General features: G+C 55.7%; 50 protein-coding genes, 1 tRNA gene and 3 pseudogenes (2 of these 54 only partly in view). 22 read left to right on the top strand and 32 right to left on the bottom strand.

From position 1 onward, the window contains the following. Both KOE80_RS12815 and KOE80_RS12810 read left to right on the top strand, forming a co-directional pair. A protein-coding gene (locus tag KOE80_RS12815) for a CaiB/BaiF CoA transferase family protein (protein WP_035268810.1) crosses the window boundary here: on the top strand, positions 1–824 show its 3' portion. It extends 388 nt beyond the left edge of the window; 824 of the gene's 1,212 nt are visible here — the last part of the coding sequence; its start codon lies beyond the left edge, outside the window; its stop codon occupies positions 822–824. Positions 825–947: 123 nt separating this feature from the next. Beyond that, positions 948–1,032 (top strand) — tRNA-Leu (locus tag KOE80_RS12810). A 530-nt stretch (positions 1,033–1,562) separates the two neighbouring features. Here the strand turns inward: KOE80_RS12810 and KOE80_RS20355 are convergent. Further along, entirely contained in the window at positions 1,563–1,691 is a 129-nt protein-coding gene (locus KOE80_RS20355) for a hypothetical protein (protein WP_264180252.1), read from the bottom strand. An 810-nt stretch (positions 1,692–2,501) separates the two neighbouring features. Further along, entirely contained in the window at positions 2,502–3,935 is a 1,434-nt protein-coding gene (locus KOE80_RS12805) for an MFS transporter (RefSeq protein ID WP_226349279.1), read from the bottom strand. Between the two features lie 113 nt (positions 3,936–4,048). On the opposite strand from KOE80_RS12805, the gene soxR reads away from it, so the two are divergent. Further along, positions 4,049–4,537: a redox-sensitive transcriptional activator SoxR gene (soxR, locus tag KOE80_RS12800; RefSeq protein WP_035268132.1), complete on the top strand. Its 489-nt coding sequence runs from the start codon at positions 4,049–4,051 to the stop codon at positions 4,535–4,537. Positions 4,538–4,686: 149 nt separating this feature from the next. On the opposite strand, the gene KOE80_RS12795 is transcribed toward soxR, so the two are convergent. The 3 genes from KOE80_RS12795 to KOE80_RS12785 form a co-directional block, all read right to left on the bottom strand. After that, complete coding sequence (locus KOE80_RS12795) at positions 4,687–5,223, bottom strand: AmiS/UreI family transporter (protein WP_226349278.1); 537 nt, start codon at positions 5,221–5,223, stop codon at positions 4,687–4,689. Between the two features lie 379 nt (positions 5,224–5,602). Continuing rightward, on the bottom strand, positions 5,603–6,511 hold the full coding sequence (locus KOE80_RS12790; RefSeq protein WP_413228937.1) for an arsenic resistance protein: 909 nt from the start codon (positions 6,509–6,511) through the stop codon (positions 5,603–5,605). 104 nt (positions 6,512–6,615) lie between these two features. Next, complete coding sequence (locus tag KOE80_RS12785) at positions 6,616–6,858, bottom strand: hypothetical protein (protein WP_009455761.1); 243 nt, start codon at positions 6,856–6,858, stop codon at positions 6,616–6,618. Between the two features lie 131 nt (positions 6,859–6,989). On the opposite strand from KOE80_RS12785, the gene KOE80_RS12780 reads away from it, so the two are divergent. Further along, positions 6,990–7,415: a hypothetical protein gene (locus KOE80_RS12780; RefSeq protein WP_226349277.1), complete on the top strand. Its 426-nt coding sequence runs from the start codon at positions 6,990–6,992 to the stop codon at positions 7,413–7,415. Between the two features lie 34 nt (positions 7,416–7,449). On the opposite strand, the gene KOE80_RS12775 is transcribed toward KOE80_RS12780, so the two are convergent. Continuing rightward, on the bottom strand, positions 7,450–8,373 hold the full coding sequence (locus KOE80_RS12775) for a DNA/RNA non-specific endonuclease (protein WP_081055387.1): 924 nt from the start codon (positions 8,371–8,373) through the stop codon (positions 7,450–7,452). Positions 8,374–8,560: 187 nt separating this feature from the next. Further along, complete coding sequence (locus KOE80_RS12770) at positions 8,561–8,959, bottom strand: DUF1090 domain-containing protein (RefSeq protein ID WP_083053741.1); 399 nt, start codon at positions 8,957–8,959, stop codon at positions 8,561–8,563. 257 nt (positions 8,960–9,216) lie between these two features. Here KOE80_RS12770 and KOE80_RS12765 point away from each other — a divergent pair, with 257 nt between their 5' ends. Beyond that, the gene (locus KOE80_RS12765; RefSeq protein WP_009455757.1) at positions 9,217–9,648 is read left to right on the top strand and encodes a hypothetical protein; all 432 of its coding nucleotides are present in this window, start codon (positions 9,217–9,219) and stop codon (positions 9,646–9,648) included. Positions 9,649–9,744: 96 nt separating this feature from the next. On the opposite strand, the gene KOE80_RS20560 is transcribed toward KOE80_RS12765, so the two are convergent. The 3 genes and pseudogenes from KOE80_RS20560 to KOE80_RS12755 all read right to left on the bottom strand — a co-directional run bounded on the left by KOE80_RS20560 (position 9,745) and on the right by KOE80_RS12755 (position 12,493). Continuing rightward, the gene (locus KOE80_RS20560) at positions 9,745–10,587 is read right to left on the bottom strand and encodes an SLC13 family permease (protein ID WP_338001556.1); all 843 of its coding nucleotides are present in this window, start codon (positions 10,585–10,587) and stop codon (positions 9,745–9,747) included. A gap of 90 nt (positions 10,588–10,677) precedes the next feature. Further along, positions 10,678–11,532, bottom strand: a pseudogene (locus tag KOE80_RS20555) (SLC13 family permease); the annotation flags it as partial. Positions 11,533–11,686: 154 nt separating this feature from the next. Continuing rightward, positions 11,687–12,493: a sulfite exporter TauE/SafE family protein gene (locus tag KOE80_RS12755; RefSeq protein WP_226349276.1), complete on the bottom strand. Its 807-nt coding sequence runs from the start codon at positions 12,491–12,493 to the stop codon at positions 11,687–11,689. A gap of 106 nt (positions 12,494–12,599) precedes the next feature. Between KOE80_RS12755 and KOE80_RS12750 the strand changes: the two genes are divergently transcribed. Then, positions 12,600–13,367 (top strand): AraC family transcriptional regulator, encoded by a 768-nt coding sequence (locus tag KOE80_RS12750; RefSeq protein WP_226349275.1) that lies wholly within the window; start codon positions 12,600–12,602, stop codon positions 13,365–13,367. Between the two features lie 120 nt (positions 13,368–13,487). On the opposite strand, the gene KOE80_RS12745 is transcribed toward KOE80_RS12750, so the two are convergent. After that, the gene (locus KOE80_RS12745) at positions 13,488–14,393 is read right to left on the bottom strand and encodes a hypothetical protein (RefSeq protein ID WP_226349274.1); all 906 of its coding nucleotides are present in this window, start codon (positions 14,391–14,393) and stop codon (positions 13,488–13,490) included. An 883-nt stretch (positions 14,394–15,276) separates the two neighbouring features. On the opposite strand from KOE80_RS12745, the gene dapD reads away from it, so the two are divergent. The 5 genes and pseudogenes from dapD to KOE80_RS20550 form a co-directional block, all read left to right on the top strand. Further along, positions 15,277–16,095: a 2,3,4,5-tetrahydropyridine-2,6-dicarboxylate N-succinyltransferase gene (gene dapD, locus KOE80_RS12740; protein WP_026482863.1), complete on the top strand. Its 819-nt coding sequence runs from the start codon at positions 15,277–15,279 to the stop codon at positions 16,093–16,095. Positions 16,096–16,097: 2 nt separating this feature from the next. Beyond that, positions 16,098–17,234, top strand: coding sequence for a succinyl-diaminopimelate desuccinylase (gene dapE / locus KOE80_RS12735; protein WP_226349273.1), 1,137 nt, complete (start codon positions 16,098–16,100; stop codon positions 17,232–17,234). Next, positions 17,228–18,151, top strand: coding sequence for a 50S ribosomal protein L3 N(5)-glutamine methyltransferase (gene prmB, locus KOE80_RS12730; protein ID WP_226349272.1), 924 nt, complete (start codon positions 17,228–17,230; stop codon positions 18,149–18,151). Before dapE ends, prmB begins: the two co-directional genes overlap by 7 nt. After that, the gene (locus KOE80_RS12725; RefSeq protein WP_226349271.1) at positions 18,148–20,073 is read left to right on the top strand and encodes an ABC-F family ATP-binding cassette domain-containing protein; all 1,926 of its coding nucleotides are present in this window, start codon (positions 18,148–18,150) and stop codon (positions 20,071–20,073) included. Before prmB ends, KOE80_RS12725 begins: the two co-directional genes overlap by 4 nt. Positions 20,074–20,325: 252 nt before the next feature. Next, positions 20,326–20,415 (top strand): annotated as a pseudogene (locus tag KOE80_RS20550) (hypothetical protein); the annotation flags it as partial. 69 nt (positions 20,416–20,484) lie between these two features. Here the strand turns inward: KOE80_RS20550 and KOE80_RS12715 are convergent. Beyond that, positions 20,485–21,120 carry a TetR/AcrR family transcriptional regulator gene (locus KOE80_RS12715; protein ID WP_226349269.1) on the bottom strand — a complete coding sequence of 212 codons (636 nt, stop codon included), beginning with the start codon at positions 21,118–21,120 and terminating at the stop codon, positions 20,485–20,487. An 85-nt stretch (positions 21,121–21,205) separates the two neighbouring features. Here KOE80_RS12715 and KOE80_RS12710 point away from each other — a divergent pair, with 85 nt between their 5' ends. Then, positions 21,206–22,420 carry an arabinose transporter gene (locus KOE80_RS12710; protein ID WP_226349268.1) on the top strand — a complete coding sequence of 405 codons (1,215 nt, stop codon included), beginning with the start codon at positions 21,206–21,208 and terminating at the stop codon, positions 22,418–22,420. A 117-nt stretch (positions 22,421–22,537) separates the two neighbouring features. On the opposite strand, the gene KOE80_RS12705 is transcribed toward KOE80_RS12710, so the two are convergent. From KOE80_RS12705 to KOE80_RS12695, 3 genes are read right to left on the bottom strand one after another with little or no spacing between them, the layout of a single operon-like run. Then, complete coding sequence (locus KOE80_RS12705) at positions 22,538–22,921, bottom strand: DUF4148 domain-containing protein (protein ID WP_226349267.1); 384 nt, start codon at positions 22,919–22,921, stop codon at positions 22,538–22,540. 42 nt (positions 22,922–22,963) lie between these two features. Further along, positions 22,964–24,490: an MFS transporter gene (locus tag KOE80_RS12700; protein ID WP_226349266.1), complete on the bottom strand. Its 1,527-nt coding sequence runs from the start codon at positions 24,488–24,490 to the stop codon at positions 22,964–22,966. Between the two features lie 2 nt (positions 24,491–24,492). Beyond that, the gene (locus KOE80_RS12695) at positions 24,493–25,635 is read right to left on the bottom strand and encodes an HlyD family secretion protein (protein ID WP_115635123.1); all 1,143 of its coding nucleotides are present in this window, start codon (positions 25,633–25,635) and stop codon (positions 24,493–24,495) included. Between the two features lie 98 nt (positions 25,636–25,733). Between KOE80_RS12695 and KOE80_RS12690 the strand changes: the two genes are divergently transcribed. The 3 genes from KOE80_RS12690 to KOE80_RS12680 all read left to right on the top strand — a co-directional run bounded on the left by KOE80_RS12690 (position 25,734) and on the right by KOE80_RS12680 (position 28,798). Continuing rightward, a complete protein-coding gene (locus KOE80_RS12690) occupies positions 25,734–26,381 on the top strand; it encodes a TetR/AcrR family transcriptional regulator C-terminal domain-containing protein (protein WP_009455727.1) in 648 nt (215 codons plus the stop codon). Positions 26,382–26,404: 23 nt separating this feature from the next. Further along, positions 26,405–26,782, top strand: coding sequence for a hypothetical protein (locus tag KOE80_RS12685; RefSeq protein WP_083053752.1), 378 nt, complete (start codon positions 26,405–26,407; stop codon positions 26,780–26,782). A 123-nt stretch (positions 26,783–26,905) separates the two neighbouring features. Next, on the top strand, positions 26,906–28,798 hold the full coding sequence (locus KOE80_RS12680) for an alkaline phosphatase D family protein (RefSeq protein WP_226349265.1): 1,893 nt from the start codon (positions 26,906–26,908) through the stop codon (positions 28,796–28,798). 32 nt (positions 28,799–28,830) lie between these two features. Here KOE80_RS12680 and KOE80_RS12675 read toward each other — a convergent pair whose 3' ends face one another. The 6 genes from KOE80_RS12675 to purN form a co-directional block, all read right to left on the bottom strand. After that, entirely contained in the window at positions 28,831–29,139 is a 309-nt protein-coding gene (locus KOE80_RS12675; RefSeq protein WP_052159170.1) for a c-type cytochrome, read from the bottom strand. A 53-nt stretch (positions 29,140–29,192) separates the two neighbouring features. After that, positions 29,193–30,413: a sulfite oxidase gene (locus tag KOE80_RS12670; RefSeq protein ID WP_170978564.1), complete on the bottom strand. Its 1,221-nt coding sequence runs from the start codon at positions 30,411–30,413 to the stop codon at positions 29,193–29,195. Positions 30,414–30,804: 391 nt separating this feature from the next. Then, the gene (locus KOE80_RS12665) at positions 30,805–33,099 is read right to left on the bottom strand and encodes a UvrD-helicase domain-containing protein (RefSeq protein WP_226349264.1); all 2,295 of its coding nucleotides are present in this window, start codon (positions 33,097–33,099) and stop codon (positions 30,805–30,807) included. Further along, positions 33,096–34,322 carry a fatty acid desaturase gene (locus tag KOE80_RS12660; RefSeq protein ID WP_026482877.1) on the bottom strand — a complete coding sequence of 409 codons (1,227 nt, stop codon included), beginning with the start codon at positions 34,320–34,322 and terminating at the stop codon, positions 33,096–33,098. Before KOE80_RS12660 ends, KOE80_RS12665 begins: the two co-directional genes overlap by 4 nt. Before the next feature lie 101 nt (positions 34,323–34,423). Next, a complete protein-coding gene (locus KOE80_RS12655) occupies positions 34,424–35,689 on the bottom strand; it encodes an RsmB/NOP family class I SAM-dependent RNA methyltransferase (protein ID WP_226349288.1) in 1,266 nt (421 codons plus the stop codon). Between the two features lie 173 nt (positions 35,690–35,862). Continuing rightward, positions 35,863–36,519, bottom strand: coding sequence for a phosphoribosylglycinamide formyltransferase (gene purN, locus KOE80_RS12650; RefSeq protein WP_226349263.1), 657 nt, complete (start codon positions 36,517–36,519; stop codon positions 35,863–35,865). 49 nt (positions 36,520–36,568) lie between these two features. Between purN and KOE80_RS12645 the strand changes: the two genes are divergently transcribed. From KOE80_RS12645 to rlmF, 6 genes are all read left to right on the top strand, one after another. Next, on the top strand, positions 36,569–37,534 hold the full coding sequence (locus KOE80_RS12645) for a bifunctional riboflavin kinase/FAD synthetase (protein ID WP_009455719.1): 966 nt from the start codon (positions 36,569–36,571) through the stop codon (positions 37,532–37,534). Next, positions 37,524–40,364, top strand: a complete 2,841-nt coding sequence (ileS, locus tag KOE80_RS12640) for an isoleucine--tRNA ligase (RefSeq protein WP_226349262.1) — start codon at positions 37,524–37,526, stop codon at positions 40,362–40,364. The genes KOE80_RS12645 and ileS overlap by 11 nt, the downstream gene beginning before the upstream one ends. Next, the gene (lspA, locus tag KOE80_RS12635; RefSeq protein WP_413228935.1) at positions 40,357–40,890 is read left to right on the top strand and encodes a signal peptidase II; all 534 of its coding nucleotides are present in this window, start codon (positions 40,357–40,359) and stop codon (positions 40,888–40,890) included. Before ileS ends, lspA begins: the two co-directional genes overlap by 8 nt. A 20-nt stretch (positions 40,891–40,910) precedes the next feature. After that, positions 40,911–42,095, top strand: a complete 1,185-nt coding sequence (gene coaBC / locus KOE80_RS12630) for a bifunctional phosphopantothenoylcysteine decarboxylase/phosphopantothenate--cysteine ligase CoaBC (RefSeq protein ID WP_226349261.1) — start codon at positions 40,911–40,913, stop codon at positions 42,093–42,095. 73 nt (positions 42,096–42,168) lie between these two features. Then, entirely contained in the window at positions 42,169–42,630 is a 462-nt protein-coding gene (dut, locus tag KOE80_RS12625; RefSeq protein ID WP_042487854.1) for a dUTP diphosphatase, read from the top strand. 136 nt (positions 42,631–42,766) lie between these two features. Beyond that, on the top strand, positions 42,767–43,762 hold the full coding sequence (gene rlmF, locus KOE80_RS12620; RefSeq protein WP_226349260.1) for a 23S rRNA (adenine(1618)-N(6))-methyltransferase RlmF: 996 nt from the start codon (positions 42,767–42,769) through the stop codon (positions 43,760–43,762). A 118-nt stretch (positions 43,763–43,880) separates the two neighbouring features. Here rlmF and KOE80_RS12615 read toward each other — a convergent pair whose 3' ends face one another. From KOE80_RS12615 to KOE80_RS12605, 4 genes are all read right to left on the bottom strand, one after another. Continuing rightward, positions 43,881–44,525, bottom strand: a complete 645-nt coding sequence (locus KOE80_RS12615) for a DJ-1/PfpI family protein (RefSeq protein WP_226349259.1) — start codon at positions 44,523–44,525, stop codon at positions 43,881–43,883. A gap of 116 nt (positions 44,526–44,641) precedes the next feature. Next, positions 44,642–44,830 (bottom strand): hypothetical protein, encoded by a 189-nt coding sequence (locus tag KOE80_RS20340; RefSeq protein ID WP_264180251.1) that lies wholly within the window; start codon positions 44,828–44,830, stop codon positions 44,642–44,644. Between the two features lie 19 nt (positions 44,831–44,849). Then, positions 44,850–45,158 (bottom strand): SDR family NAD(P)-dependent oxidoreductase, encoded by a 309-nt coding sequence (locus KOE80_RS20335; RefSeq protein ID WP_264180250.1) that lies wholly within the window; start codon positions 45,156–45,158, stop codon positions 44,850–44,852. A gap of 876 nt (positions 45,159–46,034) precedes the next feature. Continuing rightward, positions 46,035–46,913: a hypothetical protein gene (locus KOE80_RS12605; protein ID WP_226349258.1), complete on the bottom strand. Its 879-nt coding sequence runs from the start codon at positions 46,911–46,913 to the stop codon at positions 46,035–46,037. 272 nt (positions 46,914–47,185) lie between these two features. Between KOE80_RS12605 and KOE80_RS12600 the strand changes: the two are divergent. After that, positions 47,186–48,025: pseudogene (locus KOE80_RS12600) on the top strand (DDE-type integrase/transposase/recombinase). Between the two features lie 206 nt (positions 48,026–48,231). On the opposite strand, the gene KOE80_RS12595 reads toward KOE80_RS12600, so the two are convergent. From KOE80_RS12595 to KOE80_RS12565, 7 genes are all read right to left on the bottom strand, one after another. Next, positions 48,232–48,969, bottom strand: a complete 738-nt coding sequence (locus tag KOE80_RS12595) for an ABC transporter ATP-binding protein (RefSeq protein WP_021446747.1) — start codon at positions 48,967–48,969, stop codon at positions 48,232–48,234. Beyond that, positions 48,966–49,802, bottom strand: a complete 837-nt coding sequence (locus KOE80_RS12590; protein ID WP_009455710.1) for an ABC transporter ATP-binding protein — start codon at positions 49,800–49,802, stop codon at positions 48,966–48,968. Before KOE80_RS12590 ends, KOE80_RS12595 begins: the two co-directional genes overlap by 4 nt. Beyond that, complete coding sequence (locus KOE80_RS12585; RefSeq protein WP_413228934.1) at positions 49,799–50,905, bottom strand: ABC transporter permease subunit; 1,107 nt, start codon at positions 50,903–50,905, stop codon at positions 49,799–49,801. The genes KOE80_RS12590 and KOE80_RS12585 overlap by 4 nt, the downstream gene beginning before the upstream one ends. Beyond that, positions 50,902–51,834 carry a branched-chain amino acid ABC transporter permease gene (locus tag KOE80_RS12580; protein ID WP_021446749.1) on the bottom strand — a complete coding sequence of 311 codons (933 nt, stop codon included), beginning with the start codon at positions 51,832–51,834 and terminating at the stop codon, positions 50,902–50,904. The genes KOE80_RS12585 and KOE80_RS12580 overlap by 4 nt, the downstream gene beginning before the upstream one ends. 128 nt (positions 51,835–51,962) lie before the next feature. Then, entirely contained in the window at positions 51,963–53,120 is a 1,158-nt protein-coding gene (locus KOE80_RS12575; RefSeq protein ID WP_063693130.1) for a branched-chain amino acid ABC transporter substrate-binding protein, read from the bottom strand. Between the two features lie 129 nt (positions 53,121–53,249). Beyond that, on the bottom strand, positions 53,250–57,023 hold the full coding sequence (putA, locus tag KOE80_RS12570) for a trifunctional transcriptional regulator/proline dehydrogenase/L-glutamate gamma-semialdehyde dehydrogenase (protein ID WP_226349257.1): 3,774 nt from the start codon (positions 57,021–57,023) through the stop codon (positions 53,250–53,252). A gap of 111 nt (positions 57,024–57,134) precedes the next feature. Then, a protein-coding gene (locus KOE80_RS12565) for a membrane integrity-associated transporter subunit PqiC (protein ID WP_226349256.1) crosses the window boundary here: on the bottom strand, positions 57,135–57,671 show its 3' portion. Its footprint extends 78 nt past the window's final position; the window shows 537 of its 615 coding nt (coding positions 79–615); its start codon lies beyond the right edge, outside the window; the stop codon is at positions 57,135–57,137.

The raw sequence follows: 57,671 nt of genomic DNA, 5'->3' as shown, positions 1-57,671 counted from the left end.
GCCCTTACAAGGACAAGCCCGGTTTCGGCGTGATTGGCGAGGCCATGGGCGGCTTACGCCACCTTAGCGGTGAGGCCGGACGGCCACCGGTACGGGTTGGCGTGTCCATTGGAGACTCTCTGGCAGCCTTGCATGGTGTCATCGGCATCATGATGGCCCTGCGCCAGCGTGAACAGAACAAGGGCGAAGGTCAATATATTGACGTGGCCCTGTATGAATCCGTGTTCAACATGATGGAAAGTCTGCTGCCCGAATACTCCGCCTTCGGCGCCATTCGGGAGCCTGCCGGCAGCAGCCTGCCCGGCATTACGCCCAGCAATGCCTACGTCTGCAAGGATGGCAAGTACGCCTTGATCGCCGGCAATGGCGACAGCATTTTCAAGCGCTTGATGAACGCCATTGGGCGCGCTGATATGGCTGACAATCCCGACTACGCGCACAATGATGGCCGTGCCCGAAATGCAGGCGTGATCGATGCCGCCATTGGCCACTGGGCCAGCGCTCTGGAACTGGACAAGGTACTGGAAATTCTGGACCAGGCTGGCGTTCCCGCAGGGCGGGTTTATGACATTGCCGATATCGCGGCGGATCCCCACTATCAGGCCCGTGACATGCTGCTGGACAGCAGTCTTCCAGACGGCACACCGCTTAAAGTACCCGGCATCGTTCCCAAGCTGAGCCACACCCCTGGCGCCATCTACCGCCCTGCTCCGCACCTGGGCCAGGACACCCAGGAAATCCTGGATAACCTGGGGATCAGCGCCGAACAACAAGCCGACTGGCAAGCACGCGGCCTGATCGCCAAGAACCCAAAACGCAAGTAAAACAAAGCAGTACAAAAGCACCTGGGGGCCAGTACAAGATGGCCCCTAATCTATTTGTTTTTCATACGGAGCAAGCACTTGCCGAGGATGAAAATCCAAGCTAGAATCTACTTCTTTCGTGCTGCGAACGTGGCGGAATTGGTAGACGCACCAGATTTAGGTTCTGGCGCCGAGAGGTGTGAGAGTTCGAGTCTCTCCGTTCGCACCAGAGCATGAAAACCGTTGATTCAGAAAAATCAATTTTAAGCAAAATCAACGGCTTAACTTTCATACCCTAACAGCTTTTAATAGCCTGTTTTCAAGTATTCAACATCGTAGGCCCCATAAAGGCCCCACGAATTCCTCAAAAAAACAAAAATAGCCACATCGCCTAGGTATTGAGTCCAGTTCAATGCTGTGAGCGATGCACATGACTGCGAGTGCGTCTATTGATTTGGTTCCCTTGTAATTGTTTGGCCGCTAATAATTGCCACTCAATCAACTCGCTGCACGTCTTGTATTGTTGCGTACGAAAGCTAGCCCATTCTCACAATCATTAGTTAAAGCTTGTCCGCGCTAACAAAGTTATTTTCAGGTAACAGCCCACCAAAGCTGCGCTATATAGATCTGATAAATCCAACGGTATTTACTGAAATCGACCTCGAGACAGCTGAGAAAAAGCACGTGCCGGGGGGGGGGCAGAATCGCAAGACCCCCGCTGGGCACTGTGCTTTTCTCCTGAACACCTCTACTTAAACATCAGTTGTAGCGATCGTGCTTTCCAGGAAAGTCACTGGGCCAGCGCATGGGTTGCGGCTCGGGCTTGGGAGCCGGATCAGGACTTGGGCTGGGAGCCGGATTTGGGCTTGGCTTTGGAGTGCGATTCATCCCCATCTTTCCTTTATAAAAAATCAATAATGACAATCATTCGCAAGTAATCATATTACCTAGTCACATTTGACAATAAATAACATTTATTCCTGTTTTTTACTCGATAACTACATTTTTCATGCATAAAGAGGTCATAAATTTGCCTGAAAGACCAATAAACCGAAGAATATTTGTTACTTTATACTACATTGATGAGCTGAAAGGGAGTATGGACATCGTTCTATAGACGTAGGTCAAAGCCGGTTTGAAACCGGCCCAAGAGGAAGGGATTTTGTCGTCAGGGAGTCTCAGGGGAGGACTTCAACACGGCCAGACAGTCAAGACGAAAACCATGCCCCGCATAAAGAGAAAGTCGGCACAGAGATGGCTGGGCCACAACAAACAGCTTAGTGAAGCAGCAAGAGCAACGGGCACGTCACCTGATATCCCTACTATCAAGCCCGAAAGATTCCCCCCACCCCCCTCATTTCCGAGCCCCACAAAAGAAAGCCTTGAAGCGCAGACACAAAAAAGCCGCCCTTGAAGGCGGCTTCCCGATTAAATCCGGAGCTTATTCCTGCCGATCGTGTTTACCCGGAAAATCGCTAGGCCAGCGCATGGGCTTAGGCTGCGGATCGGGTTTGGATACCTGATTAGTAAAGGGGGCACTATTCACAAGGCAACCTCCTTCATGAAAATTAAAAATATAGAACCAGGCTTCAATTGCACTAAATCTTATATCAATAAGAGCTAATTAATGGACGCTCTAGTATTAACCCTAGCAGAATGCTGAACAAATTAGCTGGCTCATAATTAATCAGACAGCATTCACGCCCGACAGTTCCTTGCCACTCCTATCCCTAACAGCGGTGCCACAGCAAAAATTCCAAATAAATAATAAGCCGCTTGACGCGTTCCCTCCACGCCACCGGGATCAATGAGTCCACCCGCATTGGCAATCATTCCAGCCAAGGCTGCTCCGCTTGCCGTTGCAAAGAGCTGAATGGTTGTAATCGATGCCCCCGCCAGTTCCTGCTCTTGGGCTGGCACTGCCTTGAAAACCCGCACCAGCAAATGGGGCCAAGCTACCCCTACTCCCACGCCTATCAAGGCCAGAGCCAGACAAATCGGTGCCAGAGCCAGGACGGAACCCGTACTGGTATCTGGCAGTAAAACAACAAGCCCCACCATACCCAGCAGTCCCAGGATAGGCCCAGCCATGATCGCCCGCGCAATGGCTTTTTCCCCCAGGCCCGAGCTGATAATTGCCCCTACCGTCCAGCCCGCCCCCATCAGCGCCGTCAAGTACCCCGCTACTAACGGGGACTGTTGATGCAAGACTTGCAGAAAAAGCGGTGCAAAAACTTCACCACTGGTCACCGTCAGCACTAACAAGGACATCAAGGCATAGAGTTTGGCAATAGCAGATCTGAACTGAAACGCCCCCGATGGCAGCAACTTGGTAGACGAACGTTTTTCCACTACCAGCAAAGCGACAGCCAACACCCCCGCCAAGCCCAGGCCAAGCGCATTTTGCAGTACATCTGCCGAGGTACTACCGGCAGAGATCGCCAACACCGCCAGCGTCAACAACAGCAGTTGAACCACAGGAATAGCCACCTTGCTCACCGCCGCGGCATGTTGCTCGCGTTTGGGGAGGACTACTAATGCCAAAGCGGCAAAAAGCACGGCAATCAAGGCGACCGATCCAAAAGCCGCACGCCACATTCCCCACTGCGCAAACACGCCACCGACTGCCGGCCCAGCCAACGTTGCCACGCCCCACATGGCTGATACCAACGCCATGGCTCGAGGCCACAAGGGCTCTGCAAAAACCAGACGAATCATGGCATACGCCAGAGCAAAGAGAAAACCACCGCCAATCCCCTGGACGAAGCGCCCGAACAGCAAAAGGGACATATTCGGCGCCAGCGCGCAAACAAGCGCCCCCACAGCAAAGATCAAGGCCGCGACGGCATAGCTGCTTTTAGGGCCCGTCAAGGCCAGCAACTTGGGTGACAGAGCCGAACCCAGAATAGACGCCACGACAAACAGGGTCGTATTCCAGGCATATAAATCCAGCCCACCAATATCCTGCACAACCGTGGGCAAAATGGTGGTCACAATGTAGACATTGACGGCATGCAATACCACTCCACCGGCCAGGACGAGGGCACGCATAGCATTGGCCCCCGACAACAAAGCGCCCCACCCGGTCTGTACCCCTTGCCCGCTACTCGCGCAAGCTTGCTGATTCTTCATAAGATCTCGACTCATTCTTTTAAAAGTAGCCCTGCCGCTTGAAAAGCTTGCATAGGCAAGAGTGGTCTTTTATAAAACCTCATGTATAGATGAGGTCAAGAGATCCAAACACCATGAGAATCGATACCAGCATCCCTCTGTCCGTGGGTGAAGTCGCCCGCCGCAGCGGGGTCACCATTGCAACCGTGCATCACTATGAAACCAAAGGTCTCATTCATGGCTGGCGTAGCGATGGTAACCAGCGCCGCTATCACCGGGATGTTCTACGGAAAATTGCGGTCATCAAAATTGCGCAGCGCGCCGGCATTCCACTGGCTACCATCAAAACAGCCTTGGATGAATTACCTACTGGCCGGCCACTGAACGCCAAGGACTGGGCGACCTTGTCCACGAGCTGGCGGGATATGTTGAATGAGCGGATTCTCAGCCTGACACAGCTACGCGATGAGCTGGATGGCTGTATAGGCTGTGGGTGTTTGTCCATGACGGACTGCCCACTTAGAAACCCGGGGGATCAGTTATCCCTGTCAGGCGCGGGTGCTGTGCTGCTTGATGCCGGACGACACAATCAGAAGCGGAAGAAAAGAGCGGGGGAAATCTGATCGCGCGGCTTGTGTGAAATCCAGGCTGAACACGCAGCGCATCAGGGTTGGAAATCAGCGAAAACCGACTCTTACTTCACTATGCCAGAAGGCATCAGGCAGCAAAAAGGCCCGGTTTTCACACCAGGCCTTTTTTACTCCCTGCTCTCTTAGATCACGCCCCAGAAATACAGCAGCGCGGGGAGCAAGGCTGTCAGCACCCCTTGCACGGCAGACACCAGCCCAGTCAGGCGGGCAATGGGTTTATTCAGCACCAGCAGCAAGAAGAACATGAACCAGAGCACTGCCCAGGACAACCAGCTCAGGACTTGCCAGTAGTCAAAAATCCGCTCGGCTACGCTCAAATTTGTAAGGGCGGCGGGAATAGCGATGCAGGCGACCACCAAGGAATACCAGCCCAAGGCACGCCCATCACTTCCTGTAAACGCGTTCACCCCTACCCAAAAATAGGTCAAGGCAAACAGGCCCAGATAAATGGCCGACAAGGGAGAGTACACGGTGCTATTGGCGGGGTTCAAGATATGGGACATGCAGATGAATCCCAGTACGGCCGTGAACAAGTTGACGATAGCAGCATCTTTGGCATCCACCAGCCTGCCAGCATGATGACCTTCAGAGTAAAAGAGACGAACACCATTAACGAACAGGCACAGGCCTGCAAACGCCAGAAAAGCGGCAACTAGCATTTTGAAGATATCCTAAGTAATAGAAGGCGGACACAGAACATGCCCGCAACATGATGTTGCACTCAAGGCTGAGGCGGAGCAGATCATAGAGCTTGGCTACACAATTGCCATGTGATTTTTTTTATAAGCTCTATAAGAAAAAACCGCGCAATTTTGCGGCGGTTTTCCAGTGAAAATTCTTGCTGAAAAGCGAGCGGTTTGCACAGGCATTAGCAGACAAACGCCCCCTTCTCCATTTTGGAAGCAGACTCAGCCCAGGACCAAACAAAGTCCCTTTTAATCAATGAGTTAAAAAATTATCGAAGCCTGGGCAAGGCCGCTACAAATGAGGTCTGGCAACTGACCAAACCATAAACAGCGTGCCTGCTCAAGAACTCGCTCAAGCCTGTTCGTTTTGGCCCCAGCGAGCCAGCACACGCACATAGGCCAACTGTGCCAGTAGTTCCACCAAAGTCTGCGTCAAAATGATGGCTGGCAACAACGGCAAAGCCCCCGGAATCGCCAAAGCCAGAGGCAGCACCACCAAAGAATTGCGAGTTGCACTGCTGAAAGCCACCGCACGTCGCAACGGGACGGCCAGCCGCGCTTGCCGTGCCAGCGCCCAGCTGATGACAGGAGCCAGAATGGCAAACAGCGCATACACCGGCAATACTCGCCACAAGACATCCAGTGCAGGCTCCAGTTGTCGCAGAACAGCCGCCACGACGATGAACAAGACCAAAGCAGTAGCTGGAACGGGGGCCAAGCCCAAACCCGTTTTTATCTGCGCCCAGCTATGACTTTTACCCGCGAGATACTGGGTGGCCCCCGCCAGCAGCAGCGGAATCAGAATCAGGTAAAAGAAAGCATTCAGAAACGGCCCGGCTTTGATGTACAAACCGAACTGTTCCCCCAAGGCCAATTTCAAAAACAAGGGCAGGAGCAGCATTTGCACAAGCAGCAGTACCGGCGTAGCGGCTAGAAGTGCGCGGGCGTCGGCACGACCTAATTGAGCAAAGGTCACGACGTAATCAATGCAAGGAGCCAGCAAGACCAACAGCACGCCCAGGCGCAACATGGTGTGGTCTGGCAGCAAGGGCACCAGCGCAAAGACCAATAGAGGTATCAGGAGAAAATTGGCCAGAAGCAAAACGGCCAGAAAGCGCAGCTGGGTCAGCGCTTTGCCTAACTGGGCAATAGGCACCTGCACAAAGGTGACATACAACATGAAAGCCAGCGCTGGATTGATCCAGTCGACCAGACTAGCTGGCATCACCCAGACACTGGCCATCCAGGCGGCCAGCAACATCGCCACACAATAAATAGCGGTTTGCCGGCGCTCTAACACATCACGAATCACGGCCAGCACCTCGTTTGGCTGAACAACTCCGGCACTGCCGTGAGAACTCCCTTTTACAGACCGCTACGGCGCAAACGTGCGGCGGACTGACGGTTCAAATCTCGAGCCTCACGCTCGGCATACTCGCTTTCTCCGGCTTCGTAACGGCCCTCGTGCATGCAGGACTCACGGTCCCAGGTGCATTCATTAAAGAGTTTTGACACGGGGCCACCACCGGGCTTCGCGGAGGAACAAGCTGCCATCAAAGCGGCCAGACCGAGCACCGCGCAACTTTGAATCAGACGTCGAACCATCATTGTGTTTTCCCTACAAAAAATCTTTATTGCAATTACCGCGAATCGAAATCAGAACCGATCGCGGACAATAGGAACACTGTACCCTGAGCCTCCAAAGCCCGTCGATTCCCTTTCCTGATAATTTGCAATTTATGACTCACGAACAATTTTTGCTATTGGTCCAAATCTTGAATCTGACGCCCAATCCCGAACTGGAGCAGGAAGTCCGACATCCGGGCGCGCAAATCAGCACACAAGCACAACAGATCCTGACTCTACATCTCCGGCTGAAGGAAGCCTATGTCATTCACAGGCCCACTGCATTTCGAGTTGTAGTCAGCCATGACGATCTGGACCGTTTCCCAGGCGCCCTGGATTTGAAGCAAGGTATGCATGTACAGCTGGTTTCTTACACCAGCGAGCGCTACATCAGTGTTCGTATCACCCAACTGCCAGCCACCCCCAAGGCGTATTTCAGGGGCGTCGTCAGCGAGCAGAACATCAGTTACCACGTTTTCGAGGTAGGGGACAGCGTGTATTTTTCTGAAGATCAAGTCCACGCCATACTCAATAAATAAAATGGGCTAGTGCCCACACGCCAAGGTGCCTGCTTCAACCCGATCTTTTCAGACTGGTGTCAGGCAGCAAGTGCAAGCCTGTCCGTCTTACAAACTCCTCGTAGCTGATGGGTGGTCCAACACGAGTGGAAGCCTGGTTAGCCTGCCAATGTACCCAGGATCGCCCTGTTGTTGCGTCATACACCAGCTTGAACAAATGACTGGGAACGGCAACCTGGCTGGAACCTATCGTCGCGGCATTGCGCTCGTACACAGGTCCGGTGAACACATACACATTGCCTGCGGCACGCGCCACATATTTACGGGTATCGGCTTCGATCTTGTTCCAGGGGCCGGCGTTGTGGACCTGATTTTGCGGCACCATATTAGCCAGAGAAAAGCTCTGGGCCATGCTCTGCTCCGACGCCATATCCCCTGCCGGAGCCATATGTCCGCGCGAAAAGCCCGAGCCTCGATAGTCATTCAGCTCGGCTCGCTCTGCCTGCGGCAAACGGCCTTCAGCATAAAAACGATCCGTGCGCTTCAAGCCTTTGGCGGACTGAATCTGCTGACGATTCAGACGCTGGACGACAAACACCGGCGTCTTGGTTTGGCCGCTATGCAAAATCGCAAAAGAGCTGAAGCACAACTCTCTTTGCGTGTAAGCCATGGGCACGACAGGTCGCGAGCCGGGAAAGAACTGGGGGCAATGTGCAAAAGAGGTTTGAACATACCCCTCGACCGAGGCCGGGACAGGCACACTATCCTGCTGCGTCGCGCCTGGCCAACCCAAAGACACCAGAAACGGTTCAAGACTTTGCCAGTTCAGCCCTTGGGGATGAAGCCAGGCCGTTGCAATCCCGAAACTGGTCAGGGCCGCGGCAAGGACGGACTTCAGAAATCGGGACGGGTTTGCCTGCCCTGTCTTTTTTCTACTACTGGTTTTTTTAACGCTACGACCTGTACTTTTTCTGCTCATACCACTCTTGTTTTATGCTTGGTCGGCTTACATCATTGCGCCGACTGCACCTGTGATTATAAGCAGTCCTTTCAGATTCAAAAGAACGTGCCCCCAGTGGGAGCACGTATTTATTTCTGACTCCGGCTTTTTTTAACGCGATCAATCGCCAGAACAGGAGAAGACTCAGGACTTGCGGTGACGCTTTTTACTGAGCACCCAGAGCCTGCAATTCTTTCAATTCATCTTGCAGTTGTGCCAATTTGGCACGATCACGTTCCAGTTTTTTCTCCAGCTTTTCCACCTTGTCTTGTCGCCCTTCAGCCCGTTTCTCGGCGATTTCATCCAGGCGTTCCTGGATGTCCTCTTCCTGCTCGCGGATATCTTCCTGTACATCACGCAGCAAATCCGCGTCCCGGCAATGCATCTGCACATTGGCCAAGGCGCGCTCCAGGCCACGCTCTCGATGAACATTGCCATGCTGGCGAGCATAGTTGATCTGGTTCTGAATTTCGGCAGCCCGATACTGGCAAGCCGGGTTATCAGCCCAGGCGGGCAAGGCCATCACACTTAATACAGCACTCAAACACCATACGGAACGTTTCATCCTTGTTACTCCTGCAGTGTTCATCCAGATAGCCATCATACAATCCAGACTCCAATTTACCTCAGGTGGACGATTGGAATAGACTTCGTCAATTTGTCACGAAAACGTGATTAAATTCGAAAATTCTTCTGTTTATGTCATATTCAAGTAACAAAATTGTCGCAAATTGTGCCGAGAAATTTACACAACTTGTCTTTAAGCATAAAACAGTTCAGTTACACTCGAAATCCTCATAAAGCAAACTTTTACTTTTAATCGTGTTCAACATCACCACCAGGAAACTGATTTTTTTCCTGTGCGCTGCTTTGATTGTGTTGTGGCTCTTTCCCTTTGCGCACGTCAACGAAAGTTTGCTCAACTCCTCCCAGGCGTATTCAGCCTGGCATACCAGTGTGCTCAACTCCTTGATGCCCTTGTCCATTCTGGCCGTTGCCAGTCTGATCTGGGCAGAACGGGCGGTGTCCGCTTGTCTGGCCATGGCCGTCAACACCGTCTTGTTTGTACTGGCGATCAAGAATATCTGCGATACCGCGGACCGCTTCTCGCGGGTCTGCGGTATTGATATTTCTGTTTCCTATGGAGCCATGTTGTACGGACTGGGCATGGCCACCCTGTGGGTGCTGCTGCTGAGCTATCGCTGGAAAGGTCCCAAGGAACAATCCGGCCCCTCGGGTGACGCAAGCCTGTAATCAGGTTCCTCTCGTCCCTGCATCATCCGGATGGTCTGCGGGGCCAGTGAGGCCATGAGCAGGGTCTCCTTTATTCTTGCCGTATAAATAGCGGCTTCAAGCCGGATTGAAGGGCCAGAAAACGGGGATCAACAACACGCCCAACACCCAGAAAATCAGATTCAAGGGCAAACCCACTTTCAGGAAATCCACAAAACGATAGCCGCCTGCGCCATAAACCATGGTGTTGGTCTGATAACCCACAGGCGTGGCAAAACTGGTGGAAGCCGCGAAGGTAACGGCAATCAGAAAGGGAGTGGGATCGACGCCCATCATTTTCGCCGTGGACATTCCTATCGGTGTCAGCAAGACAGCAGCGGCGGCATTGCTCATGAACTCCGTCAGCATCAGGGCCATCAGGTAGACCACGGCCAACACGGTCAAAGGTCCAAAGGACTTCACCAGACCAACGGTATTTTCGACCAGAAACTGGGCCGCGCCGGTCTCGCTCATGGCCATACCCAAAGGCAGCAAGCCCGCCATCAAGATGATGATGCGCCAGTCTATGGCGTCGTACACATCATCTGCTTTCAGACAACCGGCCAGTGTCATGGCCACAGCACCGAACAAGGAGGTGATGCTGATAGGCACCCAGCCCAAGGCAGGCAACAAAATCACCAGGGCCATGGTGACCAGTGCAAACGGCGCACGCCAGCCCATTTCCTTTTCGGCCTCGCGCTCGGACAACACGATGATATTGCTGTCAGCCCGCAAATCGGCCGCCTCTGCGGCCGGAGTCAACATCAACAAGATATCGCCCACCTGCAAACGCACAGCACGCAATTGCTCACGCAAGACCTGACCACGGCGATGAATGCCCAGCACGGTGGCGTTCTTGTGCCAGCCTGCTCCCAAACTGCCCAAAGTACGACCACTGATACGCGAACGCGGCGCAATCATGACCTCGGTCAAAACCTGATCAACCTGCTCGAAAGACTGTTGTTCCAGCTTGAACTGGGGGTCTACCTCCAGACCCGCTTCTTTGCGTAGCTCGTCCAGCTTGGTCCAGTCTCCGCGCGCCAACAGCACATCGTCCTGCTCGATCTTCTGCTCTCGCGGGCCCCACACTTTGGTATCGCCGCGCAACAGCTCCAGCACAAACACCCCGTATTGCTCGCCCAGCTTGGCATCGCCCACCGATTGGCCAATCAGGGAAGAATCGGGCATCACCCGCAGCTCGGTAATGTATTTTCCCAGCTCATATTGCTCGACCAACTCGCCGCCACGGGCATCGGGCAGTAACCAGCGCCCTATCGTCAGCAAATAAAGACACCCCACAGCCATACAGATCACCCCCAAGGCGGTGAACTCGAACATGGTGAAACCGGGATGGCCCAGATCGCGGGCAATGGCATTGACCAGCAGGTTGGTAGAGGTCCCGACCAAGGTACAGACCCCGGCCATTTGCGAGACATAGGACAAGGGGATAAGCGCTTTGGAGGCCGACATGCCTATCCGTGCGCAGGCGGCCATGACGATGGGAATGAATACCGCTACCACCGCCGTGTTGTTGACGAAAGGAGCAATCACCGCCAGAACCAGAAACAACAGCAGCAGAAACTGCACAGGGGAGCGTGCCTTGCTCAGCAAATCCCCAATCCCGGACAGCGCCCCGCTATTTTGCAGCCCGGCAGCCAGCACAAACATGGCCGCGACGGTAACCGTGGCCGGATTGCTGAAACCACCCACGGCCTGCTCGGGAGTCACCAAACCCAGAACCGCCAAGGTGCTGAGCACCAGCAAGGCGATAGCATCTATTCGGAGTTTTTCTGTTGCAAACAAGACAATCGCGATTAAAGCCAGACCCAAGACCACTGCAATCTCTGTTGTCATGTTGCCCCACTCCTGTTTGTGCTGTGCTGCTCAGTATAGGGAAAAATGCAGCACACCAAGCACTGCATTTCGCCGTACTCAACAAAAAAACACACGTTTTCAAAACAGGAAAAGTGAAGCCTTCAAGCTTGGAGAGATCGGTGGCGCAAGGCCACCCCTGCAACGCTTAAACCAGCAGCATCACCAAAAACACCAGCCCCAACAAGGCGATATAGGCTTTGGCATGAATGCTGTCCGGGATCTTGCCGATCCAGCGCGAGGTGAAGCGAATTCCCAGCCAGGAGCCAATCACCAGCACCAGGCATGCGCGCAAGTCGATATAACCTGCATGCCAGGCCCCCAAGGAATCGGCATTCCAGGCCAGCATGGCGTAAGTCAGGCTCCCCACCACCGCCATCGGCAAGGACAAGGGATTGGCTGCGGCCGTGGCAGCGGTCATGCTGGCACCGCGTCGACGCATCAGGGGGACGGTGATCACGCTACCACCGACACCCAAAAAGGCGGCAATCGCACCAATAATTACCCCGGCCCCAGCACTACTGGCCTTGCTTAAAGGGCGCATGGTATTGCTGGACTCTTGGGTGAAGCCGGAACGAAACAGGCTATCCAGAATCGTCAGGCCCAGATACACCACAAAAACCCAACGTACCCAGGACCCGCTCAAGGCCATGGCTGCTGCCGCACCGGGAATCGCCCCCAAGGCGATGAACAGGAGCAAAGGACGCACTTCCCCCCAAGGCACAGTGCCCGCCTTGTGGTGACGCCAGGTAGACAGGCCAGCACCAAAAATCATGACGCAGGTGGAAGTGGCCACCGCAATATGCATGGCCGCCTGCCCCATCTGACTGTCCACGCCATACATGCCAATCAGCACCGAATACAGCACGGGAACCACCACAAAACCGCCACCGAAGCCAAACAGCACGGTGGTCACGCCAGCCAGCAAACCAAAAAACAGCAATAGAAAATACATAGCCGCCCATCAACACAGATGACAAAACCCAAGAATAGGTCGCCCTGCTTTGGCTGGCATGCTAAAACCGGTCAACAATACTTTCGTTTCGGCCAGAGGCTTGCTTATGCACAATGTACGACTGGATAGCGTAGATGCCACCCCTCGCCCCTTGCTGGCGATTGGCACGGACTACGCGCCGGGCACGCTGCTGGACTTTCATGTGCACCGACGGGCGCAAATGCTCTATGCCATGACCGGGCTGATGGAAGTCGAAACCGACGATGGCGCCTGGGTAATTCCACCTTATAGCGGCGTGTGGATTCCAGCTGGCAAACGCCATCGCGTTCGCATGCAAAGCGCCAGCACCCGAAGCTTATATATAGAGCCGGAAGCAGCACCTCGCAGCAGCACACACTGCGAAGTGCTGGTCATTACGCCCTTGCTGCATCACTTGTTGCTGGCCTCCCTGGCCTTGCCCGCTCTGTACGAGGAAGATGGCCGCGACGGCGCCTTGGCTCAACTGCTTCTGCATGAAGTCGGTTTGGCGCAAACCATGCCGCTCTTTGCCCCCATCCCTCAAGACCCATCCCTGGCCAAGCTCTGCAAAGACTTTTTAAGTCAGCCCAATATTCAAAGCACGCCAGAACAGTGGGCCGGGCAAATCAATAAAAGCCTGCGCAGTTTTACGCGCCTGTTCCGGCAACAAACTGGCATGAGTTTTAGTGAATGGCGTCAACAAGCCTGTCTGCTGGCGGCTCTGGCCAAGCTGTCTGCAGGCCAATCCGTCACACAGATTGCACTGGATCTGGGTTACGACAGCTCCAGTGCCTTTTCCACCATGTTTCGGCGCCGCTTGGGGCAAGCACCCAGCAACTTTATTCGTGTTCCTTGAAGGAACTGACAAGACAGCAACTTGATGGAAGCAGAAACAAAAAGGCCCCCGGAGCTCTGACATCCGGGGGCCTGCACTGCCCGCCTCAACTTATAAGCGGCCTGGCATCATGACTGGGGCTTAACGCGTGATACGCGCCCGTCCACCAATCGTTGCAGCCAGACTGGCCACGAAGGCACCTACCAGCAAGGACGCAAATGCCCACAGCGCGAAAGCAGCGGCAGCCTTGCGAGCGGTGTCAGCCGCTTCACGAGCTTGCTGCTCCAGCTTGTCGGCTGTTTCCTTGACTTGCTTTTGCACGGAGTCCAGGCGCTCCTTGGCTTGCTCGGGCGTCAAGCCGGTACGGTTGGCCACCAAACGCAGCAAGTAATCCTGATCCTGCTGGGACACCTCCCCTTCTTTGAGGCTGCGAGCCAGAATCCGGCTAACCTCACGTTCTGGGTTGCCAGTCTGAGCAGGTGCATTGGCAGGATCTGCCGGACGTAACAAGGTGTCGGTGAAATAGCCCAAACCAGGGCCTTGCGCCTGATCCTTGCCTGCCTGGCCTACGATGGCCGATGCCGCTCCCACTCCAGCCCCGGCCAGATTCGCCCCCGCCTGAGCCGTACCCGAGACCAGCGAGGCGACACCCGAGCCCAGCAAGAAGACGCTGACAACCGCACTCACGGCCCAGACCAGAAAACCATGCGCCGTATCGCGGAAATGAACTTCGTCACCGTGAACACCTGTCCAATTGGTACGCAGACGTCCAGTGACATAGCCCGCAATACCGTAGGCAATGATCTGCGTGACAAAAAGCCAGATAATCGTCCCGATAGCCATCGTGGTGCCTGAGGCCCCGTCATTACTCCACGGGGAAATCGCCATGAAACCCAGGCCGGTCCCGCCTACCAGCAAGGTCACCGTCATGGCAGCGGCAATAACCGCGCCCCCGATGACAGCGCCCCAAGACACAGCGGAGTGCGAAGACTCCGCCACGGCTTGCGTCCCCAAACCTGCATCCGAACCAAATTGCGTTGTAGCCATGATGATTCCTTATTTCAGATTGTGATCGCACGCACCTTAGTGCCAAAACAGAGCCAGCAAAATGATGATAGGGATAGGAACACCCAGAAGCCATAAAAGGATCGATCGCATAAGCCCTCCGTTTGAATGAAAAACAAGAACTGAATGCAGCAAAAAACACTTCACGCTCATTCTAGGCAGATAAAAAATCGATAAATTTTATAAAATGTAAAAAGAGAAACCGAATCAAAGCGCATGGCTGCAGGCCACCTCATTCTCAACATGGATAGACTCATGACCCTGGACGAAAAAGGGTTAAACCCTTTTTACATAAGCCCTACAGAGACAAGCGAGAAAGAAGCAGGCTATACGATCAGGCAGCACACACCCGCAAATCAGGCCTCGCCCAAGAATTTCACACAAAGCTTGTATGGCAATACATGCTTATTTTTTATTATCTTGAAATACTTGATTACGTAGCTGATTGAATTGAGCAGCAGCAATAATAAATAAACAAAATAGCTGCGATAAGAAAAACAAGGGTAAGTAGAAAAATAATTATCGAACCACAAGAAAAAAGAAAAAAGAAAAAAGAAAAACAACTTCAGAAGTAAAGTAAACAGAAAAAATCCAATACAGATATTGCAGACCTCCGCATTCACATCTGCACATGAAGTTCACTTGGCCAACTCACCACCTTCCTGACCTTGCTGACAGACTGCATCCCACACGCATCTGTCCTCAAAAGCGACAAAGAAAGCCACAAAACCGTGCATGGAAGGGGCAGACTCGGTTATCCTGTTGCCTCCATTCAAGCTCGGCCGCTGCGGTGGTAAACCGCGCATCATGCGCCTTCTGTATCCCGATACTGCCAAAGACGGCCTGCATTCACAGAGCCTAGCCTATGAGCGACCTCCAAAGTCTGATCGAATCGGCGTGGGAACAGCGAGCTTCCCTCTCCCCCCAAGAACACAGCATTGAACTGCGCACGGCCATCCATACCGTGATCGAAAAGCTGGATTACGGTTCCCTGCGTGTGGCGGAGAAAATCGACGGACAGTGGCAGGTCAACGACTGGGTCAAGAAAGCGATTCTTCTCTCCTTCAGGATCAACGAAAACCGCGTCATGGCCAGCGAGCCCGCTCCCTTCTATGACAAGGTGCCTCTGAAATTCGAGCAGCACGACCAGGCTGCGTTTGCCCAGGCAGGCTTTCGCGCCGTTCCCGGTGCTGTGGTACGCCAAGGCGCCTATGTAGCCCCCGATGTCGTGCTGATGCCCTCGTTTGTGAACATCGGCGCTTATGTCGGTGAAGGCACCATGGTGGATACCTGGGCCACCGTTGGTTCCTGCGCCCAGATCGGCAAGCATGTTCACCTGTCAGGTGGCGTCGGTATTGGCGGGGTATTGGAGCCTCTGCAGGCCAACCCCACTATCATTGAGGACAACTGTTTCATCGGTGCCCGTTCCGAAGTGGTGGAAGGGGTCATCGTGGAAGAGAACTCGGTGCTGGCCATGGGCGTCTTCCTGTCGCAAAGCACCAAAATTTACGAGCGCGAAACAGGCAAGATTTACCAGGGCCGTGTCCCTGCCGGTTCGGTAGTGGTCCCTGGTTCCCTGCCTTCGGCCGATGGGCTGTACAGCCTGGCCTGCGCCATCATCGTCAAGCGTGTGGATGCCCGTACCCGCGCCAAGACCAGTATTAATGATTTACTTCGCGCCTGAACATGAGCACTGACAATTCTGTACTAGACACCCTCAAAGCCCTGATTGCCCGCCCCTCGGTCACCCCTGAGGACGCCCACTGCCAGCAATGGCTGGGCGCAAGGCTGGAGCAAGCGGGCTTTAGCCTGGAACATCTGCCCAGCGGCCCGGTGTCCAATCTGTGGGCCCGCCGTGGCACCCAGGCGCCCTTGTTTGTTTTTGCCGGTCACACAGACGTGGTTCCTACCGGGCCGGAAGCGGCCTGGGACTCGCCCCCGTTTGAACCCACCGTGCGCGACGGTCAGCTGTATGGCCGTGGTGCGGCGGATATGAAAGCCTCGATTGCGGCCTTCATCCACGCAGTTGAGGAATTTACCCAGGCCCATCCTGAACACAAGGGCTCGATTGCCCTGCTGCTGACGTCGGATGAAGAAGGCCCCGCAACCGACGGCACCGTGCATGTGTGCCGTGTCCTGAAAGAACGTGGCGAACAACTGGACTACTGCATCGTGGGCGAACCTACCTGCTCGCGCCAATTAGGTGACACCATTAAAAATGGCCGTCGCGGCTCCCTGTCCGGCCACTTGATCGTAAAGGGTCGCCAAGGCCATGTGGCGTACCCGCAATTGGCCATCAACCCGCTGCATGTATTCGCCCCTGCGCTGCACGAACTGACAGACCGCATGTGGGACGCCGGCAATATCGATTTCCCGCCCACCAGCTTTCAGATTTCCAATATTCATGCCGGCACCGGCGCGGGTAATGTGATCCCCGGTCAGCTGGATGTGCATTTCAACTTCCGCTTCTCCACCGAGCAGACACCTGCCGGTCTGCAAGCCGAAGTGGAGTCCATCCTGCGCCGTCATCGTGTGGACTTCCAACTGGAATGGACACTGGGTGGCGAGCCCTTCCTGACAGAGGCCGGACCGCTAAGCCAGGCTCTTGCCAAGGCCATTGAAACCGAAACCGGCGTGGAAACCGATCTGTCCACGACAGGCGGCACCTCGGATGGCCGCTTTATCGCTAAAATCTGCCCTCAAGTGGTCGAATTTGGCCCGCTCAACGCCAGCATCCATCAAATCAATGAACACGTTGCTGTGGCTGATCTTGAGCCTCTTAAAAACATTTATCGCCGTACATTGGAATCCCTGCTTTGTTAAGCCCTTGCATCGATCATTCCTCCCTGCTGGAAGCCCAGCAGGAACTGCGCACCGTGCGTGACTTGTTGCGCTGGTCTGTCAGTCAGTTCAACCGCTGTCAGCTGACCTTTGGCCATGGCAGTGACAATGCCTGGGACGAGGCCGCCTATCTGCTGCTGCACACCCTGCATTTGCCCCTGGACACGCTGGACCCGTATCTGGATGCCACCGTGCTGGAGTCCGAGCGCGCTGCCTATCTGGCCCTGGTCGCGCGACGCTGCAACGAGCGCGTGCCCGCCGCCTACCTGACTGGCGAAGCCTGGCTGCAAGGCCATCGCTTCCGCGTCACCGCTGACACCATCGTGCCGCGCTCTCCCATTGCTGAATTGCTGGCAGAGCAATTGCAACCCTGGATTGCGGACCCCGATGCCATCTACAACGCCCTGGATTTGTGCACTGGCTCGGGCTGTTTGGCTATTTTGACGGCACTGGCCTTCCCACAAGCCCAGGTCGATGCCGTGGATCTGTCCGACGCCGCGCTGGAAGTGGCCCAGTCAAACATCGATGCCTTCGAGCTGAACGATCGCATGAGCTTGTACAAGAGCGATCTGCTGGATCAATTGCCGCCAACCGCTTACGACCTGATCATTTGCAACCCACCGTATGTGAATGAGCAGTCCATGCAAAACCTGCCCAAGGAATACCAGCACGAGCCACAACTGGCCCTGGCTGGCGGCGACGATGGTATGGATCTGGTGCGTCGCATTCTGGAAGCGGCCCCCAACTTCCTGGCACCCGAAGGTGTGCTGGTATTGGAAATCGGCAATGAGTACGACAATTTCATCGCCGCTTTCCCGGAGCTGGAGCCGATCTGGCTGAGCACGGAAACCGCTGAAGACCAGATTCTCTTGTTAAGCCGGGAGCAACTGGCTCTGTGATACGCGCAACTGGAATTACGCTGCGTCGCGGCGTCAAAGTCCTGCTGGACAATACTGATTTCATCGTCAACCCGGGCGAGCGCCTGGGCATTGTGGGCAAGAACGGTGCGGGTAAATCCTCGCTGTTTGCCTTGCTGCAAGGCGAGCTGGATCTGGACGGGGGTGACCTGAGCATCCCCGAAGTCTGGGAAGTGGCCAGTGTGCGCCAAACCATTCCAGACCGTGACCGCCCTGCCCGCGAATTTGTTATCGATGGCGACGAGCGCTTGCGTGCCTTGCAGGAAAAACGTGCCAATACGCCCGACAGCGATGGCCAAACCATTGCCGAACTGGAAAACGCCCTGATCGAAGCCGATGCCTGGTCCGCCCCCTCGCGTGCCGAGCAACTGCTGGCCGGTCTGGGTTTCCGCCCCGATCAGTGGATGCTGCCCGTGCGCGAGTTCTCCGGTGGCTGGCAAATGCGCCTGTCCCTGGCCCGCGCCCTGATGGCACCTTCTGACCTGCTCTTGCTGGACGAACCCACCAACCACCTGGACTTGGACGCCATGCTCTGGCTGGAACGCTGGTTGGGTTCCTATCCCGGCACGGTCCTGCTGATTTCGCACGACACCGAGTTTCTGGATGCGGTGGCCCGTTCGATTCTGCACGTGGATCAAGGCAAGCTGGTTCGCTACAAAGGCGGCTACAACGACTTTCTGGTGCAACGTGCCGAGCGCGTACAACAAAGCCAGATCGCCTACGAGCGTCAAACCCGTGAAGCCGCGCGTCTGCAAAGCTTTATTGATCGCTTCAAGGCCCAGGCCACCAAGGCCAAGCAGGCACAAAGCCGCGTCAAGGCTTTGGCCCGCATGCAGACCGTGACGCTCTTGCGCGACGACTCAAGCGTTTCCATTCGCCTGCCCTCGCCCGAATACACACCCGATCCCTTGCTGACATTGGATCAAGCCGATCTGGGTTACCCCGGTCAGGACAAGGCCATTTTGAGCCAGGTCCGTCTGATGGTGCGCGGCGGTGCCCGTGTGGGTATTTTGGGGATGAACGGTGCGGGTAAATCCACACTGGTCAAAACCCTGGCTGGCAAGCTGGAACCTATCAGGGGCGAGCGCCTGGAATCCAAAGGTCTGGTGATCGGCTACTTTGCCCAGCACCAGTTGGACTCCATTGACCCCGACTCCACTCCCCTGCAACATCTGGCCCGTCTGGCTCCGGATGTGCGCGAGCAGGAACTGCGCAATTACCTGGGCTCTTTCGGTTTTAGCGGTGATATGGTCACCAGCCTGACCGCTCCCTTCTCCGGGGGTGAAAAGGCGCGTCTGGCCCTGTCCCTGATTGTCTGGCAAAAACCCAATCTGCTTCTGCTGGACGAGCCAACCAACCACTTGGACGTGGATACCCGTGAAGCCTTGGCGGCAGCCCTGGCTGATTACGGTGGCAGCGTACTGCTGGTATCGCACGATCGCCATTTGCTGCGTTCTACCGTTGATTCGTTCTGGATCGTGGCCGATGGCCAGGTTCAGGAGTTTGACGGCGACCTGGAAGACTACCGCGACTGGCTACTGGCCCGCAGCGCGCAATCGCGCTCGGAAGCTCGCCAGGAAGCGCGTGCGGATACAGGTGCTGAAGGTACAGACCGAAAGACTCAACGCCGTCAGGAAGCCGAGCTGCGTCAACGGCAGGCCCAACAACGCAAGCCCCTGGAAAACCGCTTGAAGAAAGTGGAGTCGGCCATGGAGAAAGCTCAGCTGCGTTTGCAGGAGCTGGATACCTTGATGCAGGACCCCGACTTTTACTCGGACAGCTACAAGGACCAACGGCCCGCCTTGATGACCGAACATGGTGAGCTCACCAAAACGCATCAAACGCTGGAAGAAGAATGGTTGGAAATTCAGGAAGCGATGGAAGAGATTGGGCGACAGGTCTAGGCCTATCGACTCCGTTCTGCTCGTGAACTCCTGAGAAAAAAGGCGCCATATCTACAAAGATTGGCGCCTTTTTGTTGGAAGCTCTTGATGGTCTGCAAAACGCACATCGAAGCCTTACGAGTTTGCTGACTCCTGGGTATCTGAGCCAGGACTATGAGCAGAGGATCTATACACTCGTAAACTTGGCTATGTCATCTCGTTCTTCGTTTTGCTGTATGCCATTCAGCGCATACGTTTAGCCAAGGTGAGTCCGGCCAGCAAACAACAACAACAACAACAACAACAACAACAACAACAACAACAACAACAACAACAACAACAACAACAACAACAACAACAACAACAACAACAACAACAACAACAAACTCATGTGAGCCAAAACTCACTCGAAAACCGGCTCGACAACTCCGCTCACTTCCCCGCTTTCCCAGGGCTCGCACAGCCCAAATACCCACACAGCAAATCCACAATGGCTTCTTCCACCTGCTCCGGTGGATACGGCACACCGGGCGGAATGATCGCACCATGAATCAGGGACTCCAGACTTTGCATTACTACCCAGGTGGCTAAATCCAGATCCTGCGGGGCAACCTCGCTACGGTGCTCTTCCAGCAGTTGACGAATGCGGTCACGAATACTTTGATCAGCCTGGCTCTCGCTGGCTGGCGCATCAAAGAAAGGAAAATCCTTTTCCAGTACCCGATGCAATTCCGGGTCCACCCGATGCGCGGCCAACCAGGCTTTGACCAGATCACTCAAACGCCCCCGCAACCCCAGGGACTGCGTATCGGCCAGACTGCTTTCCATAGCCTGGTTCATTTGCAAAGCATGGCTTTCATGCAAGGCGGCAATCAGTGAGTCCTTATTCGGGAAGTACTGATACACCGAGCCCACGCTGACTCCAGCCACCTCCGCGACCACATTGGTATTGGTGCCAGCATAGCCACGCTCGGACAAAACGCGAGCTGTTGCCTCCAAAATCGCCTCCACCAAAGCCCGGGAACGGCTTTGACGCGGGATACGACGGGCTTGAGGGAGCGTTTGCATAAGAACTCCGAATGCGAGTTTTCGATGTGAGCAATTATTCATATTATCTCAAATATCGAGCAATTACTCATGTTTGGAGTGTTTCATGTCTGTACCCAATTCGGCGCAAGCCACCTCGAAGGCGCAGTCGCCACCTGCCGCCCATGTTTTTCTAACGCTACTCCCTATCACGCTGGCCGTGTTCGTCAGTTTTCTAAGTATCGGGCTGCCCCTGCCCGTACTGCCCTTGCATGTACACAATGTGCTGGAGATGAGTACGCTGGTCGTGGGCCTGGTTATCGGTGTTCAATTCGCAGCCGCTTTGCTCTCCCGTGCCTGGGCCGGGAATCTGGCTGATACACAAGGCTCCAAGCACGCCGTCATGCTGGGCTTGATGGTGATGTGCTTGTCCGGCCTGGCCTATCTGGCTTCGTTGAGCTTTGTCAGCACACCAACCCTATCGGTCTGGGTGCTGGTGATTGGCCGTATCTTGCTGGGCTGCGGTGAAAGCCTGATTGTGACGGGTGCCTTGAGCTGGGGCATCGGCCTGGTTGGCCCGCAAAATGCAGGCAAAGTCATGGCCTGGGTGGGTGTGGCCATGTACGGCGCCTACGCCGTCGGCGCCCCTCTGGGTGTTGTGGTGAACCAGGAGTACGGTTTTAACGGTATCGCCGTCGCCGTCACGCTGTTGCCTTTGATTTCCCTGGTGATGCTGCTTAAGGTCCGCGCCACCGCCCCCACTGCGCTACGTCGTACCCCTTTCTACCAAGTCCTGGGATTGGTCTGGGGCGCCGGTATGGGCTTGCTGCTATGCAGTGTCGGTTTTGGCAGTCTGACCGCCTTTATCGCCCTGCTCTTTGCTGATCGCAACTGGGGCAATGCTTCGCTGGCATTCACTGCCTTTGGGCTTGCCTTCATTGCTGCGCGCATGTTCTTTGGTCATCTGCCTGACAAGCTGGGCGGGGCACGCGTCGCTTTGCTGTGCGTGCTGGTGGAAGCAGTGGGTCTCTTGCTGATCTGGGGTGCCCACAGCCCTGCCATTGCGTACCTGGGTGCAGCCTTGACCGGATGGGGTTATTCTCTGGCCTTTCCTGGTTTTGGTGTCGAGGCCGTACGCCGCGCACCACCCGAAAGCCGAGGTGTCGCCATGGGCGCCTATGTCGCCTTTCTGGACATTTCTTTGGGCATCACCGGCCCTGCCCTGGGCGCAGTCGCAGGAACCTGGGGGCTGGAAGCGATTTATCTGTTCAGTGCAGTGGTCGTTAGCTTGTCTATACTGGTGGCGCTGCGTTTGATGCGTCATCCTATAGCCCAAGTTTGAACCCCGTTCCCGCAAAAGCAATTTCATAAAAGCAAAAGGGACTGAGCTTGCCGTTAGGCAGTCTCAGTCCCTTTTTAAACCTTAAACAAAATACCGCAAAGGCAGCTCAAGACAGCCTTATGGAGCTACATACAAAAGGCGGCCCTGTTTTCTGGCTTGTTCCAGCTCCTGCACTACCTGCTGACGCGTCTTATGAGCACTGTCCGCAGGCAGGACTGGATATTCATCGTCTGCAAAATCCAGCAAACCGGCTTGTTGAGCCTCTTGCAACTCCTGAACCACCTGAGCGCGCGTTTTAGCCGGACCTTGTGGAACTTTGGGGTAACCGTGCGCAGCGACGCTGATCAGCCCCTGTTCCCGGGCTTGCTCCAATTCCTGCACAACCTGGGCGCGACTCTTGCTGTAGCTCTGGCCCTGCACCTGTGCAGATCCGTCAGCCGCCCAAGCAGCGCTTGAAGCAATCAAAGCCGTGCAAGCCACTGTCCATAAACCTAATTTCATAATGAATCTCCTTGATAAAAAAAACCGCCTCTCCGCCAGGACCTAAACAGGTCGAGCAAAAGGAGGCGCAATGGGATTGGGAGGTGAAGAACGCAGCAGCACGGCCAGACACAAGGCCAGCAAGCTGCACCAAAACACCAGGTTGTAGGCGCTGATCTGTGCAGCGACCTGTGATTCACGAGCCAGAATGCGAGCCAAGGCGGCCACGCCGTCCGAAGCCCGCTCCATAACCAGAGGGTCACCCTCTACAAGATGGCTACTCAGACTGCTGCGGCTGATATCGCCTGCCATGCGCAGCCAGGTAGACACCAGCGTGGCGGCGGCAACAGGCGTAAAGACACGAGCAATGGGGACATACACACCCAAAGCCACTCCATGTTGAGGATTCAGATTGGTCACAAAAGCAGCAATCAACCCGATCAACATGGTGCTCTCGCCCACAGACTGCAAAATCAGGATCGAAACAAACTGCTCCACACGCCAGTCGTGGCTAATATGAGTTCCCAGCCAGGCGGTGAAGGCGATGATGCTTAGGCCGAGAATCATCATCAGGCGTGGCTCAAGACGTCGAGCCAGATAGATCGCCAGCGGAGTCGAGGCCAGGTAAGCCCCAAACGCAATCCAGGTGGCAGCACCCGCTTGCAGGGGTTTCAAGTCCCCCATCTGGGTCAGAAAGCTGGGGATCAGCAAAGACGTCGGTGTCATCAGCACGCCGAACAGGCAGGCAATAATCAGGCACACACGGATATTTCGATTGCTCAAAGCCATCAGGCTGGCAAAGGAGTTCTGCCTGCGCATGCCACGTCCTATGGCGGCCGCCACAAGCACCAAGCCACCGAGCAGAGCAGAAACAACCAGACCGGAATCAGTCCAGCCCAGCCGTTCCGCGGACTCTATCCCGACAAAGGCCAGCACCAAACCCGTACAAAACAAGGCCATCCCGCCCCAATCGGCGTTTTGCAATTGGTCGCGATCTATAGGCGTCAACGGCATGGCTTTCCAAGCCAGAAACGCAATCACTGGCCCCACAAAAGCAGTGGGCCAATACACCCAATGCCAACTGAACTCCTCCAGTAAAAAACCGGATGTGCCATAGCCCGCATCCATGCCGGTTGAAACACGCAAGCTGTACGCTGCCATGACAGCCAGCCAAAGCCGAGGGTGCACGCTGCGCAAAGCCAGGGACATCGTCAGTGGCAGGTAAATCCCCAGACAAAGTCCGGCCAGTCCGTGCAGGCTCAACAAGACGGGGTAATGATGGGCAAAGAAAGGGATCAAAAAGGCGGCCAAGCCCAACAGCAGGCTGGGCACCAGCAGTACCCGGGTCGGCCCGATTACGGTTGCCAGCCACGGCGCAATCGGCATGGAGATCAACTGCGCCGCATTCAAGGCCGTTCCCAACCAGGCCGCCTCCAGCACATCCAAGCCAAACTGGCCGCGCAAGTCTGGCAAGGCAGCGGAAAACAGACGCCCTTGCACGGTGGTCAAGACCGCGCCCAGGAAGATCGCCATCACGGTCAGGATGGGGCGTGCGGTTTGCGTATTAGCCATCAGCCTGGAGAACGGCATGGTCAGCCCTCCTGAGCCCGAACGACGGCCAGTTGACGAGTCTGTTTCAAACCCGGCATGTCATAAGCCGCAACGTGGGAACCCGCCGTGTCGATTCCGGCCTGTGCCGACATACCGGGGCGCAGACGCTCCAACTGTGCCTGGCCCGGCTCCAGCTCAATACGCACCGGTATGCGCTGCACCACTTTGGTGAAATTCCCGGAGGCATTATCGGCAGGCAATAAGGAAGACTCGGCCCCGCTCATGGGTGCAATCTCTACTACGCGCCCCCGCCAACTGCCACCGGGCAAGCCATCCACGGTCAACTCCACCGGCTGCCCAGGCTGCACATGCGCAAGCTGCGTTTCCTTGTAGTTTGCAATAACGTAGGCCTGCTCCAGGGGGACGATGGAAACAATCTGCGTGCCCTGGTTCAACAAGCTGCCTACTTGCACATGACGCTTGTTCAAGACCCCGTCAAAAGGGGCCACAATCCGCGTATAGCCCAAATTGCGACGAGCAGACTCCAAGGCAGCTTCAGCCGATTTCAAATCAGCGGTACGAATCGCACGCTGCCCCTGCAGAACCTTCAGGGAGTTTTTCGCCAGCTCCACTTGCGCGGTAGCGGCCTCCCCTTGGCTGATTGCCTCATCCAGATCGGCCTGGGCGTTTTCATAGCCTTGCCGTGACAAGGCACCTTCCTTGACCAGCCTTGCCTGACGCGAAGGATTATTACGATATTGCCGCACGCGCACCTGCACGGAGCGCAGCTTGGCTTGCGCCTCTTTAATACGCGCCTGTTGCTGTGCAATTTCACCGTCCAGATTGTCCAGATGGGCCTGCGCCTTGGACTGTTCCGCCCGCGCTGCCGCCACGGCAAGCTCATAATCGGCCGGATCAATCTGCGCAATCAGATCCCCCGCCTTGACCTGCTCATAATCCCCCAAGGGCAAGGCTTTCACGTAGCCCGAAACCTTGGCACTGAGCACCGCAAAGTCGGATTTCACGTAAGCATTCTGAGTGCTCTGTATACGGCGGCTACTGGTCCACTCGTTCCACTGCGTGGTCGCCAGAATCAGCAGCCCAATCATGGCCAGGCAGCCCAGCCAAGGAGCCAGCCGCAGGCCCAGCGCTTTGCGTTCCGTTGAAGTTGTTGAGGTGCTCATAACCGTATCCCTGCTCAATCAAAAATCACAACCTAACACTGTTAGTCTATGAGCGAATGATACACTAACAGCGTTAGATTGCAAATATCGGAGAGAACATGGCAACAAAAGCGCCCCGTATTCAACGTGAACACATCATCCAGACAGCGCTGGACTTGCTGGACCAGGAGGGGCTGGAAGGCCTGACTTTGCGCAAACTGGCTCAGGCCCTGAATATCCAGGCCCCCTCGCTGTATTGGCATTTCAATGCCAAGCAAGCTTTGATTGATGGCATGGCTGACGCGTTGGTAGAAAACGTGGCGCGACACAGCCCAAGCAACCAAGCCTGGGATGAACAAGTTCGGCATCTGGGTCTGGAGTTCCGGCAGGCCCTGTTGCAAAGACGAGACGGCGCTCGAGTCTTTGCGGGTACCTATGTAGTCACCGACAATGTGCTGCGCACCAGCGAAGCCTTTTTGTCCGCTTTCATGCAGGCAGGCGCAGACAGCCAATTTGCTGCCGAGGCCAGCTTTAGCCTGATTTACTACATTCTGGGTTTTGTCATGGAGGAACAGGCTCTGGGGCCTGGCAGCACATTGGACCTGTCTTTACGCAAACAGGCTTTTTTAGAATTGGCTCAAGAAAAGTACCCCAGCAACTGGCAGGCACGTGAGGCGATTTTTTCCGATGACTTTACGGGCCGTTTTATCACTGGCCTGAACCTGTTGATTGATGGTACAAAGCAGCGCATTCAAAACAAATCATAAACAGACATTCTCAGGACCCGCACATGCACGTTGCTACACAGGAATTCCCCCGTATCTGGATCTCGAACAGCGCCCCATCCAATTGGAAAGCGGAACTGGAAGCCTTGCTGGATCAAGGACAACGCTTTGTCTTGCTGACCCGCGAGCTGCCTGGTGCAGAGGAAGGCACGGACAAGGAGGAGTTCTCGCAATGGATCAAGGCCAACCGCAGCCGTCTGAGCGTGTCCTGTGCCGCCAGCCTGGTAGTTGTCAGCAATGCCTTGATGGCCTTTTCCTTGAATGCCTTTGTCGCCCCTTTGAGCGAAAAATTCGGCTTTCCAGTCCGCGTAGTGCATGAGGACGATCTGGACGCGCAAGTTACCGCTTTTCTGGCTGCCAGCCCGGAAGTCGCAGACAGCTAAGCAGTACGAGTTGCAACTTTATAGGCCCTACACTGTCCATTATCTTTTCTGATTTTGGCTGTCACCCGTTTGAGCCTCTCCCCACATCTCCCCACACTGCCGCCTGTACTGGCAGGCCCTCTTTTGCGTCGCCTCGATTCCCGGCGCCTGGTGCTATGGCTGGTTGGCAGTTCGGCCTTGACCCTGGACCTGGTCCTGCAAGCAGAGGGTGCCGCTCCCCAGCGTATTTCGCTCAGTAGCGAGCACTGTCGCATCGTACAGTTGGGCAAGCAGGCCTATATCCACTTTCTGGATGTACCGCTAACTACAGCCCTGCCCCAAGACACGCTTGTTCACTACGATTTGCTCGCCTCAATCGAAGGAGGACCGGAGCAAGGGATTGCTGATTGGGCTCCCCATCTGCTGCACCAGGGTCAAACCCGGCCCAGCTTTGTCCTGGCCAGCCGCGCTGACAATCTGATGTTTGGTTCCTGCCGCAAGCCTCATCACGCCGCACGCGATGGTTTGGCTCAGGCAGACACAGTCTTGAGCGAGCACATTACCCAGGCCCATGCCCGGCCTGCCTTGCTGATGCTGTCCGGAGATCAGGTTTACGCCGACGATGTGGCCGGTCCCATGCTGGCGGCCATTCATGCCTTGATTGAGCGGCTAGGCTTGTATGGGGAATATCTGGAAGGCGCCGTCGTCTCGGATAGCGAATCGCTTTACCGGCACCCCGCCAGCTACTACCGACGTGCGGATTTGCTGCCTGCCTTCAAATCCAACGAAGATCTGCGCGAGCGCTTTTTTGGTGGTGTGGAAAAACCGATTTTCACCACTGCCAACGCACACAATCACTTGGTCACGCTGGCCGAAGTCATGGCCATGTATTTGCTGGTTTGGTCCCCCATCCCATGGCAAATCATTCCAGAGCCTGAGCCTCCCCAATTGGAGCCCAAGCATCAGCAACGCTGGCAACGCGAGGCACTGGCATTGGAAGGTTTCCGTCAGGACCTGCCCCAAGCAGCACGCCTTTTGGCCCACGTGCAAACCTTGATGATTTTTGACGACCACGACATCACCGATGACTGGAATTTGTCTGCGAAATGGGAAAGCGTCGCCTATGGCCATCCTTTTTCACGGCAGATCGTAGGCAATGCCCTGATCGCCTATATGTTGTGTCAGGGTTGGGGCAACCGGCCCGAGGTGTTTGAGTCGGTGCTGAATACGGTGACCGCCTGGACCAGCCAGCCGGATGAATATCAGCGTCTTGAACATGAAGCTCAAGATGCGCTGATCAAGGAACTGCTGGAGTTTCGCCAATGGGACTATGTGCTGCGCACCCAGCCTACCCTGATCGTGCTGGATACACGCACGCGCCGCTGGCATAAACGCCGTTTGCCCAGTCGCCCGTCCGGACTGATGGACTGGGAATCCTTGACCGAGCTTCAACACGAATTGCTGGATGAGCGCGCCGCCATCATTGTGTCGCCCACGCCCATGTTTGGCGTCAAGCTGATCGAAGTCATACAAAGCATTTGCACGTACGCGGGTTTTGCCCTGACGGTGGACGCCGAGAACTGGATGGCCCACAGAGGGGCTGCCAACACCATGCTGAACATCTTCAGGCACTCACGCACACCCGGAAACTACGTGATTCTGTCCGGCGATGTGCACTACTCCTTTGTCTACGATGTACAGGTGCGCCATAGCGGGCATATTCCACATATCTGGCAAGTGACCAGCAGCGGCATCAAGAACGAATTTCCGGAAGCTTTATTGAACTGGCTGGATCGGCTGAACCGCTGGCTCTACTCGCCGCGATCCCCTCTGAACTGGTTTACGCAACGCCGTGACCTGAGCATCAGCCCGCGTCTGCCGGATCAGCGCAAACATGGAGAACGGGTATGGAATGGTTCCGGAATCGGCCAGATCTGGCTGGATGAGGAAGGTCGCCCCGCCCGCATCCTGCATCACAATGCCAACAAAAAGCCGCCTACCGAATTTCTGCCTCCGGATCAGGAGAAGAAAGGGTAAGGCGGCTAGCGTCTGGCTACAGCAGGTGGAACTTACTGACCCGCTACAGAGCTGACATAGGTGGCGACAGCATCACGCTCTTCGTCACTCATGGTTTGTGCAAAAGAAGGCATGGCGCCCATGCCTTCTTTCATGACCTTCAGGATCTGTTCCTTGCCTGGCTTGAGTTCATCCAGATCCGGACCAATGGCCCCGGCTGAACCAGCATCAGCCAAGGTATGACAGACCGCACAGGCAATGGGTTTGGCACCTGTCAGAAACAGTTCCTTGCCTTGCTCCTGAGCGTAGGCTTGAGTACTAAAAACAAATACAGATACTGCAGCAACTAGATATTTCTTCATGATTCCCTTCCATAGCCGCCCCGAGCTAACGGGGCGGGTACAACATTCAAGACTTAAACGACCGTGACAGCCAGCATGTGGTCGCGCCAGCTGTTGTTCAGATAGCCACGGTTATTAGGTACGCGCTCTTCAGGCTGTACCGTGCCTGCTTCGCTGGTAGCGCGACTGGCAATCTCGTACTTGCCTGGTTTCAAATCCACGCCTGCAACGAACTGACGCCACGCATACTTGCCCAGATCAGGGCCTACAAACGTCGCTTTCACCCAGTTCTTGCCACCATCCACGGACACTTCCACTTCTTTGGCTGCCGACATGCCTCCAAAAGCCAAGCCCTGGATCTGTACCTTGCCGGCCTTGAGTTCTTCGCCAGGCTCACCACTAGGGCTGGTCACCCAGGACTTGACAGGCATTTCCCAAACCGACTCCTGATTGGGGTTGGACTTCTCACCCACAGGCGCCAAACGGTAGCTGTTTTGCTGAATGTTGGCAGCAGACTGCTCTTTGGTAAACGCCAGTTGCTTGATGTACTTGACGTTATTGACCCCGGTGTAACCCGGCACGATCAAGCGCAAGGGGCCGCCGTGAGCCAAGGGGATGGGCTGACCATTGATTTCCCAGGCCAGGATAGCGTCATCAATGGCTTCCAGGGGAATCGAACGCTCTACCATAATGGTGTTCGGGTCCAGCCCCTGAGGAATTTCCTCGCCGCCCTGACCGGTCATGTACTTGGCGCCCTCCTCCATGCCGCCCACAGCCTCCAGCACGGCCTTGATCGGCACGCCGGTAAAGACCACACAGCCAGCGGCACCTACCGTCCACTGAGTACCACTGGGTTTTTCAGGGAAAAAAGCACGACCATTACCCGAACACTGCAGCACCATGGGCACAGCCACCAGACCCAGGCGTTTCAGCTCGGCGACGCTCATGTCTTTCGGGTTCTTCACACCCTTGATCGACAGCACCCAGGCGTCCGGATCAGCCACGATCTGCTCGGATGGGGGGGCCACGTTATTACGCACGAACAAGCGATCCAGCGGCGTGATCAAACCCGAGCCAAAAGCGCTGCGTTTGGTTTCAATAGTGTTGGCACTATGCACAATCAAGCTGTCGGCATGTTTCCAGGATGCATAGGCTGGCAGGGCCTTGGCCTGCGTTTTTGCCTTTTCCTGAGCCAGTGCCGCTGACAAAGGAGTCAAGCTTGCTGTACCGGCCAGGGCCATCACCCCGCCCGTCGACAAAAGCATACGCCGGCGTGAGAGATTGCTAGGTTCCATGATCGCCTCCATGTGTGTTTGTTATCTGTAATTAATTTAGGCTTCGATTTTATGGGGGCACCAGCTTTATAACTAGAATCTATAACCCTTATATATAACGATCATATAGAGCTTTAAAGAAGGAAGACAAAAACGGGAAAGTCGCTTGAAACAAGGGTTTCCCTGCAATCTCTGTGTTTATCCAAAACGTGAAATAAGGTGAGAAATTTTTCCTGGGAGGCATCCGCGTCGAGCACGATGAAGAGTAAAAATGAAGGGCTTGAAATAAAACGGCTGTAAAAACTGCGGCTGTTTGAAAATTTCCATGACATAGGGCAGGCCATAAAAAAGCCCCCGGAGTTTCCGGGGGCCTTCAAACTGCGATTAACTGATTCAGTCGTTGCTTCGCTTTTTAGCTAACAGGATCCAGTTTGGCAATGGCCAGGGCCAGAGTCTTGCTGCCGACTTCACGAAACTGAATCAAGGCCTGGGCATCGTCACCCTGACCCGTCAGATTAATAATCGTGCCTTCACCAAAGCGGTTGTGATGCACACCCTGCCCCACCCGGAAAGTCTGACCATTCACTTCCAGCACGCTGGTGTGACTGCGACCGCCGTAAGGCTGGGCTGAATAGCTCTTGTCCTTGGACTCCCAGCTTTGACCACGACGGAAGGCCCCCGAACTGGCCTCTGACTGCACGGGTGTACTGGTATAGCGGGCCGACAACCATTTGATGTGTTGCTCCGGCAGCTCTTCCAGAAAGCGCGAACGCATGGCGTAACGCGTCTGGCCATGCAACATGCGGCTTTGCGCCAGAGTGATGTACAAACGCTGACGCGCCCGCGTAATCGCCACGTACATCAAACGACGCTCTTCCTCGATCCCACCAGGGTCGAACAAGCTGTTCTCATGCGGGAACAAGCCCTCTTCCAGACCGGTAATGAAGACGGCATCGAACTCCAGGCCTTTGGCTGCATGGATCGTCATCAACTGAATGGCGTCCTGGCCAGCCTGGGCCTGATTGTCCCCTGCTTCCAGAGAAGCATGAGTCAAGAAAGAGCCTAAAGGCGACATGGGAGCCAGCACAGAGGCAGCCGGTTGATCCGGGTTCTGCATAGCCTGCTCGGACTCGCCCGCTACCGCTTCAGGGACTCGACCTGCGGGTAGCTCAGCAAAACCTTCTTCACCCACAAAAACCGTGGCCGCGTTGACCAACTCCTGCAAGTTTTCCAGCCGTTCGGCACCTTCGCGGTCGGCCTGGTAATGGGCCAGCAAGGTACTGTCGTGGACAACGTGCTCAATCAGCTCGGGCAAGGACAGGATCTGCGCCTGGCTGGCCATATCCTGAATCAGGTTCGAGAAACGCATCAGGCTGGCAGCCGCACGTCCTTGCAGGTAAGGAATGGCACGCAGCAAGCTGGTACCACGCTCACGCGCCAGATCAGCCAGCTGCTCCACAGAGCGCGCACCTATCCCACGAGTCGGGAAGTTCACGACGCGCAAGAAAGCGGTGTCATCGTCCGCGTTATCCATCAACCGCAAGTAAGCCAGTACGTGCTTGATTTCCTGACGCTCGAAAAAGCGGTGGCCGCCATACACTTTGTAGGGCAGGCCTTGGGAAAACAGCCTGTGTTCAATCACCCGAGACTGGGCGTTGCTACGGTACAGAATCGCAATTTCACGGCGTGGCTTGCCTTCGGCGATCAGGGCGCGGACTTCGTCCACAATCCACTGAGCCTCCAGGGCATCCGAGGCCAGTTCGCTGATGCGTACCAGCTCGCCTTCGCCACTATCGGTCCATAAATTCTTGCCCAGACGGCCGCTATTGTTCTCGATCAGCGCGTTGGCCGAATCCAGAATATGGCCGCAGGAACGGTAGTTCTGCTCCAGGCGTATCACATTGCCACGGGCATAGTCGCGCTCGAAGTCGGCCATATTGCCCACGTTCGCGCCACGGAAAGCATAGATGGACTGGTCATCGTCGCCCACGGCAAACATGCAGGCCTGATCGCCGGCCAAAAGACGCAACCAGCGATACTGCAGCACGTTGGTGTCCTGAAACTCGTCGACCAGAATGTGTTTGAAACGGCGCTGATAATGCTCGCGAATCGGGGCATTGCGGGACAACAGCTCGTAGGCACGCAGCAGCAGCTCGCCAAAGTCCACTACTCCTTCACGTTCGCACTGCTCTTGATAAAGCTGATAGAGCTCGATCAGGCGGCGGCGGTGAGGGTCGTGCGCTTCCAGGTCGCCAGGACGTTGGCCATCTTCTTTACAGGTGTTGATGAACTTCTGAATTTCCTTGGGCGGAAATTTCTCGTCATCCACATTATTGGCCTTGACCATACGCTTGATGGAGGCCAACTGATCTGCCGTATCCAGAATCTGGAACGTCTGCACCAGACCGGCATCACGGTAATGCATGCGCAGCAGGCGATTGCACAGGCCGTGAAAGGTCCCGACCCACATTCCGCGGGTATCGATAGGCAATAAAGAAGTAAGCCGCGTCAGCATTTCGCGCGCGGCTTTATTGGTGAAGGTAACAGCAGCAAGGCCATGTGGGCTGACCTGCCCGGTCTGGATTAACCAGGCCATTCGGGAGGTCAGTACACTGGTTTTTCCGCTACCCGCTCCGGCCAGCACCAGGGCATGGCCAGAGGGTAAAGTAACGGCGGCTCGCTGTTCCGGGTTTAAGCGATCCATCATGCCGCGTAGCGGCGCAGACGCAAGGCGAACTGCTCAAGACTTTCAATACCACTTTGCTGAGCGCGCTGGCACCAGGTGCGCAGGTCGGACAGCAACTGCTCGCTGGAGGCGCTGGAGCTTTCCCAGATACCAGCCAGTTCACGCTGCATGCGAACCAGGATGGACAGGCGGGAATCGCCAGCCGCTACGGTTTCCAGTTCAGCGCGCTGCTCGGGAGCCAGAACGTCGTCACCGCGACCGATCCAGTCGTTGCAGCTTTCCAGCAGGGACCAGGAGCAATTCGGGTTGTCCTTGTTCACTTGTGGCTTCAGACGAGCGATTTCTTCCGAGGCCGTGGTTTTGATGATGTCCGCATAGCGGGCCAGAATTTCGTAGCGGTGAGTAATCACGCCCTGCAAGGTTGCCAGGCTAATGCCTTCCAGCGGAGCATTCGAAGGCACGCTAGGCTCCAGACGCAGCTTGGGAGCAACCTTCTTGACCTTGGCCAGACCCAGTGCCTTGAACACCGAGATGTAGCACCAGCCCAAGTCAAATTCGTACCATTTGCTGGAGAACTTGGCGGACGTACCGTAAGCGTGATGGTTGTTGTGCAGCTCTTCACCACCAATGATGATGCCCCAAGGGAACACGTTGGTGCTGGTATCAGGGCTGGCAAAGTTGCGGTAACCGATAGCGTGACCCAGACCGTTCACCACACCGGCAGCCCAGAAAGGAATCCAGGCCATCTGGATAGCCCAGACAGTCAGACCCAGCAGACCGAACAGGAACAGATCAATACCCAACATGATGGTAATACCCAACATGCTGTACTTGCTGTACAGGTTGCGCTCGAGCCAGTCATCGGGCGTGCCGTGACCGAAACGCTTCAAAGTTTCAGGGTTGGTGGCTTCCTGGCGGTACAGTTCGGCACCACGGAAGAATACCTGGCCCAGACCAAAGACCACAGGGGAATGGGGATCGCCTTCACGTTCGCATTTGGCGTGGTGCTTGCGGTGAATCGCAACCCATTCTTTTGTGACCATACCGGTGGTCATCCAGAGCCAGAAACGGAAGAAATGCATCAGCGCTGGGTGCAGGTCCAGCCCGCGGTGCGCCTGACTGCGGTGGAGAAATACGGTAACTGACACAATAGTGACATGAGTCACCGCCAGAATGACGAGAGTAAGCTGCCACCAAGACAGTTGCAGCCATCCGTCAGCAAGAAAAGAAAGAAACGATTGCATAGACCCTTTTAGACCTGATCTTTGTGTTAAGGGAAACCGGAAAAGTGTAGCCCACCTAACCAGTTAACAATAACACTATTTAAGGACGAACTTGCTTTAAATCAAGCACTTTCCGTGATTCGTTCAAGTGCCGCACCAAAGAAACAGTCGGTTTGGTGACGGTCCGTGCGCAGATTCAAATAAGGCCCCTCTAGCGCGAGGGCCGGACATTTGTCCTTCAAGATTTCCCGGGCGTCCAGCAGTTTGAATTCGGGATGTTTGTCCAAGAATGCCTGCACTTGCTGCTCGTTTTCTTCAGGCAAGAAACTACATGTTGCATAAACCAAACGACCTCCTGGTGCGACACAAGCCGCGGCTTGCTCCAGAATGTCGGCCTGCATCTGAGTGTACTGCTCCAGAGCTTGTGGGTGTTGACGCCACTTAAGATCAGGATTTCGACGCAAAGTTCCCAATCCACTGCATGGAGCGTCTACCAATACACGCTGTGCCTTGCCATGCAGGCGGCGAACACGCTGGTCGCCCGCTTCCTGAATCACGACAGGCACCACATTGGACAGACCGGCACGGGCAAAGCGCGGTTTGGCCTTGTTCAAGCGGGTGGCCGACACGTCAAAGGCGTACAAACGGCCTGTGGAGCGCATCAAAGCACCCAGCAGCAGGGATTTGCCACCGGCACCGGCGCAGTAGTCAATAACCATCTCGCCACGGCGAGGCTCCAGCAAGGCGGTCAGCAACTGGCTGCCCTCTTCCTGAATTTCCAGCTCGCCCTTCTCATACTGTGGCCATACTGCGACAGATGGGCGGCCTTCAATACGGATACCCCAGGGCGAAAACGGCATGGCAACCGGCTTGAAACGAGCCATGGGGCCGTTTTGCAGCTGGCGCAACACCGTGTCGCGCTCGGCTTTCATGGGGTTGACACGCAAATCCAGCAAGGCCTGCTCGTTCATGGCGGCCATCAGCTTGTAGGAATCCGGAATCTCTTTCAGACGCTCTTCCAGCCACTCGGGCAGGCTCAGGCGCACGCCAACCGGCAGACCGTCCACATTCAGGGCGCGGATATGGCCCAGCCACTGGCGCTCTTCTTCCGTCAGCCCCAAAGACAGGGATTCCTGACCGATAGCCGTAGACAGGCCCAGAATGGCCAGACGACGGGTAGATGGGCCTACGCCGCTTTCCGCCCAGTTACGGTACTGACGCAGGTGGCGCAGCACATCAAACACGGCCTCGCGGATCTCGGCACGGTCACGCGAGCCCATTTTGGGGCGTGTACGCGCCCAGCGTGTCAAGGCCAGGTCAGCGGGGTGCTTCCACTGCAAAACTTCACCCAAGGCGCTGGAGACCTGCTCCAGACGGCGCTTTGCCATCGCGCCCGGCTCGGGTGGACCCGAGGGTTTGTCGCGGCGTGCTGCATAAGGGCGACCACGCGCTCCAGACTCGTTACGTTGGGCAGACGAGGACGGGCGCTTGCGGTCCGAGCGGCCGCGGGATTGTTGGTGATCAGACATGAATATTCAAAAATTCCAAATAGCCCGCTCAATCAGGCGGGGAAATAAAAGCCGCGATGCGCAAGTCCGGCAACCTCGACACGGCCATCAGCCTGCAAACGCACCCGTCCCTCGATCAGCCAGCGTACGGCCTCGGTATAAACGTGGTGTTCGGTTGCCAAAACGCGCTCTGCCAGAGTCTGTGCATCATCGTTGTGCAGGACGGGCACGATACTTTGGGCAATGATGGGACCATCATCGAGCACAGGGGTCACAAAGTGCACCGAGCAGCCGTGAAACTGCACGCCCGCGTCAAGTGCCTGTTGATGGGTATTCAAACCGGGAAAGCTAGGAAGCAAGGATGGGTGTATATTGATGAGCTTGCCTGCATAGTGCTGAACAAAATCGGTGCTCAGGATGCGCATGAATCCCGCAAGTAGAACATAATCTGGCTGGTAGCGGTCGATCACGCGTGCCAAAGCCTGGTCAAAGGCTTCACGTGTTGCAAATTCGCGATGCGAAACCGTCTCGGTAGGCAGCCCTTGACGCTGCGCCCATTCCAGTCCGGGCGCATCGCCCTTGTTAGAGATGACCGCCTCGATACGGCCGTTTGAGCCCGCTGTCTTGATCAGTTCGCCTATGGCCTGCAAGTTGGAGCCCCGGCCTGAAATAAGCACAACAAGGCGACAAGGTAGGGTGGAATCGGTCAAAATCCTGTTTCCCGAGAAATAACGAATCCAAAATTGTAAACTCTCGCTTGTGAAATCTGATCTAAAACTCTATCGCTCTCTGCCGCGGCGCAACAGCACGGCCCGCAGCGCTGTCACCATTGGCAATTTTGACGGGGTCCATCTGGGCCATCAGGCCATCTTGCATCGCGTCAATGAAATGGCGCGCCAACAGGACCTGAGCTCCTGTGTGATGACCTTTACGCCCCACCCGCGCGCCTTTTTTGCGCAGCGCGGCCAACGGCCCGAACTGATCCCCACGCAGATCAGCGGCCTGCGCGACAAGGTCGAAGCCCTGCATCAATGTGGCATTGAACAAATTTATCTGGCCCGCTTCAATCAGGCCATGGCCGATATGTCGGCAGCCACCTTTATTGACGAGATTCTGGTCCAGGGTCTGAACACTGGCTGGCTGCTGGTGGGCGAGGATTTCCGCTACGGCCACAAACGGGCCGGCGACATTGAAATGTTGCGCGAAGCGGGCAAGCGCCATGGCTTTAGCGTCGAGACTCTGCACGATGTGGCCGATGCCGATGGCCGCCGCATCTCCAGCTCGGAAGTGCGCACCGCCCTGGCCGTGGGCCAGCTGGACCGCGCCCGTGCCCTGCTGGGCAAGCCCTTTCATATTAGTGGTCATGTCATTCATGGCCAGAAACTGGGCCGGGACATTGGCTACCCGACCCTTAACGTGCGTGTTCCTGAACACTGTGCCGCCCGCTCCGGCGTGTACGTGGTCCGGGTGCACGGACTGACCGGACAGGCTCTGCCCGGCATTGCCTCCTTGGGGGTACGCCCAACCGTCATAGACCAGGGACGGCTGCTGTTAGAGGTGCATTTACTGGACCAACGCCTGGATGCTTACGGTAAACTTGCCCGTATAGAATTTCTGGAATTTGTCAGGGACGAGGAAAAATTCCCGGACCTCATCACAATGATCGCCGCCATCGACAACGATGCACAACGCGCTCGCGACTACTTTGCTTCAAATGGACTATAAAAACTCTCTCAATTTGCCCGACACTCCCTTTCCCATGCGTGGTGACCTCGCCAAACGTGAGCCGGGCTGGATTAGCCAGTGGGAAGAAAACAAAGTCTATGCAGCAATTCGGCAAGCCAGTGCCGGTCGTCCCAAATTTATTTTGCACGACGGCCCTCCCTATGCGAACGGCGACATTCACATTGGCCACGCGGTCAACAAGGTTCTGAAAGACATCATCGTCAAAAGCCGCAATATGGATGGCTTTGACGCGCAATACGTGCCCGGCTGGGACTGCCACGGCATGCCCATTGAAGTTCAGATCGAAAAGAAATACGGCAAGAACCTGCCTGTGGCTGAAGTTCAGGCCAAGGCGCGCGCCTACGCGCTGGAACAGATCGACAGCCAGCGCAAGGACTTCAAACGCCTGGGCGTGCTGGCCGACTGGGAGAACCCTTACCTGACCATGAATTTCAGTAACGAAGCCGACGAGCTGCGCGTGCTGTCCAAGATCATGCAAAAGGGTTTCGTGTTCCGTGGCCTGAAGCCCGTGAACTGGTGTTTTGACTGTGGTTCCGCCCTGGCAGAAGCCGAGGTTGAGTACGCCGATCGCACCGACCCGTCCGTGCACGTGGCCTTCCCCTTCGCGCAAAAAGACAAGCTGGCCGCCGCCTTTGGCGTGGACAGCGTGGACGATGGCGCCATCGTTATCTGGACCACCACCCCCTGGACCATCCCTGCCAACCAGGCACTGAACGTACACCCTGAAATCAGCTACGCCCTGGTCAAGCTGGACAGCCCACACGCCACCGGCTCCATGCTGATCGTGGCCGAAGAGCTGGTGAAGTCCTGCCTGGAGCAATGGGGTCTGAGCGGCCAGGTCGTGGCCACCGCTACCGGCGAAGCCCTGAACCTGATCGAATTCAACCACCCTCTGGCTCACGTGGACGCAGGCTACCAACGCCGCTCCCCTGTGTACCTGGGCGACTACGTTACCCTGGACAGCGGTACTGGCGTGGTGCACTCGGCCCCGGCCTACGGTATTGAAGACTTTATCTCCTGCAAAGCCCACGGCATGAAGGACGACGACATGCTCACGCCCGTGATGGGCAATGGGCATTACGCCGAGAATCTGCCCCTGTTTGGCGGCCAGATGATCTGGAAGGCCAATCCGCAAATTGTGGAAGCCTTGCAGAACGCCGGCACCTTGCTGAAAACCGAACAGCACCCGCACAGCTACATGCACTGCTGGCGTCACAAGACGCCCATCATCTACCGTGCCACCAGCCAATGGTTTGCCGGTATGGACAAGGAAAACAGCAGCGGCCGTAGCTTGCGTGAAATGGCCCTGGAAGCCATTGATAACACCGAGTTCTACCCCTCCTGGGGTCGTGCCCGCCTGCACGCCATGATCGCCAACCGCCCGGACTGGACTTTGTCGCGCCAGCGCCAATGGGGTGTGCCCATGGCTTTCTTTGTGCACAAGGAAACGGGTGAACTGCACCCCCGCACGCCCGAGCTGATGGAGCAAGTAGCCGAGCGTATCGAAAAGAGCGGTATCGAAGCCTGGCAGAACCTGGACCCACGCGACCTGCTGGGTGACGAAGCCGATCTGTACGAGAAAAACCGCGACACGCTGGACGTGTGGTTTGACTCGGGCACCACGCACGCTACGGTGCTGGGCGGCAAGGATCACACCACCCACGGCTCGCACGCAGACAAGCTGCAATGGCCTGCCGACCTGTACCTGGAAGGCTCGGACCAACACCGTGGCTGGTTCCACTCGTCCTTGCTGACAGGCTGCATGCTGTATGGTCGCGCACCCTACAAAGCCCTGCTGACCCACGGCTTCGTGGTGGACGGCAATGGCCGCAAGATGAGCAAATCGCTGGGCAACATCATCAAGCCGCAAGAAATTGCCGACAAGATGGGTGCCGAGATCATGCGCCTGTGGGCTGCCTCCACCGACTACTCGGGCGAGCTGTCCATCTCCGACGAAATTCTGAAGCGTGTTGTGGAAGGCTACCGCCGTATCCGCAATACCTTGAAGTTCCTGCTGGGTAACCTGGCCGACTTCGATGTCACCCAACATGCTGTGCCTGTTGATCAACTGACCGAAATCGACCGCTACGCCCTGCAAATGACCGCCGACATGCAGGCCGAGTTGCTGGAGAACTACAAGCGTTACGAGTTCCATCCCATCGTGGCTCGCTTGCAGACCTTCTGCTCCGAAGACCTGGGCGCGTTCTACCTGGATATTCTGAAAGACCGTCTGTACACCACGGCTAAAGATGGCCAGCCACGTCGCTCGGCTCAAACGGCGCTGTATCACCTGACGCAGACCCTGCTCAAGCTGATGGCTCCTATCCTGTCTTTCACGGCAGAAGAAGCCTGGCGCGACATGCACGGTGGTTCGGTTCCTAGCGGCACTATCTTCACCGAGCTGTTCCATGTCCTGCCCGAGCAAGGCGAACAGTCGGCACTGAACGCCAAGTGGCAGCGCCTGCGCGCCATCCGTGCCGACGTGATGCGCCGTATCGAAGACGTGCGCAGCACCGGCGCCATCGGTTCCTCCCTGGCAGCCGAAATCGACATCTACGCCAACGGCCAGGATCTGGAGTTCCTGCAATCCCTGGGCCAGGACCTGCGCTTCATGCTGATCGTCTCGCGTGCCGACGTACACGCTGGCGAAGGCGATTTGCGTATCGACGTTACCCCTACCGAACAGGCCAAGTGCGAGCGTTGCTGGCACCACCGCCCTGACGTAGGCCAGAGCGCCGAGCACCCCACCCTGTGTGGTCGTTGCGAGGACAATCTGTTTGGCGAAGGCGAAGTACGTCACCATGCCTGATAAGGACATGGCCCCTTCTCCCGGCCAGGCCCGACTGCCCTCGCGGCAGTTCTGGGCCTGGATTGGTCTGGCCGCCTTAATTGTCGGCCTGGACCAATGGACCAAACAGTATTTCGACAGCAACCTGTTCTATCAGGAACGTTGGAATATCCTGCCCTTTTTTGATTTCACCCTGCTCTACAACCCCGGCGCGGCGTTCAGCTTTCTGGCCGGTGGTCAGGGTTGGCAGCGCTGGTTCTTTGTCGGCATTGCCGTCGTCGCCACCGTCTTTATCGTGACCATGCTGCGCCGCTCGGCCAAGCAGCCCTTGTTTTGCCTGTCGCTTAGCCTGATTCTGGGTGGCGCTATCGGCAACGTGGTGGATCGCCTGATGCACGGACACGTGGTAGATTTTCTGCTGTTCTACTGGAATCAATCCTACTTTCCGGCCTTCAATATTGCCGACGTCGCTATCAGCTGCGGCGCAGCCCTGTTGGTGCTGGACGAGTTCATGCGCATGCGCCGCAACAAACGACAGCGCTCCTGAGTCTGTAAGGATCATGTCCTATGCTTAGCAATAAAAAACTGGTGTTTGGCATCACCGGCGGCATCGCTGCTTATAAAACCGCCGAACTCTTGCGTCGCAGCCAGGACCTGGGTGCCCGGATTGATGTAGTCATGACCGAATCGGCCACGCGCTTCATCAGCCCGGTCACCTTCCAGGCTTTATCTGGCCGCACCGTCTATACCGACCTGTGGGATGCGCGTGTCCCCAACAATATGGCCCACATCCAGCTTAGCCGGGATGCGGACGCCATTTTGATCGCCCCCGCCAGCACCAACTTCATGGCCAAGCTGGCCAACGGTCTGGCCGACGACTTGCTCAGCACCTTGTGTATTGCTCGTGGCCATTGCCCCCTGTTGATCGCCCCAGCCATGAACCGGGAAATGTGGCTGCACCCGGCCACCCAACGCAATGTCGAACAACTGCGCCGCGATGGTGTACACATTCTTGGCCCCGGCAGTGGCGACCAAGCCTGTGGTGAAACCGGCGATGGCCGCATGCTGGAGCCTGCCCAATTGCTGGCAGAACTGACGTCATTCTTTCAGCCCAAACTGCTGGCAGGCAAACGCGTCCTGATCACCGCTGGCCCGACCAGCGAGCCGATTGACCCAGTGCGCGTCATCAGCAACCGCTCCTCCGGCAAGATGGGTTATGCCATTGCCCGTGCAGCCCAGGAAGCGGGTGCCCAAGTGACTCTGGTCTCCGGCCCCGTTGCACTGGAAACGCCCTACCAGGTGCGTCGCATCAACGTAGAAACCGCCCGTCAAATGCACGCCACTGTGATGTCCCAAGTGGACGATGCCGATATCTTCATCAGCGTTGCAGCGGTAGCGGACTGGTACGTCAGCAATGCCAGCGACATCAAGATCAAGAAGACGTCCGAACAAGCCACGCCGGACCTGCAATTCAGCCCCAACCCCGACATTCTGGCCGAGGTTGCCGCACTGACGAACGGTCCTTTCTGTGTAGGCTTTGCCGCCGAGACAGACAACTTGATCGAGCACGCCCAAGCCAAACGTCAACGCAAGAACGTACCCTTGCTGGTCGCCAACCTGGCCCAGCGCGCCATGAACGCCGACGACACCGAGCTGGTGCTGTTTGACGAGCAAGGCCATATGCAATGGCCCGCCCAGGATAAACTGCTGGCCGCACGCCAGCTGGTGCAAAACATCGCCCAGCGGCTTTAATCCCTTTTCTCTTTTATGATGACGGGCAGCGCTAAAGCAGGTGCGCTGCCTCTTTTTTTTCAGGATACCGTCTATGCACCGCCGTATTGAAGCTCGCATCGTCAATGACTTGTTGGGCACGACCATCGAAGCCCCCAGCTACGCCACGGACGGCTCCGCCGCCATGGACCTGCGCGCTTGCCTGAGCGAAGCCGTTACCCTGCCTGCAGGCGGCCGTACGCTGGTTAAAACAGGCCTGGCCATCAATATGATGGATCCTGGCCTGGTGGCCATCGTCGCCTCGCGTTCGGGCCTGTCCCTGAAGCATGGCGTGCGTGTAGCACAAGGCATTGGCGTCATTGATGCCGACTACCACGGCGAAATCGGCGTAATTCTGGCGAATGATAGCGATCAGGACTACGTGATCCAGCCCGGCGAGCGTATCGCCCAATTGATGTTCCAACCTGTGGTGCAAGTGGCACTGCAATTTGTGAATGAGTTCTCTACCGAGACCGAGCGTGGTACGGGTGGCTTTGGCAGCACGGGCAAGAACTAAGCTTTAAAGCTGGAGAAGGACGCGATGCGAAATGCCTTGTCGCAGTCAGCATCGCTCCTTCTTTAGTCCTGATGCTTTGCTTTAAAAACGTAGCAGCGCCACGATTCAGACTTACCCAGGCCAATTTCGGATTTCAATGCCATCTCCAAAAAAAGGTAATTCCAACGCCGAATTACCCACTTCAAATAAAACGGCGGCCCAGCTCCACCAACGCAACCGCCATCAGGGCCGTTACGACTTTGATGCCCTCATCAAAGAGACGCCCGAGCTGGCTGAATTCGTTTTTGTGAATCCCTACGGTGATCAAAGCATCAACTTCGCCGATCCGAATGCCGTCAAAACCCTGAATCGTGCTCTTCTGAAGAGTTTTTACGGCATAGCGCATTGGGATATTCCTGCCGATTACCTCTGTCCTCCTATACCGGGCCGGGCCGATTACGTGCACTATCTGGCCGATTTGCTGGCCAACAGCAATAAGGGAGCCATTCCCCGTGGTGAGGCAGTACGTGTCCTTGATATTGGCGTGGGCGCAAATGCGATCTACCCATTGATTGGCCATACTGAATATGGCTGGCAGTTTCTCGGGTCCGACATAGACGCTGATGCGCTAACTTCTGCACGAACCATTATTCATGCGAACCCAGGCTTGTCGGCTGCAATCAAATTGCGCCAGCAAAAATCCCCCAGACATATTTTCAAGGGCCTGCTAGGCGCGAATGATTACTTTGACCTGACGCTGTGCAACCCGCCCTTCCATTCGTCTCAGGAAGAGGCAGCAAGCGGCAGTCAACGTAAATGGCGTGGTTTGGGCAAGGCTGCACCCAAGCACAATACTCCTGTGCTGAACTTTGGTGGACAGAACACGGAGCTCTGGTGCGAAGGCGGTGAGGCGCTTTTCATCCGCCGCATGATAGAAGAAAGTGTCACCGTAGGCGAGCAAGTGCTTTGGTTCAGCACCTTGGTGTCCAAAGCATCGAATGTGCCCGGTGTGTTAAATGCCTTAAAAAAGGCTAAGGCGGTTAAGGTCAAAACCGTAGAAATGACGCAGGGACAAAAGCAAAGCCGCTTCGTGGCCTGGACTTTTCTGGACGCTGCGGCACAAGAGGCTTGGCGCAAGGAGCGCTGGAAATAGGCTCGTATCAAGTCGGGATGCTCGATACGCTGGTGGCATTAGCTGCAATCAGCTACCAAAGCTAAGATCCCGACTTCTAAACCTTTCACCGAACAACTACGCCCAGCAAACCCAAGCCTTAGCGCGCAAACGGATCAATCGTCGGATCACTGTTCCAGACATACTCGGTCCAATGCGCGATGCTTTCAGCTTGCTCACGGTTGTAAAGCTTCTCGACCAGGGCCAACGCCATATCCGTCCCCGCCGACACGCCCGAGGATGTGACGTACTTGCCATCAAACACCCAGCGGGCCTGTTTCAGCCAAAGCACATCCCCATCCTGAGCCACCGCAAAATCAAACGCCAGCTTGTTGGACGTAGCCCGCCGCTGCTTCAGAACACCCGCCTTGGCCAATAAAGCCGCCCCCGTACACACAGAAACCGTCCACTGCGTTGCCTTGTCCTGCTTCTGAATGAAGGCCAGCATGGCAGGGTTGTTGATTTCACTACGCGTTCCCATACCGCCGGGAACCATCAGAATGTCGAACTGCGGAGCCGTCTCGAAACTATAAGCGGCCTGTGTCTCTATCCCCTGCGACGAGCGAACCAGCCCACCCTGCTGAGACACCATGACCATCTCGTAATCCGGCATCCCACCCCACATTTCGACAGGCCCAAATACATCAAGAGTTTCAAACTGATCAAACAGCACAATGCCGATTTGTTTTTTTGTTGTGTTCTCTGCTGCGCTGGTGGATGTAGCCGATGCTGCCGTACCGCTCATGATGTGCCCCTTCATGGTTGAAACTGAATAACTTAGATCGTAGCTCGTACCAAACCACCATCAATAGATAAATTCTGACCCACGATAAAACCTGCGGCCTCACTGCACAAGAAGGCTCATGCGGCACCGAACTCACCGGACGTTCCAGCTCGCCCTGCCGGTACAGATGCAATCATTTTCTCTGCCACAGGCCCCAATTCCTGCTGGCGATCCGTCATGATGGTGCCGGGCAACAAGTTATTGATCGCCGCGTTATGCTGGGCTACTTCGCGAGACACACTGGTAACGAAACCAGTCAAAGCCATACGGGCAGCAGTAGATAACTCAAGGTTGGTCACTGGCGAACACACAGTTAACGATACGACCAAAGCGGCGGCTCACCATGCTTGGCAATACAGCCTGCTTTAACTCCACTGCTGCAAGGAAGTTTTGCTCCAATGCGGTTTGCCAATGAGAGGTTTCCAACTGAGCATAAGGCATAGACGGAGGCCCACCCGCGTTGGTCACCAGAATGTCGATGTCTGAGCGCGCGGCGGCTACGGCTTGTCTGTCGGCCGCCTGAGAAAGATCGGCGACTATCCATTTAGCTGCAATACCGGTAGGGGCTCCAATCTGTTTGGTGGGTTTGTACAACAGTAGTCACGAGTCGGGGGAATGCATTCTAAATCCGCTGTTTTTTTAGGTACGCTAGCTACTATCTGCAGAACAGCCTAACGGCGACATCCCGAGTTGCTATTGTAAAAATATTACAACTAGCCAGCATCCGCTCAAAACTCGTAACTGCTATTTGCTCCGCATCTATCCGGTGTTGTTCATAAATCTGCCCTTCGCCCCGTCTCGCTGACGTTTACGGGCGATAGGGCTGCCAACCTTCCAGCACGCGGAGTTGAGTCTGGCCTTTTACCCAGAGGATGCGCAACGACACACTGGTACGAGCCAAGACGAAGACGACTTATCAAATCGAGTACTGGAGGCGGTACAACGCCGGCCTTATTGCTCGGGGAAACAGGACGATGTGGATTAACCAAGGTCTATTGGCATCGTCCGGCGTGAGTGTATCCAAACGTGGCCGTCCCAACCTCTACCCAAATGCAGAATACCGATGCTGCTCCGCCTGAAGATATTTAGTTAGGACACATGGAGACAAACCAGCGTTACCACCCTCGCTCGCCGGTCTAAGATCTGATGTATTGGCTTGAGACACTCACGGGCCATTGTCTGTGGGTGTGCAAGATCGGTGCTCAGGCGACCGAAGTGGCCATCCTAACACATCGCCTGATTTGCCATCAACGGCATTAATGCGTCCTTAAACTCGATCTATGCAACAACGCCGATTCAGTCTCCTATCTATGGGAGGGGAGAAGATTTATAATTATTTCTAGATAAATAACTTAGTACGACCTAATTTTAAAACCTTTTTTCGTCTTCCACTCCCTCTCTAATTTACACCATCTCATTTAGTTACAACCTATCCCCCATCTTCCTAGCCGTGAAAAAACCCCGGACCAATTATTTCCTATATTCGTATGCATCATGCAAAAGTCGTTTAATCACCTCCTGGTTCTTATTGAAACTAGAAGGTGTTAATCGTATACGACTTCTTCCCCATCGGCTGTCATAATCCATAATATCCAGCTCTGAATCTTCGCCTAAAACCTCGTTAACAGTAGTCTGCATTTCCTCTTGAGGGACCTTAAACTCTAATATTAAAACGCTGCGCCTTGGCCTAATGGTTGCAAAGTTGTACGCACTTCCGTTTAACCAGAAACCAATATAATGTTTGTTATAACTGAGCTGTAAATTCGAATCAAAAGTGTGCGTTAGTTGAAAAATTTGATCAACTACCTCCATTGTGCTTTTAGAGCTTCGTTCTGTTTCCCAGAAATTCCTATTCGTTGGCTCAGCGACCTCCTCATCTTCCCCTACGGCTCCAAGTCGCACAGCATCCAAAACCTTAGTAAAACTCAAGCTAATCCCATCAGGATGATCATAGGCAGAAACTTGTAGAGCTATAAGGGGAATATGTCCATTGAATAACGTGATTACATTTAAAAAACGTGAGGTAATATCTTCTGCGATGATGACTGCAGTATGGTCATATTGCGGATATCGTTTTCGTTCTATGTCCCAATATTCAAGCGTTCGGATAATATGCGATTCATCTGTTGCTCCCAATTGAATTTCAACTTCATACCTAGCCTTACTCTCAGGGTCTTGCAAGAGCAAATCTAGTCGTCCCGCTCCAATTTGTCGCCGCTCTTTATCACGAACAACCAGCTCACCCAAACAAAGCAAAGAAGGGTCATCACTAATTATTTCTTGCAACCATCGTTCAGTAATCGTCGAATGGTTTTTTAAGCTAATCCTATTTAATTTTATATGCTTCATGTAGATTACAATCTAAATAATTCAATTAATAGCAGATCCCGCTACTCTACTTGAGATCAAAAATCAATAACAGGTAAAATCAACTAAATCCATCTAGGCAACTAGTTGTTTAGACCTGAACATTTCCGCTCTGTAGTTCTAGGGCTAACCTCAATAATGCATTGAAACCTATGAGCAACTAAGCAGATTACGCTGAACCGGTCCCCAAAAAAAAGGAAAAGGAACGATCTTAAAGGTAGAGTTTTCCAATTTCAATACTTAGAGGATTTTGCATCAAGACTGCGCTCTTTACCGGCAGCCAAGTCATCGTCATCTTAAAGCAGGCCGAATCTAGTACGCCCGTACCTGAGCTTTGTCGTGAACATGGCATGAGTAGCGCTTCGTTCTACAAATGACGTATCAAGTACGAAGGCATGAATGCCGGCTTGATGCCACGCAGGAAGGAACTGGAGGCGGAGAACACACGCCTGAAGATATGTATACAAAAGAACAATAAAAGACGAAATCCAGAAGAAAGCAATTGAAAAAAGTAGTGAGGCCATTTAATCGACGTTAGATGGCACAACTAGCGCTCAAGGAGTTTGCACCCAACATCCATCTGGCTTGCGATGCGTTTAGCATCAGCGAGAAATGCTACCAGTATCAAACCGCGTAAACGTCTGATATGTGAGTAACCTAAACCCTTGGCAGGCCGTAAGCACCCAATAAATCTGGTCCATAGATCTTATGCAGGACCAGTCTACCGACGGGTGCGGCATTCGGCTATTAAATATCATTGAAGGCTACAACCGCGAAAGCTTATGTATCGATGAGGACTTCTCGCTGCCGGCGTTAAGCGTGATTCGTGCACTTAAGCAAGTCATGGAATGGCGCGGGTGTCCAAAAATAATTCGCTGTGACAACAGTCTGGAGTATGTGGGCTCAACTCTGGTGCTGTTTCAGAAAAAGCCCATATCCAACTGCAATTAATTCAACCTAGCACATCGGAGGAGAACGCCTATATCGAACGGTTTAACAGAACCGCTCGCTACGAATGATTGTCCCACTATCACTGGGATACTCTGGATCACATTCAACGCGTCGCCACGCAGTGGATGTGGTTCTACGCCTAAATAGAACCTCAGGTGGATTCACCCCAAAATAGTGGAGCCCGCCATGGCCACATAGCGTTCCTACTTCTCGCAATCGTTAAAAATGGGGAGGAGTACCAGTCGAAAGCAGCACCTATAATTTTAGTTAGAACTACCTATCTTGGCACAAAAATCAAAAAAGCCAATCAGCTAGTGCTAATTGGCTTTTTTCTAGGCCTGAAACTCACTTACGCCGCAAAATCCTCTTCCCCCAAATAAGCCGCCCTCACCTTCGGATCATGCAGCAACTGCGCGGCCGGGCCTTCCAGGATAATCCGCCCCGACTCCATCACATATCCCCGATCTCCCAGCTCTAGCGCCAAGCGCGCATTCTGCTCAATCAGCAAAATCGTCACGCCTTCCTTAGCAATCGTCTGGATCAGCTCAAAAATCCGTTCGACCATGATGGGAGCCAAACCCATTGAAGGCTCATCCAGCAGCAGCAATGAAGGCCGGGAAATCATCGCCCGTCCCATTGCCACCATCTGTTGCTCCCCGCCAGACAAAGTCCCTGCCGATTGTTTTTTACGCTCGGCCAGACGCGGGAACAGGGTATAGATACGCTCGATATCCTGGCGTACTTCGTGGTGATCCTTGCGGGTATACGCCCCCATGGCCAGGTTTTCTTCAATCGTCAGTTGCGGAAAAATCCCCCGCCCTTCCGGCACCATGACCACGCCACGTCTCACCAACTGATGCGATGGCAGGCCGACGATGCTTTCACCTTGATGTTCGATCTGCCCCGCAGCGGCAGGCACCAGACCTGTGATGGCTCGCAACGTGGTGCTTTTACCGGCGCCGTTCGCACCGATCAGACAAACCAGTTCGCCCTTGCCCACTCGCAGATCCAGGCCGCGTACCGCCCGGATGCCGCCATAAGCTACATCCAGACCCCGAATATCCAGCATCAACGGTTCTGTGCTCATGCCTTTTCCTCTTCAACGGTAATGCCCAGCTCTTTGGCTGCACCTGCGCCCAGATAGGCTTCGATCACGCGTGGGTTATGTTGGACTTCGGCGGGTTTGCCTTCGGCCAGTACTTTGCCGTATTCCAGCACCAGAACTCGATCACACAGGCCCATGACCAGCTTCATGTCGTGTTCGATCAGCAGGACGGTAATGCCGTCGCCACGGATTTTTTCTATCAGCTGGCGCAGGACTACGGTCTCGGACGGGTTCATGCCGGCAGCGGGTTCGTCCAATGCCAGAAGCATAGGATCGGTTGCCAATGCACGGGCAATTTCCAGGCGGCGCTGGTCGCCGTAGGACAAGGAGCGCGCAATCTCGTTAGCGTGCTGGGCAATGCCTACGTAATCCAACAGCTCGTAGGCGCGGGCCTCGATCTGTTCTTCTTCCTGACGGGTAGCTCGGTTACGCAACACCGCCCCCAACACGCCTGCTCGGGTGCGGACGTGGCGACCGATCATGACGTTTTCCAGGGCAGACAGGCTGCCGAACAAGCGGATGTTCTGGAAGGTACGCGCAAAACCGGATTCAGCGATTTGATGGGGTTTGCAATCGGTCAGGTTGCGGCCTGCAAAGGTGCAGCGGCCCGACTCGGGGATGTACAAGCCTGTCATCACGTTGAACAGCGTGGTTTTACCGGCACCATTCGGGCCGATCAGACCGTAGATATCGCCTTTACGGATGCTGAAGCTGACTTCAGACAAGGCCTGCAAACCGCCGAAGCGTTTGGACAAGCCTTCTGCCTGCAACAGCACCTCGCCGTCTTTTACTTGTTGGTTCATGCTCAGACTCATGCTTGCACCTGCTTCATTTTGCGTTCACGACGGCGCACTGCAGAGGGCCACAGGCCTTCGGGGCGGTAAATCATGACCAGTACCAGGGCAAAGCCGAACAACAGCATACGGATGCCGTCCGGGTCCAGGATCACGTCACCAAACACGCTTTGCTGCAGGGGCACGACGACGGAGCGCAGCAACTCGGGGAATACAGAGAGCAGCAAAGCGCCAACGATCACGCCGGGGATATGGCCCATACCACCCAGCACCACCATGCACAGCACGGAAATGGACTCGGTCAGGCTGAAACTCTCCGGGCTAACGAAGCCTTGCATGGAGGCAAACAAGCCACCGGCCACACCACCAAACGTTGCACCCATGGCAAAGGCCAGCAGTTTGACGTTACGGGTATTGATGCCCATGGCCTTGGCAGCGATTTCATCTTCGCGGATCGCTTCCCAGGCGCGCCCAATGCGGGAGTGCTGCAGACGCACGCAGATGAACACAATCAGCAGCGTGATCAGCAGAAGCAGGTAATAGTATTTTTCTGGCCCGGTTATCCGTATGCCAAAGAGGGTTTCCGCCTTGCCAAAGATGAAGTCGCCAATCTTGAAGGTATCGACCCGGTTGATCCCTTGTGGACCGTTGGTGATGTTGACTGGCGCATCCAGGTTGTTCATGAAGATGCGGATAATTTCACCGAAGCCCAGGGTCACAATCGCCAGATAGTCGCCCCGCAAGCGCAGGACTGGAAAGCCCAGTAGCACACCGAATACGGCGGCCAGAGCGATACCGGCTGGCAGCACCATCCAGAACGGCAGGTGCAGACCAAAATGCGGCGATGCCAGCATGGCCCAGGCATAGGCGCCTACGGCATAGAAAGCGATATAGCCCAGATCCAGCAGACCGGCAAAACCCACCACGATGTTCAGGCCCAGGGCCAGCATCACGTACAGCAGGGCAAAGTTCAGGGTGCGAATCCAGCTTTGCCCCGCCATACCCAGCACGAAGGGCAGAATAGCCAGCACCACACCAATCAGCAGCGCACCAACCCAGACTTTAGCGGGCGTTGCGGGGCGCTGCTTGGAGCCAGCGCCACTTAATGTTTGATTCAGACTCATGCGCGATCTCCCACACGTTCACCCAACAGGCCCGAGGGACGGAAAATCAGCACCAAGATCAGCACGATAAAAGAGAACACATCCTGATAGTTACTGCCAAAGACCCCATTGGTCAGGTCACCGATGTAGCCTGCGCCCAGAGCTTCGATCAAGCCCAGCAGCAAGCCACCCAGCATGGCACCACCCAAATTACCAATGCCACCCAGAACGGCGGCGGTAAAGGCTTTCAGGCCCAGCATGAAGCCCATGGTGTATTGGGCGACACCGTAGTAGGTCACAATCATGACGCCCGCGACGGCAGCCAAGGCCGAGCCAATGACAAAAGCGGCGGAAATCACGGTATTGATGTTCACCCCCATCAAGCCAGCCACTTCGCGGTTCTGGGCGGTTGCACGCATGGCGGTGCCCAGACGGGTGCGGTGCACCAGCACCATCAGGCCGGACATGATCGCAGCGGCACCACCGATAATCAGAATTTGCAGCAAGCTGATGCGCGCGTCGCCCAGCTGGAACACCATGGGTTCAATAATGTGCGGGAAGCTCAGGTAATTGCGCCCCCAGATCATCATGGCCAGGTTCTGCACAATAAAAGACACACCAATAGCGGTGATCAGTGCAGCCAGACGGGGCGCACGACGCAAGGGGCGATACGCATAACGCTCGGCAGTCCAGCCTATGCCCATGCAGACGGGGATAGCGGCCAAGAGGGCCAACCCCACCATCAACCAGGCGGACAGGCCTGCCGGGTCCGCGCCGACCAGCGATAACACCACTGTCGTGGCCAGCATCGCCCCAACCATGACTACATCACCATGCGCAAAATTAATCAGGCCAATAATTCCATACACCATGGTGTAGCCCAGCGCCACCAGGGCGTAGACACTGCCCACGGTCAGGCCATTTATTAGTTGTTGTATCAGGATTTCCATAGATTGGGACTCGTGGTCATTGCTCCCTGCCCCGGCGCACGGCGATAGAACAGGGAGCGTGGGCCTGCCAAACACAGGCCACGGTAAAGATGAGCCCCGAAGGGCTCAAACTGCAGGATCAGAGACGCTTAGTTAGCCTGGCTGACCATGGTTTTCACCATCGTCCACTTGCCATCCTTAACTTCGTAGATGGTGACAGCGATTTCTTTCAGATCGCCGTTCTGGTCGTAGGCAATGTTGCTACTGGTTGCGCCGTTGCGCTTCAAGGCAGCCAGCTTGGGCAGGTAGTCTTCTGCTTTGGAAGAGCCGGCTTCTTTCATGGCAGTGATCATGTTCCAGGCGCCATCGTAGGCGTACGGAGCGTAAACACCGGGCTCAGCCTTGAAGCGGGCCTGGTAGTCCTTGGCGAACTTTTCGCCAGCCGCCATGGTGGACAGCGGCACACCAGCCAGGGACGCGTAAGTGCCGTTGGCAGCATTACCAGCCAGACGCAGGAAGGTGTCGCTGCGTGTCATTTCACCCGAAACCAACGGTGCCTTGATGTCCAGCGTCTGCATCTGACGCTTCATGGGGCCGGATTGCGCATCCAGACCACCAAAGAAGATGGCATCGGGTGCCTTGGACTTGATGTTGGTCAGAATGGAGGTGAAGTCGTTGGCTTTGTCCGTGGTGTATTCACGGGCCACGATCTGGCCACCTGCTTTTTCTACCGCACGGGCAACCTGGTCAGTCAGACCTTGGCCATAAGCGGTACGGTCGTCGATCAAGGCTACCTTCTTGGCAGCCAGATCCTTGACGATGAACTGACCCACAGCGGCACCTTGCTGGGTGTCGCTGGTCATCATGCGGAAGGTGTTGTCGTAACCTTGCTGGGTGTACTCAGGCGAGGTTGCCATGGCGATCTGGGGGATGCCCGCGTCGTTGTACACACGCGAAGCAGGAATCGTGGTGCCCGAGTTGAAGTGGCCCAATACGCCATCAACACCGTCGTCCACAATTTGCTGAGCCACCTGAACCGCCGTACGCGGGTCAGCCTGGTCATCCTTGGCCACCAGTTCAAAACGGGCGGTTGCGCCATCAATTTCAATTTTCTGGGCGTTGGCCTCTTCCAGAGCCAGCACCAGGCCATTGCGCATGTCTTCACCGTAGTGAGCCTGCGGGCCGGTCAAGGGGGCGGAAAAGCCCAGCTTGATTACCTTGTCAGCGGCAAAAGCAGGACTGGCTGCCAATGCACCAAAAACCGCGGTCGAAACCAAGGCCAATTTAAAGCTCGTGATGGACTGCATATTGTTCTCCTTCGTTTTTTAATATAGCCGCGCTACATGCCGGCCCGTGCCGTGAGAATGAACGCAGGGCCGCCGCTCCAGGTGAAATGTGCGACCAAACGTGTGCATAGAAATGGGTGCCATCTGATGTCAACCGACCATCATCAAACTGGCATTGCCCCCAGCTGCCGCTGTATTGGTACTGACCGAGACTTCGCGCAACAAACGCTCGACGAGGTAAGTCGCGCCCCCCTCCAATTCCTGCGTCAACAGCCCTTGAACCCCAACAATGGGGCCACGGCGTTCAGCCACTTGTCCCAACACTTGCCGGAGTTCGTCGCTGTCGCCTTCAAACAAAACAGCATCATAATCTGCCTCACCCAAATCGGACATGGCAATTTGCTCGGCAGGCGCGTCCTGCCAGCCCCCCAGACCCAAACGGTCCAGCAAGATGGCCTGATTGCCGCTGCGTGCGCAGGCCTCGCGCTGAGCTTGCCAGCCGTGCACGCTGACAGGCATGCACAGAACGCGACCTCGTGGGTGCAACTGATAAATATTGGACTCGCCCGTCGGACCAGGCAAGACCGCGCCCTGCTCCTGCCAAGCTTGCAAAGGCAGGTTCTGCGGGCAACGGCTAAGCAGTCGGCGCAAGTACAAGGGGCCGCCTGCTTTGGGGCCTGTACCCGACAAGCCCTCACCACCGAAAGGCTGTACGCCCACCACCGCGCCCACCATATTGCGGTTCACATAGACGTTACCAGCGTGAATGCGCGAAACGACACGCTCCACGGTTTCATCCAGACGGGTGTGAACGCCAAAGGTCAGTCCGTAACCACGTTCGTTGATCTGATTGATCAGGCTGTCCAGCTCGCTACGCTTGAAACGCATCACGTGCAGAACGGGACCGAAAATTTCGCGTTCCAGATCCTTGACCTGCTCGATCTCGATAATGGTCGGCAAGACAAAGGTACCTGTCAGGCTGCGGCTTTGCTCACTTTGCGTGATACGGAAACCAGCCTCGCGCATGGCGCTGATGTGCTCTTCGATACCGGAGCGGGCTTCTTCATCAATCACCGGACCTACATCCGTGCTGAGCAGGTCGGGATTGCCCACGCTCAGCTCCTGCATGGCACCGTTGAGCATGTTCAGCACACGCTCGGCCACATCTTCCTGAATGCACAGCAGCCGCAAGGCGGAACAACGCTGGCCTGCCGAGTCGAAAGCAGAATTCAGCACATCAAACACCACCTGCTCAGGCAAGGCCGAGCTGTCGACCACCATGGCATTCAAGCCACCAGTTTCTGCAATCAGCGGGACGGCCTGACCGTCTGCCGTCAGGCGTTTAGCCAATTGACGATTCAAGCCCATGGCAACGGCGGTCGAGCCGGTAAACATCACAGCATTAACCTTCTCACTGGCCGCCAAAGGCGCGCCCACGGATGGGCCATCACCAGGCAGGAGCTGCAAGGCGCCGGGAGCAATCCCTGCCTTGTGCAGCAGCTCGACAGCGGCCGCCGCAATCAGGCAGGTTTGTTCAGCAGGCTTGGCCAGGACGACGTTGCCTGCAGCCAGAGCCGCCGAGACCTGGCCCAGGAAAATAGCCAAGGGGAAGTTCCAGGGGCTGATGCACAGCACCACACCCACAGGACGGTACTCATCATTATCAAAGTCGCGCAGAACTTGCCCGGCGTAATAGCGCAGGAAGTCCACCGCTTCACGCACTTCGGCAATCGCATTCGCATAGGACTTGCCGGCTTCACGCACCAGCAGGCCCATCAAGTCCTGCATATTGTCTTCCAGCAATTGGGCGGCTTGCTGCAGGGCGGCGGCACGCTCTTCTACCGGCGTGGCCTGCCAAATTGGCGCATAGTGGCTGGCGGCTTCCAGAGCCTGCTCCACATCCTGCGCGGTGGCGTACATGACCTGCCCCACCACATCCTGATGATTGGCCGGATTACGCACAATCGCTGCCTTGGACTCATCCCAGACCGGACTGCCCTGACCCAGGATAGGCTGAGCCTGACGTGGCAAGGCAGCGGTTTGCATCAAGGTGGCGGCCAAAGAGCCCAGGCGATGCTCATTGCTTAAATCCAGACCAGCCGAGTTCAAGCGCTGCTCGGCATCCCAGTACAACTGGCGCGGCAGAGGAATCTTGTCGTGTGGACGCCCCAAAGGTTGCAGGCTCAAGGCCTGGGCCACGGGGTCGGCAATCAGTTGCTCCATGTTCACATCGGCATCGCCAATCTGATTCACGAAGGAGGTATTGGCACCGTTTTCCAGCAGGCGACGCACCAGATAAGCCAGCAAGGTTTCGTGAGAGCCGACGGGTGCGTAGATACGGCAAGGACGGTTCAGCTTGCCATCCTTGATCGGGCCGACGACTTCGTCGTACAGATCCTCGCCCATGCCGTGCAGGCACTGGAACTCATATTGGCCGGTGTAGTAGTTCTGACCGGCCATCACGTAAATGGCGGCCAGGGTTTGTGCATTGTGTGTCGCAAACTGCGGGTAGACGGCTTCCGGAGCCTGCAGGAGCTTACGAGCGCAAGCCAGATAAGACACGTCCGTGTGCACCTTGCGGGTGTAGACGGGGTAGTCTTCCAGACCATCAACCTGGGCACGTTTGATTTCCGAATCCCAGTACGCGCCTTTCACCAGGCGCAGCATCAAGCGGTGACCGCTGCGACGGGCCAGATCAATCAGATAATCAATGACAAAAGGCGCGCGCTTTTGATAGGCCTGCACCACAAAACCAATGCCGTTCCAACCTGCCAAAGACGGGTCGAAACACAGCTTGTCCAGCAAGTCCAAGGACACTTCCAGACGGTCCGCTTCTTCTGCGTCAATGTTCAGCCCCACATCGTAGTGGTGAGCCAGTTGCGCCAGGGACAACAAGCGCGGGAACAGTTCACGCATGACGCGATCACGCTGGGAGCGGCTGTAGCGCGGGTGCAATGCAGACAGCTTGATGGAAATGCCAGGACCTTCGTAAATCCCGCGGCCCTGACTGGCACGACCAATCGCATGGATCGCTTGCTCGTATGCCTGGTAGTAACGCTGCGCATCTTCCGCTGTCGTCGCGGCCTCGCCCAGCATGTCGTAGGAATAACGGAAGCCCTGCTCTTCAAATTTGCGGCTATTGGCCAGCGCCGAGGCAATGGTTTGCCCGGTCACGAACTGCTCGCCCATCATGCGCATGGCGACATCCACGCCTTTGCGGATCAGGGGCTCACCGCCCTTGCCGATCATGCGGGTCAAGGCGGAGGACAAATTCTTTTCGCTATTCACGCTGACCAAACGACCTGTCAGCATCAACCCCCAGGTAGCAGCATTCACGAACAGCGAGGGGGACTCGCCCATGTGCGCCCGCCAGTCACCGTGGCTGATCTTGTCGCGAATCAAGGCATCACGTGTGGCGCGGTCAGGGATACGCAGCAAGGCTTCAGCCAGGCACATCAAGGCCACGCCTTCCTGGCTGGACAGGGAAAATTCCTGGATCAGCCCTTCTACACCACCGCCACGACGCTTGGCGCGCAGGGCTTTGACCAAACGAGCGGCCAGCTCCTGGGCACGCGCACTTTGAGAGGAACGCGCTGCACTCAGCAGCAAAGGCAAGCAATCGGTTTCTGGACGGCGGTAGGCGGCGGTAATGGCAGCGCGCAACACGCTTTGCGGTTGCACATCTTGAGCAAAGCCATAAAACGGGATGGATGGCATCAGCACACCTTCCTCGGTGGCTTCGGAATCGCCGCCGCTCAGCAGAGCTAATTCGCTAGGCAGCACACCTCGTTCTATGCCTTCGATATAGGACAACAAAGCCTGCTTGTGCAGCCAGTGCGGGGTGCATTGCAACTGATCAGCCGCACGTCGCAGACGCTCGCGCAGTTCTATATCGACTTTAATCCCTAAGGTTGTGCTCGCCATGCTTCTTATCCCGGTTACGCTTTGTTGACTGCGATAAGCCGAAATAATACTGACGGTTAACCCAAATTCGTATTCAGGCTAACCCGCACAGGAAAAAGTTAACCACCAGGGTTAACTGACGCAGAGCATGGCCTTGCCAAGGTCAACCGGGACGGATTTACCTTGCATTTGCGCAGCCAGTGCATCCGCCCAGCGCTGCTGCAATTGGCGATGCGCCTGCACCAGCTCGGGTACCGAGGAGGCAGGTTCGGAATCCAACCAGCGGCATTGCTGAGTCTTGCCCTCAAAACCAAGCGGCGTCAGGGTCCAGCTCAACTCCAGCGTAGCGCGCTCGCCATAGACAGACTCGAAGCGCTGTACCAGCACATCAATCTGCCAGAGCGGTGTTTTCGCAGCAGCGCTGGCCAGTTGCGGAACGCCCAGCCTATCCTGTAAACCGGACGCCAAGGCCAGAGACATTTCATCGGGCAACGGCGATGCCCACTGGCTATCGTTGAGCAGGTTAACCTGCCCGCCCGCCATCTGCGTCAGCACAAAGGATCGACGGTCCAATTGAGCAGGCACATCCATGCGTCGCAGCTGAAAGCCCTTCCACACTTGCGTGGAAGGAGCCGCAGCCGCCGGAGCGGCATTGGAGGCTTGCAAGGT

The sequence above is a fragment of the Alcaligenes sp. 13f genome (assembly GCF_020496585.1).
In the GTDB taxonomy this organism is placed as follows: Bacteria; Pseudomonadota; Gammaproteobacteria; order Burkholderiales; family Burkholderiaceae_B; genus Alcaligenes; species Alcaligenes phenolicus.
Note: the sequence above shows the minus strand (reverse complement) of the source record. Positions and strands in the feature narration are given on the sequence as shown.

Excerpts from the sequence above, each read along its gene's own strand:
- dut (WP_042487854.1), top strand. The coding sequence starts at position 42,169 with ATGCACCGCCGTATTGAAGCTCGCATCGTCAATGACTTGTTGGGCACG.
- KOE80_RS12605 (WP_226349258.1), bottom strand. The coding sequence starts at position 46,913 with ATGAAGCATATAAAATTAAATAGGATTAGCTTAAAAAACCATTCGACG.
- ileS (WP_226349262.1), top strand. The coding sequence starts at position 37,524 with ATGGACTATAAAAACTCTCTCAATTTGCCCGACACTCCCTTTCCCATG.
- KOE80_RS12575 (WP_063693130.1), bottom strand. The coding sequence starts at position 53,120 with ATGCAGTCCATCACGAGCTTTAAATTGGCCTTGGTTTCGACCGCGGTT.
- KOE80_RS12685 (WP_083053752.1), top strand. The coding sequence starts at position 26,405 with ATGCACGTTGCTACACAGGAATTCCCCCGTATCTGGATCTCGAACAGC.
- dapE (WP_226349273.1), top strand. The coding sequence starts at position 16,098 with ATGAGCACTGACAATTCTGTACTAGACACCCTCAAAGCCCTGATTGCC.
- dapD (WP_026482863.1), top strand. The coding sequence starts at position 15,277 with ATGAGCGACCTCCAAAGTCTGATCGAATCGGCGTGGGAACAGCGAGCT.
- KOE80_RS12590 (WP_009455710.1), bottom strand. The coding sequence starts at position 49,802 with ATGAGTCTGAGCATGAACCAACAAGTAAAAGACGGCGAGGTGCTGTTG.
- KOE80_RS12805 (WP_226349279.1), bottom strand. The coding sequence starts at position 3,935 with ATGAAGAATCAGCAAGCTTGCGCGAGTAGCGGGCAAGGGGTACAGACC.
- KOE80_RS12675 (WP_052159170.1), bottom strand. The coding sequence starts at position 29,139 with ATGAAGAAATATCTAGTTGCTGCAGTATCTGTATTTGTTTTTAGTACT.
- KOE80_RS12775 (WP_081055387.1), bottom strand. The coding sequence starts at position 8,373 with ATGAGCAGAAAAAGTACAGGTCGTAGCGTTAAAAAAACCAGTAGTAGA.
- KOE80_RS12755 (WP_226349276.1), bottom strand. The coding sequence starts at position 12,493 with ATGTATTTTCTATTGCTGTTTTTTGGTTTGCTGGCTGGCGTGACCACC.
- KOE80_RS12715 (WP_226349269.1), bottom strand. The coding sequence starts at position 21,120 with ATGCAAACGCTCCCTCAAGCCCGTCGTATCCCGCGTCAAAGCCGTTCC.
- KOE80_RS12705 (WP_226349267.1), bottom strand. The coding sequence starts at position 22,921 with ATGAAATTAGGTTTATGGACAGTGGCTTGCACGGCTTTGATTGCTTCA.
- KOE80_RS12770 (WP_083053741.1), bottom strand. The coding sequence starts at position 8,959 with ATGAAACGTTCCGTATGGTGTTTGAGTGCTGTATTAAGTGTGATGGCC.
- KOE80_RS12795 (WP_226349278.1), bottom strand. The coding sequence starts at position 5,223 with ATGCTAGTTGCCGCTTTTCTGGCGTTTGCAGGCCTGTGCCTGTTCGTT.
- KOE80_RS12595 (WP_021446747.1), bottom strand. The coding sequence starts at position 48,969 with ATGAGCACAGAACCGTTGATGCTGGATATTCGGGGTCTGGATGTAGCT.
- KOE80_RS12785 (WP_009455761.1), bottom strand. The coding sequence starts at position 6,858 with ATGATGGTTCGACGTCTGATTCAAAGTTGCGCGGTGCTCGGTCTGGCC.
- KOE80_RS12780 (WP_226349277.1), top strand. The coding sequence starts at position 6,990 with ATGACTCACGAACAATTTTTGCTATTGGTCCAAATCTTGAATCTGACG.
- KOE80_RS12580 (WP_021446749.1), bottom strand. The coding sequence starts at position 51,834 with ATGGAAATCCTGATACAACAACTAATAAATGGCCTGACCGTGGGCAGT.
- KOE80_RS12745 (WP_226349274.1), bottom strand. The coding sequence starts at position 14,393 with ATGGCTACAACGCAATTTGGTTCGGATGCAGGTTTGGGGACGCAAGCC.
- KOE80_RS20355 (WP_264180252.1), bottom strand. The coding sequence starts at position 1,691 with ATGAATCGCACTCCAAAGCCAAGCCCAAATCCGGCTCCCAGCCCAAGT.
- soxR (WP_035268132.1), top strand. The coding sequence starts at position 4,049 with ATGAGAATCGATACCAGCATCCCTCTGTCCGTGGGTGAAGTCGCCCGC.
- rlmF (WP_226349260.1), top strand. The coding sequence starts at position 42,767 with ATGCCATCTCCAAAAAAAGGTAATTCCAACGCCGAATTACCCACTTCA.
- KOE80_RS12695 (WP_115635123.1), bottom strand. The coding sequence starts at position 25,635 with ATGAGCACCTCAACAACTTCAACGGAACGCAAAGCGCTGGGCCTGCGG.
- KOE80_RS12665 (WP_226349264.1), bottom strand. The coding sequence starts at position 33,099 with ATGATGGATCGCTTAAACCCGGAACAGCGAGCCGCCGTTACTTTACCC.
- KOE80_RS20340 (WP_264180251.1), bottom strand. The coding sequence starts at position 44,830 with ATGGCTTTGACTGGTTTCGTTACCAGTGTGTCTCGCGAAGTAGCCCAG.
- lspA (WP_413228935.1), top strand. The coding sequence starts at position 40,357 with ATGCCTGATAAGGACATGGCCCCTTCTCCCGGCCAGGCCCGACTGCCC.
- KOE80_RS12615 (WP_226349259.1), bottom strand. The coding sequence starts at position 44,525 with ATGAGCGGTACGGCAGCATCGGCTACATCCACCAGCGCAGCAGAGAAC.
- KOE80_RS12750 (WP_226349275.1), top strand. The coding sequence starts at position 12,600 with ATGCACAATGTACGACTGGATAGCGTAGATGCCACCCCTCGCCCCTTG.
- KOE80_RS12710 (WP_226349268.1), top strand. The coding sequence starts at position 21,206 with ATGTCTGTACCCAATTCGGCGCAAGCCACCTCGAAGGCGCAGTCGCCA.
- coaBC (WP_226349261.1), top strand. The coding sequence starts at position 40,911 with ATGCTTAGCAATAAAAAACTGGTGTTTGGCATCACCGGCGGCATCGCT.
- KOE80_RS12655 (WP_226349288.1), bottom strand. The coding sequence starts at position 35,689 with ATGGCAAAGCGCCGTCTGGAGCAGGTCTCCAGCGCCTTGGGTGAAGTT.
- KOE80_RS12660 (WP_026482877.1), bottom strand. The coding sequence starts at position 34,322 with ATGCAATCGTTTCTTTCTTTTCTTGCTGACGGATGGCTGCAACTGTCT.
- KOE80_RS12700 (WP_226349266.1), bottom strand. The coding sequence starts at position 24,490 with ATGCCGTTCTCCAGGCTGATGGCTAATACGCAAACCGCACGCCCCATC.
- KOE80_RS12585 (WP_413228934.1), bottom strand. The coding sequence starts at position 50,905 with ATGAGTCTGAATCAAACATTAAGTGGCGCTGGCTCCAAGCAGCGCCCC.
- KOE80_RS12690 (WP_009455727.1), top strand. The coding sequence starts at position 25,734 with ATGGCAACAAAAGCGCCCCGTATTCAACGTGAACACATCATCCAGACA.
- KOE80_RS12670 (WP_170978564.1), bottom strand. The coding sequence starts at position 30,413 with ATGGAACCTAGCAATCTCTCACGCCGGCGTATGCTTTTGTCGACGGGC.
- KOE80_RS12790 (WP_413228937.1), bottom strand. The coding sequence starts at position 6,511 with ATGTTGCTGGCCGCCTGGATGGCCAGTGTCTGGGTGATGCCAGCTAGT.
- putA (WP_226349257.1), bottom strand. The coding sequence starts at position 57,023 with ATGGCGAGCACAACCTTAGGGATTAAAGTCGATATAGAACTGCGCGAG.
- KOE80_RS20560 (WP_338001556.1), bottom strand. The coding sequence starts at position 10,587 with ATGATTGCGCCGCGTTCGCGTATCAGTGGTCGTACTTTGGGCAGTTTG.